The sequence below is a fragment of the Actibacterium atlanticum genome, assembly GCF_000671395.1.
In the GTDB taxonomy this organism is placed as follows: domain Bacteria; phylum Pseudomonadota; class Alphaproteobacteria; order Rhodobacterales; family Rhodobacteraceae; genus Actibacterium_D; species Actibacterium_D atlanticum.
The window spans coordinates 56,084-113,538 of sequence record NZ_AQQY01000009.1 but is presented as its reverse complement, the minus strand read 5'-3'; the positions used below and the strand labels follow the sequence as shown (position 1 = coordinate 113,538).

48 protein-coding genes and 2 pseudogenes (1 of these 50 cut by a window edge) are annotated in these 57,455 nt (G+C 58.8%); 15 read left to right on the top strand and 35 right to left on the bottom strand.

What is annotated here, in order from left to right:
- Positions 1-111: 111 nt before the first annotated feature.
- The 7 genes from ATO10_RS13200 to ATO10_RS13170 form a co-directional block, all read right to left on the bottom strand.
- Complete coding sequence (locus tag ATO10_RS13200; protein ID WP_035252342.1) at positions 112-1,035, bottom strand: branched-chain amino acid ABC transporter permease; 924 nt, start codon at positions 1,033-1,035, stop codon at positions 112-114.
- Between the two features lie 13 nt (positions 1,036-1,048).
- Complete coding sequence (locus ATO10_RS13195) at positions 1,049-1,939, bottom strand: branched-chain amino acid ABC transporter permease (RefSeq protein WP_202898665.1); 891 nt, start codon at positions 1,937-1,939, stop codon at positions 1,049-1,051.
- A 69-nt stretch (positions 1,940-2,008) separates the two neighbouring features.
- The gene (locus ATO10_RS13190) at positions 2,009-3,214 is read right to left on the bottom strand and encodes an ABC transporter substrate-binding protein (RefSeq protein ID WP_035252341.1); all 1,206 of its coding nucleotides are present in this window, start codon (positions 3,212-3,214) and stop codon (positions 2,009-2,011) included.
- 23 nt (positions 3,215-3,237) lie between these two features.
- Entirely contained in the window at positions 3,238-3,987 is a 750-nt protein-coding gene (locus ATO10_RS13185) for an ABC transporter ATP-binding protein (protein WP_051598145.1), read from the bottom strand.
- Positions 3,984-4,742 carry an ABC transporter ATP-binding protein gene (locus tag ATO10_RS13180; RefSeq protein ID WP_035252351.1) on the bottom strand — a complete coding sequence of 253 codons (759 nt, stop codon included), beginning with the start codon at positions 4,740-4,742 and terminating at the stop codon, positions 3,984-3,986. The genes ATO10_RS13185 and ATO10_RS13180 overlap by 4 nt, the downstream gene beginning before the upstream one ends.
- 85 nt (positions 4,743-4,827) lie before the next feature.
- Positions 4,828-6,456 carry an acyl-CoA synthetase gene (locus tag ATO10_RS13175; RefSeq protein ID WP_035252339.1) on the bottom strand — a complete coding sequence of 543 codons (1,629 nt, stop codon included), beginning with the start codon at positions 6,454-6,456 and terminating at the stop codon, positions 4,828-4,830.
- Positions 6,457-7,036: 580 nt separating this feature from the next.
- Positions 7,037-12,151, bottom strand: coding sequence for a RecQ family ATP-dependent DNA helicase (locus tag ATO10_RS13170; RefSeq protein ID WP_035252337.1), 5,115 nt, complete (start codon positions 12,149-12,151; stop codon positions 7,037-7,039).
- A 412-nt stretch (positions 12,152-12,563) separates the two neighbouring features.
- Between ATO10_RS13170 and ATO10_RS16250 the strand changes: the two are divergent.
- Both ATO10_RS16250 and ATO10_RS13165 read left to right on the top strand, forming a co-directional pair.
- Positions 12,564-12,851, top strand: a pseudogene (locus tag ATO10_RS16250) (IS3 family transposase); the annotation flags it as partial.
- Positions 12,852-12,995: 144 nt separating this feature from the next.
- Positions 12,996-13,622: an imm11 family protein gene (locus ATO10_RS13165; RefSeq protein WP_035252334.1), complete on the top strand. Its 627-nt coding sequence runs from the start codon at positions 12,996-12,998 to the stop codon at positions 13,620-13,622.
- A 32-nt stretch (positions 13,623-13,654) separates the two neighbouring features.
- On the opposite strand, the pseudogene ATO10_RS16635 reads toward ATO10_RS13165, so the two are convergent.
- Positions 13,655-13,939 (bottom strand): annotated as a pseudogene (locus ATO10_RS16635) (integrase core domain-containing protein); the annotation flags it as partial.
- Positions 13,940-14,304: 365 nt separating this feature from the next.
- On the opposite strand from ATO10_RS16635, the gene ATO10_RS13160 reads away from it, so the two are divergent.
- Genes ATO10_RS13160 through ATO10_RS13150 form a run of 3 tightly spaced genes read left to right on the top strand, consistent with a single transcriptional unit; the run spans position 14,305 to position 17,164 of the window.
- Positions 14,305-15,600, top strand: a complete 1,296-nt coding sequence (locus tag ATO10_RS13160) for a TRAP transporter large permease (protein WP_035252331.1) — start codon at positions 14,305-14,307, stop codon at positions 15,598-15,600.
- A 28-nt stretch (positions 15,601-15,628) separates the two neighbouring features.
- Positions 15,629-16,669: a TRAP transporter substrate-binding protein gene (locus ATO10_RS13155; protein WP_035252328.1), complete on the top strand. Its 1,041-nt coding sequence runs from the start codon at positions 15,629-15,631 to the stop codon at positions 16,667-16,669.
- A gap of 15 nt (positions 16,670-16,684) precedes the next feature.
- A complete protein-coding gene (locus ATO10_RS13150; protein ID WP_051598144.1) occupies positions 16,685-17,164 on the top strand; it encodes a TRAP transporter small permease subunit in 480 nt (159 codons plus the stop codon).
- Between the two features lie 105 nt (positions 17,165-17,269).
- Here the strand turns inward: ATO10_RS13150 and ATO10_RS13145 are convergent, their stop codons facing one another.
- From ATO10_RS13145 to ATO10_RS16075, 6 genes are all read right to left on the bottom strand, one after another.
- Complete coding sequence (locus tag ATO10_RS13145) at positions 17,270-18,430, bottom strand: iron-containing alcohol dehydrogenase (protein WP_051598143.1); 1,161 nt, start codon at positions 18,428-18,430, stop codon at positions 17,270-17,272.
- A gap of 22 nt (positions 18,431-18,452) precedes the next feature.
- A complete protein-coding gene (locus ATO10_RS13140; protein WP_035252325.1) occupies positions 18,453-19,760 on the bottom strand; it encodes a TRAP transporter large permease in 1,308 nt (435 codons plus the stop codon).
- Positions 19,757-20,305 carry a TRAP transporter small permease gene (locus ATO10_RS13135; protein WP_035252322.1) on the bottom strand — a complete coding sequence of 183 codons (549 nt, stop codon included), beginning with the start codon at positions 20,303-20,305 and terminating at the stop codon, positions 19,757-19,759. The genes ATO10_RS13140 and ATO10_RS13135 overlap by 4 nt, the downstream gene beginning before the upstream one ends.
- Positions 20,292-21,332 (bottom strand): C4-dicarboxylate TRAP transporter substrate-binding protein, encoded by a 1,041-nt coding sequence (locus ATO10_RS13130; RefSeq protein WP_035252319.1) that lies wholly within the window; start codon positions 21,330-21,332, stop codon positions 20,292-20,294. Before ATO10_RS13130 ends, ATO10_RS13135 begins: the two co-directional genes overlap by 14 nt.
- 27 nt (positions 21,333-21,359) lie before the next feature.
- Positions 21,360-22,826, bottom strand: a complete 1,467-nt coding sequence (locus ATO10_RS13125) for an aldehyde dehydrogenase (RefSeq protein ID WP_035252317.1) — start codon at positions 22,824-22,826, stop codon at positions 21,360-21,362.
- A gap of 81 nt (positions 22,827-22,907) precedes the next feature.
- Positions 22,908-23,861 carry a helix-turn-helix transcriptional regulator gene (locus ATO10_RS16075; RefSeq protein ID WP_051598142.1) on the bottom strand — a complete coding sequence of 318 codons (954 nt, stop codon included), beginning with the start codon at positions 23,859-23,861 and terminating at the stop codon, positions 22,908-22,910.
- 169 nt (positions 23,862-24,030) lie between these two features.
- On the opposite strand from ATO10_RS16075, the gene ATO10_RS13115 reads away from it, so the two are divergent.
- Positions 24,031-25,119, top strand: coding sequence for a mandelate racemase/muconate lactonizing enzyme family protein (locus ATO10_RS13115; protein ID WP_035252315.1), 1,089 nt, complete (start codon positions 24,031-24,033; stop codon positions 25,117-25,119).
- Between the two features lie 78 nt (positions 25,120-25,197).
- On the opposite strand, the gene ATO10_RS13110 is transcribed toward ATO10_RS13115, so the two are convergent.
- The 9 genes from ATO10_RS13110 to ATO10_RS13070 all read right to left on the bottom strand — a co-directional run bounded on the left by ATO10_RS13110 (position 25,198) and on the right by ATO10_RS13070 (position 33,630).
- A complete protein-coding gene (locus ATO10_RS13110) occupies positions 25,198-25,533 on the bottom strand; it encodes a cupin domain-containing protein (RefSeq protein WP_035252311.1) in 336 nt (111 codons plus the stop codon).
- Entirely contained in the window at positions 25,526-26,191 is a 666-nt protein-coding gene (locus tag ATO10_RS13105; protein ID WP_035252308.1) for a cysteine hydrolase family protein, read from the bottom strand. Before ATO10_RS13105 ends, ATO10_RS13110 begins: the two co-directional genes overlap by 8 nt.
- The gene (locus ATO10_RS13100; RefSeq protein ID WP_035252304.1) at positions 26,191-27,723 is read right to left on the bottom strand and encodes an ABC transporter ATP-binding protein; all 1,533 of its coding nucleotides are present in this window, start codon (positions 27,721-27,723) and stop codon (positions 26,191-26,193) included. The genes ATO10_RS13105 and ATO10_RS13100 overlap by 1 nt, the downstream gene beginning before the upstream one ends.
- Complete coding sequence (gene biuH / locus ATO10_RS13095; RefSeq protein ID WP_035252302.1) at positions 27,720-28,397, bottom strand: biuret amidohydrolase; 678 nt, start codon at positions 28,395-28,397, stop codon at positions 27,720-27,722. The genes ATO10_RS13100 and biuH overlap by 4 nt, the downstream gene beginning before the upstream one ends.
- Complete coding sequence (locus ATO10_RS13090; protein WP_035252299.1) at positions 28,394-29,410, bottom strand: formamidase; 1,017 nt, start codon at positions 29,408-29,410, stop codon at positions 28,394-28,396. Before ATO10_RS13090 ends, biuH begins: the two co-directional genes overlap by 4 nt.
- An 11-nt stretch (positions 29,411-29,421) precedes the next feature.
- Positions 29,422-30,351 (bottom strand): ABC transporter permease, encoded by a 930-nt coding sequence (locus ATO10_RS13085; protein WP_035252296.1) that lies wholly within the window; start codon positions 30,349-30,351, stop codon positions 29,422-29,424.
- A complete protein-coding gene (locus tag ATO10_RS13080) occupies positions 30,348-31,454 on the bottom strand; it encodes an ABC transporter permease (protein WP_035252293.1) in 1,107 nt (368 codons plus the stop codon). Before ATO10_RS13080 ends, ATO10_RS13085 begins: the two co-directional genes overlap by 4 nt.
- Positions 31,454-32,575 carry a BMP family ABC transporter substrate-binding protein gene (locus tag ATO10_RS13075; RefSeq protein WP_238323503.1) on the bottom strand — a complete coding sequence of 374 codons (1,122 nt, stop codon included), beginning with the start codon at positions 32,573-32,575 and terminating at the stop codon, positions 31,454-31,456. The genes ATO10_RS13080 and ATO10_RS13075 overlap by 1 nt, the downstream gene beginning before the upstream one ends.
- Before the next feature lie 152 nt (positions 32,576-32,727).
- Complete coding sequence (locus ATO10_RS13070) at positions 32,728-33,630, bottom strand: LysR family transcriptional regulator (protein ID WP_035252290.1); 903 nt, start codon at positions 33,628-33,630, stop codon at positions 32,728-32,730.
- A gap of 137 nt (positions 33,631-33,767) precedes the next feature.
- Here ATO10_RS13070 and ATO10_RS13065 point away from each other — a divergent pair, with 137 nt between their 5' ends.
- Genes ATO10_RS13065 through atzF form a run of 5 tightly spaced genes read left to right on the top strand, consistent with a single transcriptional unit; the run spans position 33,768 to position 40,723 of the window.
- Positions 33,768-35,381 carry an ABC transporter substrate-binding protein gene (locus ATO10_RS13065; protein WP_035252288.1) on the top strand — a complete coding sequence of 538 codons (1,614 nt, stop codon included), beginning with the start codon at positions 33,768-33,770 and terminating at the stop codon, positions 35,379-35,381.
- A gap of 5 nt (positions 35,382-35,386) precedes the next feature.
- Entirely contained in the window at positions 35,387-36,412 is a 1,026-nt protein-coding gene (locus ATO10_RS13060; protein ID WP_035252286.1) for an ABC transporter permease, read from the top strand.
- Positions 36,409-37,278, top strand: a complete 870-nt coding sequence (locus ATO10_RS13055; RefSeq protein ID WP_035252283.1) for an ABC transporter permease — start codon at positions 36,409-36,411, stop codon at positions 37,276-37,278. The genes ATO10_RS13060 and ATO10_RS13055 overlap by 4 nt, the downstream gene beginning before the upstream one ends.
- 2 nt (positions 37,279-37,280) lie before the next feature.
- Positions 37,281-38,933 carry a dipeptide ABC transporter ATP-binding protein gene (locus tag ATO10_RS13050; RefSeq protein ID WP_035252282.1) on the top strand — a complete coding sequence of 551 codons (1,653 nt, stop codon included), beginning with the start codon at positions 37,281-37,283 and terminating at the stop codon, positions 38,931-38,933.
- Positions 38,930-40,723 carry an allophanate hydrolase gene (gene atzF / locus ATO10_RS13045; protein WP_035252280.1) on the top strand — a complete coding sequence of 598 codons (1,794 nt, stop codon included), beginning with the start codon at positions 38,930-38,932 and terminating at the stop codon, positions 40,721-40,723. The genes ATO10_RS13050 and atzF overlap by 4 nt, the downstream gene beginning before the upstream one ends.
- A 135-nt stretch (positions 40,724-40,858) precedes the next feature.
- Here the strand turns inward: atzF and ATO10_RS13040 are convergent, their stop codons facing one another.
- The 5 genes from ATO10_RS13040 to ATO10_RS13020 form a co-directional block, all read right to left on the bottom strand.
- Positions 40,859-41,947 carry an ABC transporter ATP-binding protein gene (locus ATO10_RS13040; RefSeq protein WP_035252278.1) on the bottom strand — a complete coding sequence of 363 codons (1,089 nt, stop codon included), beginning with the start codon at positions 41,945-41,947 and terminating at the stop codon, positions 40,859-40,861.
- The gene (locus tag ATO10_RS13035; protein WP_202898664.1) at positions 41,940-43,610 is read right to left on the bottom strand and encodes an alpha-amylase family glycosyl hydrolase; all 1,671 of its coding nucleotides are present in this window, start codon (positions 43,608-43,610) and stop codon (positions 41,940-41,942) included. The genes ATO10_RS13040 and ATO10_RS13035 overlap by 8 nt, the downstream gene beginning before the upstream one ends.
- A 15-nt stretch (positions 43,611-43,625) precedes the next feature.
- Positions 43,626-44,774: a carbohydrate ABC transporter permease gene (locus ATO10_RS13030; protein ID WP_035252276.1), complete on the bottom strand. Its 1,149-nt coding sequence runs from the start codon at positions 44,772-44,774 to the stop codon at positions 43,626-43,628.
- A gap of 10 nt (positions 44,775-44,784) precedes the next feature.
- Positions 44,785-45,792 carry a carbohydrate ABC transporter permease gene (locus ATO10_RS13025; protein WP_035252273.1) on the bottom strand — a complete coding sequence of 336 codons (1,008 nt, stop codon included), beginning with the start codon at positions 45,790-45,792 and terminating at the stop codon, positions 44,785-44,787.
- A gap of 71 nt (positions 45,793-45,863) precedes the next feature.
- Positions 45,864-47,219, bottom strand: coding sequence for an ABC transporter substrate-binding protein (locus tag ATO10_RS13020; protein ID WP_035252271.1), 1,356 nt, complete (start codon positions 47,217-47,219; stop codon positions 45,864-45,866).
- Between the two features lie 227 nt (positions 47,220-47,446).
- Between ATO10_RS13020 and ATO10_RS13015 the strand changes: the two genes are divergently transcribed.
- From ATO10_RS13015 to ATO10_RS13005, 3 genes are read left to right on the top strand one after another with little or no spacing between them, the layout of a single operon-like run.
- Entirely contained in the window at positions 47,447-48,475 is a 1,029-nt protein-coding gene (locus ATO10_RS13015; RefSeq protein ID WP_035252269.1) for a LacI family DNA-binding transcriptional regulator, read from the top strand.
- A 4-nt stretch (positions 48,476-48,479) separates the two neighbouring features.
- On the top strand, positions 48,480-49,805 hold the full coding sequence (locus tag ATO10_RS13010) for a GH1 family beta-glucosidase (RefSeq protein WP_035252267.1): 1,326 nt from the start codon (positions 48,480-48,482) through the stop codon (positions 49,803-49,805).
- Between the two features lie 3 nt (positions 49,806-49,808).
- A complete protein-coding gene (locus ATO10_RS13005) occupies positions 49,809-50,789 on the top strand; it encodes a glucokinase (protein ID WP_035252264.1) in 981 nt (326 codons plus the stop codon).
- On the opposite strand, the gene ATO10_RS13000 is transcribed toward ATO10_RS13005, so the two are convergent.
- From ATO10_RS13000 to pobA, 7 genes are read right to left on the bottom strand one after another with little or no spacing between them, the layout of a single operon-like run.
- Positions 50,786-51,859 (bottom strand): 3-carboxy-cis,cis-muconate cycloisomerase, encoded by a 1,074-nt coding sequence (locus ATO10_RS13000; RefSeq protein ID WP_035252261.1) that lies wholly within the window; start codon positions 51,857-51,859, stop codon positions 50,786-50,788. The genes ATO10_RS13005 and ATO10_RS13000 overlap by 4 nt on opposite strands.
- Before the next feature lie 41 nt (positions 51,860-51,900).
- Positions 51,901-52,746, bottom strand: coding sequence for a 3-oxoadipate:acetyl-CoA acetyltransferase (locus ATO10_RS12995; RefSeq protein WP_035252259.1), 846 nt, complete (start codon positions 52,744-52,746; stop codon positions 51,901-51,903).
- 56 nt (positions 52,747-52,802) lie between these two features.
- On the bottom strand, positions 52,803-53,423 hold the full coding sequence (pcaG, locus tag ATO10_RS12990; protein ID WP_035252258.1) for a protocatechuate 3,4-dioxygenase subunit alpha: 621 nt from the start codon (positions 53,421-53,423) through the stop codon (positions 52,803-52,805).
- A gap of 2 nt (positions 53,424-53,425) precedes the next feature.
- On the bottom strand, positions 53,426-54,154 hold the full coding sequence (gene pcaH / locus ATO10_RS12985) for a protocatechuate 3,4-dioxygenase subunit beta (protein ID WP_035252257.1): 729 nt from the start codon (positions 54,152-54,154) through the stop codon (positions 53,426-53,428).
- Positions 54,155-54,199: 45 nt separating this feature from the next.
- Complete coding sequence (gene pcaC / locus ATO10_RS12980) at positions 54,200-54,577, bottom strand: 4-carboxymuconolactone decarboxylase (RefSeq protein WP_035252256.1); 378 nt, start codon at positions 54,575-54,577, stop codon at positions 54,200-54,202.
- Positions 54,570-55,358, bottom strand: coding sequence for a 3-oxoadipate enol-lactonase (gene pcaD / locus ATO10_RS12975; RefSeq protein ID WP_035252254.1), 789 nt, complete (start codon positions 55,356-55,358; stop codon positions 54,570-54,572). Before pcaD ends, pcaC begins: the two co-directional genes overlap by 8 nt.
- The gene (pobA, locus tag ATO10_RS12970) at positions 55,358-56,527 is read right to left on the bottom strand and encodes a 4-hydroxybenzoate 3-monooxygenase (RefSeq protein WP_035252252.1); all 1,170 of its coding nucleotides are present in this window, start codon (positions 56,525-56,527) and stop codon (positions 55,358-55,360) included. The genes pcaD and pobA overlap by 1 nt, the downstream gene beginning before the upstream one ends.
- Positions 56,528-56,617: 90 nt before the next feature.
- Here pobA and pcaQ point away from each other — a divergent pair, with 90 nt between their 5' ends.
- Positions 56,618-57,455 carry the 5' portion of a pca operon transcription factor PcaQ gene (gene pcaQ / locus ATO10_RS12965; protein WP_035252250.1) on the top strand. Its footprint extends 77 nt past the window's final position, so the window shows 838 of its 915 coding nt (coding positions 1-838); the start codon lies at positions 56,618-56,620; its stop codon lies off the right edge, out of view.

The following is a 57,455-nucleotide window of genomic DNA, read 5'->3' as shown; positions in this document are numbered from 1 at the left end:
GCGAACCTTCACATTGTAGTCGATCACGCGTTTTACAGGCACTAGCACCTTCATCCTGTCACTCCTGCGATACGGGTTTCAGAAAGGCGGCCCTTTGGGGCCTGCCCGTTGTTAGAAAGATTTGCGCATCATCTCGCGCAACTCGCCGACGATGCCGCGACGGAAGGCCAGCACGCAGATCACGAAGATCACACCCAGCACCACCGGCACCCAAGCGCCCAGCGGCCCTGAAGCCAGATAGTTCTGCAAAGTGATGATCACACCGGCGCCGACTGCCGGGCCTACGATGGTGCCCAGCCCGCCCAGCAGGGTCATCAAAACCACCTCGCCGGACATGTGCCAATGAGCATCGGTCAGCGAGGCCAGTTGGAACACCACCGTTTTGGTCGCCCCCGCCAGCCCGGCCAGCGTGGCTGACAACACGAAGGCCAGCAGCTTGTAGCGGTCGACGTCATAGCCCAACGACGTGGCGCGGTCTTCGTTGTCGCGAATGGCCCCCAGAACCTGCCCGAAGGGCGAGTTCACGGTGCGGGCGACCAGGAAGTAACCAAGCGCGAAAACCACCAGGACGAAGTAGTACATGTTGATATTGTCTTGCAGATCGACCAGCCCCAATGCCGTGCCGCGGGGCACACCTTGCAGGCCGTTTTCACCGCCGGTGAAATCGGCACTTATGAACAGGAAATACACCATCTGCGCCATCGCTAGGGTAATCATCGCAAAGTAGATGCCCTGGCGGCGGATCGCCAGCAGACCAATGGCCAGCCCCAGAATGCAGGCCCCGCCTGCGCCTATCAGGATGCCCAGTTCGGTCGGCAGGTTCCAGACCTTGAGCGCATGGCCGGTGACATAGGCTGCGCCGCCAAAGAAAGCGGCATGGCCAAAGGACAACAGGCCGCCGTAACCGAGGATCAGGTTGAACGCACAGGCGAACAGGGCAAAGCACAGAAGCTTCATCAGAAATACGGGGTAGATCACGAAGGGCGCAACCAAGAGCAACACAATCGCGATGAGATATCCGAATTTGGAATTCATGACGTCAGCTCCTTTAAGCGGACTTGCCGAACAGGCCAGCCGGGCGCAACACCAGCACGATGGCCATGACAACAAAGATGACGGTTGAGGAGGCTTCGGGCCAAAAGACCTTGGTCAGGCCTTCGATGACCCCCATCGCAAGACCGGTCACAACGGCCCCCATGATCGAGCCCATGCCGCCGATCACGACCACCGCAAACACAACGATGATCAGGTTTGATCCCATCAACGGGTTCACCTGTGTGATCGGGGCGGCCAGCACTCCGGCAAAGGCCGCCAATGCCACACCATAGCCATAGGCCAAGGTGGTCAGCAGCGGGACATTCACGCCAAAGGCTTGCAGAAGGGTGGGGTTCTCGGTTCCGGCGCGCAGATAAGCGCCGATCTTGGTGCGTTCGAACAAAAACCAGGTGGCAAAACAGACTGCCAGCGAAGCCACGACCACCCAGCCGCGATACCAAGGCAAGAACATAAAGCCCAGGTTGACGCCGCCTTGCAGCTGCGGTGGGGTCGGATAGGGCAAGCCGGACGAGCCAAACAGTTTGACGAACGCGCCCTCGATCACCAACGCCAATCCAAAGGTCAGCAACAGACCATAAAGGTGATCAACGCCCGCAAGCCGCCGCAGCATGAGCCGCTCCAGAACGATACCGAACGCACCGACGATCAGCGGGGCAATGATCAACGCGCCCCAATAGCCAATGCCGAGGTATTTGGTCACCGCCAGTGTTGCAAACGCCCCCAGCATGTACAGCGCCCCATGGGCGAAGTTTACGATGTTCAGAAGGCCAAAGATCACCGCAAGGCCCAGCGACAGAACCGCGTAAAAGGCGCCGTTTATGAGACCAAGCAATAGCTGGCCGAAGAGAACTTGGGGCGGGAAGCCCAACAGATCTGTCAACATGTCCCGAGTGTCCCAGTATGAAAGATTGAGAGGTCCGGCAGGCGCAGCCCGCCTGCCGGTGTGGTATGGTTACTTGGTCGGGCAGGTCGATTCCGACAGGGGGCCAAATGCCTCTTCGCCAGGAATGGTGCGCACGATCTTCAGCAGGTCCCATTCTCCGTCGGAATCCGAAGGTGCCTTCACTTCAGCAAGGTACATGTCGTGCACCATGCGCCCATCGCTGCGCAGAACCCCGTCCTTGGCGAACATGTCCTGAACCGGCAATTCGCGCATTTTGGCCAGAACCGTGTCTGTGTCGTCCGAGCCGGTGGCCTCGATGGCCTTCAGATAGTGGCGTACCGCCGAATAGGTGCCCGCCTGAATACCAGTGGGTTTCTTGCCGGTCTTTTCCTCGAACTTAGCCGACCATGCACGGGTTTCGTCATCCATGTCCCAATAGAAGCTGACGGTCATTTGCAGACCTTGGGCGACTTCCTGACCGATGGATTTGACGTTGGTCAGGAAAACCAAGAGCCCCGCGATTTTTTGGCCCGCGGCAACAACGCCAAACTCATGCGCCGCCTTGATGGCATTCACCGTATCCCCGCCGGCGTTGGCCAGACCAATGATCTTGGCCCCCGAGGCCTGGGCCTGCAGCACGAAGGACGAGAAATCCGACGATGGGAACGGGTGCTTGGCAGCCCCCACAACTTTGCCACCCTCGGCTTCGACCACGTTCGACACGTCGCGCTGCAGCGCCTCGCCAAAGGCGTAGTCGGCGGTCAGGAAATACCAGCTATCGCCGCCTTCCTTAACGATCGCCGAGCCAGTGCCCACAGCCAGTGCGCGCGTATTATAGGTCCAGTGCAGCCCGGTCGGGATGCAGGCGTCATTGGTCAACGGCGACGAGGCCGCGCCAGACACCAGCGCGATTTTATTCTGCTGCTTGGCCACTTCGAAAACAGCCAGCGCGACCGAGGTGGTCACCAGTTCGGCAAAGGCATCCACCTGACCGGTATCGCCCCATTCGCGCGCCTTGTTGGCGGCGATATCGGCCTTGTTCTGGTGGTCTGCGGTGACGATTTCAATCGGGGCGCCCGCGACGGTTCCACCGAATTCGTCGATTGCCATCTGGGCGGCCACGACGGTGCCCTCTCCTGCAATATCCGAATAGACAGCCGACATGTCAGTCATCAGTCCGATTTTGACAACGCCATCGCTGATCTCGGCGGCGGCCGCCGAAGCCATCAGGGCAACGGCGGATGCGCTGCCCGCCAATGCTTTGAAAAGTTTCATGATTTCTCCTCCAAGAATGTCCGTTAGACGGTTAGGTATTCGTCAAAAACGTGCTGTTTTTCCTCCAGCTCGTCTTTGTGAATGACTGCGGCGATGTGGCCGTGATCCATGATGAAATGGCGATCCGCGAGGGGTGCGGCGAAGCGGAAGTTCTGCTCGACCAACACAATCGTGTAGCCGCGGGATTTCAGCTCGATCAGCACGTCGCCCAGCTTGTCATTGATCACCGGGGCCAGACCTTCAGTGATCTCATCAAGCAACAACACGTTGGCGCCCGTGCGCAAAATCCGCGCCATGGCCAGCATTTGCTGTTCGCCACCTGACAAGCAGGTGCCCTGGCTCTTGCGACGCTCGGCAAGGTTCGGGAACATTTCATAGATCTCTTCGACCGACATCCCACCCGGTGCCACGTTGGGCGGCAGCATCAGGTTTTCTTCGACATTCAGACTGGCAAAGATGCCGCGCTCTTCGGGGCAATAGCCCACGCCCAAATGCGCAATCGTATGTGGTGGGGATTTGATCGTTTCCTCACCTTTCAGGACAATCGAGCCGGTGCGATGCGGGATAAGCCCGACGATGGCGCGCAACGTCGTTGTCCGGCCCGACCCGTTGCGCCCCAGCAGGGTGACCAGCTCCCCCTGGTCCACAGTCAGATCGATGCCGTGCAGCGCGTGACTTTCGCCGTAAAACGCGTGCAGATCCTGGATGCGAAGCTCTTCGATGTGCTCGGAAACGTGCTGGCCGCCCAGCTCATGGTTTTCGATCGTATTCATGCCGCTTTCCCCATGTAGGCCTCTTTGACACGCGGATCAGCCGAGACCTCCTTATAGGTGCCCTCGGTCAGGACTGCGCCACGCTGCAAAACGGTGATCGTGTCGCAGAGGCGCGAAACGACGCCCAGGTTGTGCTCAACCATCAAGATGGTGCGGTTGGCAGACACCTTTCGGATCAGGTCGGTCACCAGTTCGACATCCTCGCGCCCCATGCCCTGCGTGGGCTCGTCCAGCAGCATCAGTTCTGGTTCCATCGCGAGCGTCGTCGCGATTTCAAGCGCACGCTTGCGGCCATAAGACATGTCCGCCACCTGACTGTCAGAGAAACGCTGCAATCCGACCATGGTCAGAAGCTCGTCCGCGCGCTCATTGAGCGCGTTCAAAGTTTTGACCGAGCGCCAGAAGTGGAAAGAGGTGCCAAGCTTTCGTTGCAGCGCGACGCGGACGTTTTCGCGCGCGGTCATGTGCGGAAAGACGGCCGATATCTGGAATGATCGGATCACACCCATTCGGGCAATCTCGGCCGACTTGGCCGTTGTGATGTCCTGACCATTGAACCGGATTAGTCCACGGGTTGGCGTCAGAAACTTGGTCAACAGGTTGAACACGGTGGTTTTCCCCGCTCCGTTCGGCCCAATCAGCGCATGGATCTGATGGCGGCGCACACGCAGGTCAACACTGTCAACGGCGGTAAAGCCTTTGAATTCTTTGGTAAGTTCTTCTGTTTCCAGAATGTATGGTTCGGTCGTGTTCATGGTTTTCACCCAGAAAATGGTGGGGAGGCGCAGGGGGAGATCCTGGCCTCCCCAGTTTTGGGAGGAGGACGGAGCAGTTGATCGGCTATAGGGCGCGCGCCCTGTCACGCAGGACGAACTTTTGCACCTTGCCGGTTGAGGTCTTGGGCAGATCACCAAAGATCACCGTTTTGGGTGCTTTAAAGTGCGCCATACCCTGTCGACAGAACCCGATTATGTCGTCTGCGGAGATGTCAGACTCGGGTTTGAGGGCGACGAAAGCACAGGGCGTCTCGCCCCATTTCTCGTCAGGGCGCGCCACCACGGCGGCCTCCATCACGGCGGGGTGCTTATAGAGCACGTCTTCGATCTCGACCGAACTTATGTTCTCACCACCGGAAATAATGATGTCTTTGGAGCGATCCTTGAGTTCGACATATCCGTCAGGATGCATCACCCCCAGATCGCCCGAAGCAAACCAGCCGCCTTTGAATGACTTCTCAGTGGCAGACGGGTTCTTCAGATAGCCCTTCATCACGTTGTTCCCGCGCATGAAGATCTCGCCCATGGTCTCGCCATCCTGCGGGCATGGTTCAAGCGTATTCGGGTCGGCGACCATCAGTCCCGCAAGGGCCAGGTTTTTAACGCCCTGTCGGGCTTTCAGCTTGGCCTTTTCATCGTTCGATTTAACATCCCACGCATCTTTCCACGCGCAGACAACCGAAGGACCGTAGGTTTCGGTCAGCCCGTAAACGTGGGTGACATCAATTCCCATGGCTTCCATGTTGGCGATCACGGCAGCAGGCGGGCTTGCACCTGCGGTCATCACCTTGACCTCATGGCTGAAATCCTTGAGCGCATCGGGCGCATTGGCCAGCATGTTCAGGACGATCGGAGCTCCGCAGAAATGGGTCACCTTTTCGTCACGGATCAGTTGATAGATCGGCTCGGCCCGCACCGCGCGCAGGCAAACACAAACGCCAGCATTGGCAGCAATGGTCCAAGGGAAACACCAGCCATTGCAATGGAACATGGGCAGGGTCCATAGGTAGCGCGAGTGGTGCCCCATGCCCCAGGTCACAATGTTGGACAGGGCATTCAGGGCTGCGCCACGATGGTGATAGACGACGCCCTTTGGGTCGCCGGTGGTGCCCGAAGTGTAGTTTAGGCTGATTGCGTCCCATTCGTTTTCGGGAAGAATAGGCGAAAACGCGTCACTGCCTTCGGCCAGCAGCTCCTCATAGGTGATGTCACCGATCCGGCTCCCCCCCTCAAAGCTCGGGTCTTCGATATCGACGACCAGAAGATCATCGCGGCCTGTCATCTTGATGGCGCGGGCCGCAACTTCAGAGAACTCCGGATCAACAATCACGACCTTTGCTTCTGCGTGATTGAAAATGAAGGAAATCGCTTCTGCATCCAGACGGGTGTTCACCGTGTTCAGCACCCCGCCGCACATCGGGACGCCAAAGTGCGCCTCGAACATTTCCGGGATGTTGGCAGCGAGGATAGAGACAGTATCACCCTTGCCAATTCCGCGAGTTGCCAGACCTTGCCCCAAGCGCTTCATGCGGGCGTAGGTTTCAGCCCATGTGCGCCGAATGTCATTGTAGACCACGGCCAGATATTCCGGATAGGTCGACGCGGTGCGCTCGACGAAACTCAACGGTGTGAGTACTTCGTAATTTGCTGGGGTCGCGTCCAGACCCGCACTGAAGATACCAGTGTGCGACATGTAGTTCCTCCTCCAGACGCCACCGAGATCTCAGCAGCGACGGCCCTAACTACACATCTGGATTTTGCAGAATTTTGCGCGAATGGTACGCAATTGTGACAGCTGTTTTGCGTGAAGGGCTGACGTGCGTGATGTTTTGAACTCTCGCTTTTTTCAACGAATTCACAGCTTCAAAGATTCTTAGCCTTTGCGAACAGGTAATTGTCCTCCACCAGATCGAGCCTCGTGATATCCGGAATAGTATGTGCCCGGGCCGCCTAAAAACTGAGCCATCACGTCGTGCGCATGCGAACGGCACATCTCTCGCCGCTCGTGCTCCGCGAAGCAACTGCTCATGTGTTCGCTAAGCGGACCTGCGCTAGTGTGGACATCGTCGGTTTCAGTGCCTCGAGGAAGTCGGCCAATGTTCTATCCGTCAGTCAGGTTCGCAATCGCCGCGAAAGCCTGCCTCCCGCTCTTTTCCAAAACAGTGAAGAGCCCAGACAGCAGAATGTCTTACAGTTGATCGCAGAGGCGATGCTTCGCCAATACCTTCGCAGTCCAATCAAACCTGCGTAGCTAAACTAGCAGATTTTGGAACCTACAACGCTTCAAAAACAAGCTCAGGTATCACGACCTCCCAGGCGTCGCGTCTCAGCGTATAGTGATAGGCTTCGTCAGCATCTTCTTTACGCCAGCACAGGATGGCCGCGATTTCACCACGTATGAATCGCGTATTCGGGGGCGGCGCGAAACTCACCGACATCCGGCCCAGACTGCGGCCACCTGAATCCTGTAGGTGCCATCGATCCTGTTCGCGTACCAAGGTTATCGGGTCACCGATACGTGCTGCGGAGATGGCTTGGTGAACGGCATGGCGTTGCCCCTGACGGCCTGCGAAGGACAAGTCGACAAATCGGGCCTCGGCTGACTGGAAATACCTGCGCGGCCCGGGGAAGGATGCCAGATCCGGCGTCACGTGACGCTTTATGACAGCAGGGGATTGGGTTGGCAGGTATTCGTGGTTGTCGTTGCTCATCACGATCAGATTTCGCCGCGCCCGCGTCATAGCCACGTAGAACAGCCGTCGGGGCGCGTCCTGATCTTCGTTGCGAGAGGGGCGTTCCCAGCCGCCATCAAGGATCACGACATCATCAAACTCCAGCCCCTTGGCACGGTGGGCCGTCAGGAGCTTCAGGCCGCGCTGTTCACCCCAGGCGTCACGTGCCCATTCGGCGAACCACTCGACAACGTCGGCAGCCGGAAGGCTGCGCCCGTCGATTTCCCTGGCAAGCAGACCTAGACCTTCACCGATGCGGTCTGTCCAGCGGGACGACGGGATCGTGTTCAGTATCTCAGCCAGATCAGCCAGCGATACGACACGGGCCTGGTCTGCGCGCAGAGCATCAATGAACATCTGCATTTCCCGCATTCGCCAGAGCCCCGGGAGCCGTTCGCTGGCAACCTCCACCGGGATACCGAGGGCTTCCGCGAAGTCTCGAACCGGCGCCAGCTTTCGCCAGTCACGAGAGATAATTGCCGCACGGGACCAGGACCAGTCGGGGATCAGGCGAGACAAACGCACGAGTTCATCAAGGGCAGCCATTGCCTGGGCATCATTGCCTGACGGGCAGCCGAGAATCTGGACCCGACCCTGTGCCACCGGATCGATCGACGTGAGTTTACCGCCCGGGGGCTCCTTACGACGCGCCCGATCGACGGTAATGTCATGCCCTACCTTCATTCTTTCAGCCGCATGTTCAATGACTGCGTTCGCGGCTGTGATGATATTTCCTGCTGATCGGTAGTTCTCGGTCAGGAATACGGGCTTTGCGGAATAATCCGCTTCGAACTGTCGGATGTGCCGGATGGATGCGCCTGAAAAAGAATAGATGTTCTGATCATCGTCCCCCACCGCGAACAAGCTGATGCGCAGATCGGGATCATCCAGGCTCCGGCCGGCCACTGCGGAAATCAGGGCATATTCCTCGGGTCCGACATCCTGATATTCATCGACAAGAAGCCAGCGATACCCCTGAATCAGGGTGGCTCTCAGCGCTTCGGCTGCGTGTTTGTCCAGGCCATCTCCCCGCAGCAGACGCACCGCATCCATGAGCAGGCTGTCAAAGTCCTGCTTCTCCGCCGCGGCACCCCCGGCAAAACTGGCGCCCACTAAGCGCATCGCGAGGGCATGGATCGTCGAAACCGTGACAAATCGGGCTTCGTCGCCGATGAGACGACGCAGGCGTTCGCGAATTTCTGCGGCGGCGTGACGATTATAGGCGAGCACCAGAATGCCGTTCGGATCTTCGCGCCTGATCTTCACCAGATAGGCGATCCGGTGCACCAGAACGCGGGTCTTGCCCGAACCGGGCCCGGCAAGCACAAGCACATTGGTCTGCTCGCGGTCATCACGAACGATCTGTTCTTGCGTATGGTTTCCAAGCACATCGACAATGTCTGACCAGGCCTGCCCCGTTGCCTGCCTGCGAAACTCGGTGCCGCGCCCCGGCATCCAGCGGCGCATGAACGCATCGCGTTCCAGTACGAAATAGTCAGCGGAAAGCCGTTCGGCCTCGTCCATGCTTTCCAGCCCTTTTTCAGCATAGGCCGCCATGACATGGGTTTGAATCGTCTGTTCGGTGTAATGCTCTTCGAGCGGGGTGAAATTCCGGACCGTGAAGTTCCCGCCCTTGGGATCGAGATGAAGCGTAATGGCAGGGCGGAAAACCGACAGGCCCTTCCCAAGCGTGACAACCTGCTGCTCGTGGAGCCATAGAAGCGCCCGGTCCATCAGCTTGTTTGGATCATTCACGGAACTGCGCAGGATGGCGTCGCCGTTTATCGCGGCCAGCAGACGGCCCAGGGTCGTCTCGACGGAAATGTCCTTTCCCCGAACACCTTTGGGCACCAGATCAACAAGATGTGCCAGGAGTCGTTCGGCCCCCAGTCTGCGCAGGTTTGCGGTCTGTTCGACAATCGGCCATGAACGTTGCAGGCGAACGAAAAGGCTGCCACGCGACGCTTTGCGCAGATGCAGATTGCCCCGCCCACCTTCCATGTCACGCCCATCCTGCGCCATGCCGCGAAGTAGCCCCTCGACGATATCCGGACGCACTGAAGTATGGCCAACCTCCCGCAGCATCTGGCAGGTCGCGGCAAGGTTGAAGGGCGTAGGTTCGCCGTTATCCGCGTCCGGAGCAACTTCGCGCAACTGCGCAATCAGGTCTGTTTCAAGCCGCGCCGCACTTTCAAATCGTGCCTTAGACGCGTTCTCAACGCCGACATGGACAAAGATCGTGATGTTTGTGTCATCGCTGGCTATGCCCAAAGCTTCCAGATCCGTCAGCGCCTTGCGCAGGGCCGGCCCGCTCAACCCGCTCGCGCCGCTCAGTACATCTGTCGAGATACCTTCTTCGGCGGGCGCATGGATAATGTGCCGGACGACGCTCAGAAGCTGGCGTCTCCTGGCGCCCGAAATCTCGACCCGTTCAAGGATCTTCTTCACCTGATCGACATCGCGAACAAGAAGAGATGCGGGAAATACCTGCACCCGGTTTTCTTCGCGCTGCAGGAGTTTTGCCTCTTCAAGCCAGGCGACGGCTGTCTTTACGCGTGTGTCATCCGTGGCACTGTCGCGTTCAAACTCGTGGTCTTTCTCCTCCTTTACTATCTCGCCCGGGGTGGCCACGACCTCGCCATTCTTTCGTGTCCGGTTGTCCAGCCGCCGGAGAGCCTTCAATATCGCGCCGATTTCGTGCCGCGCCAGTCGTGATCGGGCACTCAGGCTGAACTGGCGGTCCACATCTTCGGTGTTGAACAGCAGAACACATTGCGCAGGGTTTCGGTCGCGCCCGGCCCGCCCTGCTTCCTGCAGGTAGTTTTCCAGAGAACCCGGCACATCACCATGAACAACAAGGCGAATGTCGGGTTTGTCGATCCCCATGCCAAATGCGTTCGTCGCGGCAATAACCCGAAGGTCCCCCACCCGGAAGGCCTCCTGGATCTCGCGCTTTTCATCTGCGCTGAGACCCGCATGATACCGTTCGGCCGCAAGGCCTTGTAGCTTCAAGAACTCTGCAACCCGTTCGGTCGCACTGCGCGTGGCACAATAGACCACAGCCCCGGACACGCCGGTTTCGGGCAGGTCCGCCTCCAGCGCATCGAGGATGTCGGCCAGTTTGGTTGCGCGCTGAGTTGGACGCACTTTGAAGCGCAGGTTTGTGCGCGATGCTCCGCCATCCAACAAGGTCAGATCGAGGCCGAGACGTTCCTTGAAATGACTGCGAATGTCCTGAACGACATCCGGCTTGGCGGTCGCCGTCAGGCAAAGAACCGGGGCGGCCTCGTCGCCAGAGGTCTCTTTGATGAAACGACCGACATAACGATAGTCGGGACGGAAATCGTGCCCCCATTTCGAGACGCAATGGGCCTCGTCCAGAACCCACAAACCAACCTCGCGTTGAGCAAGCACGGACCTGACCGAGGTGCTGCGTAACTGTTCCGGGGAAATCAGCAGGATCGCGGCATCACCCAGCCGAACCTTGTCCAGTGCGTCATGACGCTCGGGCAGCGACAAAAGGCCGTTGATAGTGACAGCCGAAGAAATACCGGCCCGCACCAGTCCCTGCACCTGATCTGCCATCAACGCCACAAGGGGTGAGATAACGACCGTCAGCGCCCCGGTTTTGTCAAACCTGGAAAGCGCAGGGATTTGATAACAGATGGATTTACCTGTGCCCGTGGGAAGAATGCCCAGCAGACTCTCCCCCTCCATCGCGCTTTCGACGATCCTTTCCTGAAGCGGGCGACCGAACGCGTCGATAGGTTCGGGACGAAAGCTCTTAAAACCAAACCAGCGATTCAGCGCCTTCTTCGGGTCGTTGTGTGTGCGGCAATAGCTGCACCCGTCATCCCCGCAGTTGGTGTCACGCAGGTCCCGCACGATGCGCGCAGCGTCCCTGAACTGCGCACGAACCCATGGCGGCATAACCGAATCCCCACCCGCCACAGATATCCAGGACAAGGCGTAAGCCGTAGGCCAGCTGATACTTGTATCATTCAGGCGCTCAAGGAGGGTCTCAACCATCGCGAAACAGGATGCTGTTTTGAGCAAACGGCGAATAGCGCCATGGGCCTCATCCTTGTCGGGCTTTGATGCATCCCGGATCAGCGAGAAAAGCCGGTCGAAACCACCGCTCTGCGGATCCCGGCAACAAAGATAGTGGTAGGCCGTCAGAGCATCCGGCGACTGCTGATTCAGGGTCGAAAACGCATTGATCTGATTTTCCAGAACCTCAAACACAAGGCGGGCGTCAAATTCCGGATCATTCACATGCCCGGTCTGAAGACGCCCATCCTGATAGTGTTTCACCAGGTGGTGGTAAGGGTTTCGCGGAAACGCCAGGGGGTTGAGCCATAGCGTGTCGATGGGGGCACGTGCCAGATCAACAAACTTCGGCGATGCGGCGGCCAGATGGGGCAGATCATGGCGCAGGATATTGTGGCCGATGACATGGTCGAACCCCTGGCAGAACGCTCCGAGTTTCGGCAGATTGGCCTCAACTGTGCCCTTCACAACCAGGCCCGGTGCCGTCGGATCACACTTCACTGCGGCAAAGGCAAAAATCCGTGCCTTTTCCGGATCAACCTCAAGATCGATAGAAACACAGCGCCCCAGCATGTCCGACGCTCTTATATCTGCGACCGTACTCATGCCAGGTTTCTAACTGCCTCTCTGCAAGCCTCTGAGGGTCTTATCTTTTTCGGGATCACTATGGCTTATCGCAACACACGTCGTCCAGAGGTCACATCGGTCTTCCTCACCCCAGAGAACTCGCGGCTACGACAGAACTGCCTGCGAACATCTGTACCAATGCGGAGGTTAGTCACCATATTCTCCGCATATCTTGCGGAGAATGCATTCGCTCAAGCCCGGTTCCGGGACAAATAAACTGGCCGATCAATGGGCTCTTTGAAGAAGAACGGGGTTGGTGGGCGAAGTACCAGCAAATCGCCGATTGCGGGCCGACCTATCTACAGCGCCAAAACAGGCCTCCAGGGGGAGTCGAACCACACTTAACATAATGGCGCTTTCGCGCTTACTGCCTGTTTGTCTCACGAACAGCCATACAAACCGAGAATCGCAATATTGCTCACACTATTATCAGAAAATCCTGCGGCGACATAAGTTCAAGGTGTCTATGTCCGGTAAAGGCAACTGCTATGATAGTGCAGCAGTTGAGACGTTCTTTAAAACCATCAAGGCAGAACTGAAATGGCGGCATCACTGGCAAACACGACGCGCGGCTGAGTTGGCGATCTTCAACTACATAAACGGCTTTTACAATCCATGCCGAAAATACTCAGCGCTCGGTTGGAACAGTCGCTTGGCCGTCGACACAAAGGCTGCATAAGTTAGCAATCGAAGCGGTACAAACGCGTGACAGCTCCAGATTAATCAATGATCGCTGGTTCAACTTCAGTATAGCGAGAAATTTCGTGATATTCACTTTTCCGCCTTCGACGGTGCGTCGGCACAACCAACCGGAGCGTTGCAAATGAGTTCCACTAAACCCACCGTTTGGGTCAGCCGCATCATGATGGATTCGACGTTGATCAAGCCATTTGCAGCAGACATCGTTGAGACCGACAAAGACAACGCTATTGAGGCACTCCGACTGAACCAGCTTGGGTTTCCGTTACCGTCTGATCGCTTCCCAAAGGAACAATACTTCACGCAACGCAGTAAAAAGGCAGCAAAGCAACCCGACATTTTCAGTGCGGGTGGCTTTTGGTGTGTTTCTGCGGCTGTTGCAGACGTCATGAGGCAGTTCGATCTAGGGGAAGGCGGCCTTTACCCGACCAAGTTGTTTCAGTTTGATCGTGAAACACCGGTAGAGGGCACGTATTTTTGCCTGAACTTTGGGGTGCGGCAGCAGCATTTTATTCCTGACCAGTCTCCGGGAGCGACAGTGCCATTCAAGGCGCCGCCAAACTCCTGGAAGCCGCAGTTTGTGGTGAATGACTACGATATTGCGGTCCGTGCGGAAGCCTTGGATGGACCAGATATGTGGATTGACCCGTATCTTTGGAATGCGGTCTTCATGAGTGACCCGCTGGTTCAAGCCTTGAAAGCCGCCAAGCTGACGCGGCGCTTCAATCTGCGTAAATGTCTTATCGTCTAACGCAAGTAGCGATTTATTTGAAACCAGCCTTTTTAACTTAGCGATTTCGGAGACGTAGATGTCAAGCTGGCGCGCGCCCCTCGGGTGGTCCAGTTTAGTTGGTAATGCATCGTGGGCCTTCGATCCATCGGCACGATGCTTTCTGGCGCGGGTGGACGGTAGCCCAATGCACTGTGCGGCCCGACAGAGTTATAGTGAACCCGCCATTGTTCGATCAGGATTTGGGCCTCGCGCAAACTGTAAAAGAGCTCACCGTTTCGTAATTCGTCGCGGACCCGAGAGTTGAAGCTTTCGCAATACCCGTTTTCCCAAGGTGATCTCAGCGGACACAGATTTCCGTGAAGCTGCTTAGAATTCCCAGAAATCCCGAGCGCCTGACGATTTCGGGCGTGATTGCCGGGCATCATCATCGGCGCGTCGCCGCAAAGGCGGCTGACCGAATAAGGCGACAAACAGGCCGGTAGCGGCGCGATCAGGTGGGTGCGTTCAGGCAAATGTTTGAAACTCGACATCCATTGGGATGCAGGACGCTCTCGTCGAACAATCGCGCATGTGAACATGCGCAGCCACAGACCGCTGCAACGGTCGCACTCATGAAGGAAAAAGGGAACCTGCATCGCGCCAGCGGAGCGGGCTAGGGAGGAAAAATTGAACACCTTTACATCACAAGCGTGGGGTCGCCATGCTTGAACCACTTCTTGTTGTCATCTTACTGCTATTGATGATCTTTTCAGGCGCGCCAATCTTTCTGGCACTGGGCGCAAGCGGCTTGCTGGGCTTCTTTATGGAGCGTGGCTCTTTGGGCTTCTTTTTTGCCGGATCGTCGTTTTTCGGACAGCTCAACAGCTTTGAACTGATCGCGTTGCCGTTGTTCATCTTGATGGGGAATTTCCTGACGGCAACGCCGGTGGGGACAAGCCTCTATCATGCGGCCTCTGTCTGGTTGCGCTGGCTGCGCGGCGGTCTGGCGATTTCAACCGTTGGGGCGGGCACCGTGTTTGGTGCTGTCTCGGGCGTGTCGGTTGCCGGCGTGGCGGCGGTGGGATCCATTGCGGTGCCCGAAATGCTGAATCGGGGTTACAGCCGTGGGATCGCCGCGGGGTCGGTGGCGTCAGCAGGCGCGCTGGCCATGCTGATCCCGCCCAGCGTGCCATTCATCATTTATGGCGCGGTATCAGGTGTTTCGGTGGGCGATCTGTTCATCGGGGGTATCGTACCGGGCTTGGCGCTGGCGGCGGCATTGTCGGCTTACATCTGGCTACGCTGCACCTTGAATCCGTCCGAGGCCCCCAGCGACAAGGGCGAAGGCACCAGCTGGACCGAGAAATTCAAGGCGCTGGGCAATGTATGGCATGCGCTGCTTCTGGTCGCGATGGTTCTGGGCAGCATCTATTCAGGGTTCGCAACACCCAGCGAAGCGGCCGGGTTTGGTGCTTTTGGGGCGTTCCTGATCGCCGCCGTCGTCTTTCGCTCGCTGGATTGGAAAAAGACCCTAAAGATCCTGTCAGATAGCGTCCGCGTGTCGGGCACCATCTTGTTGATCATCGGCTGTGCACGGATCTTTGGGGATTATCTGAACCTGATGCGCGTGCCGCAAACTCTGTCGGATGCGCTTGTGGGGATGAACCTGCCGGGCTGGAGCATTCTGGTAGTTATCATGATCGGGCTGGTACTGCTGGGCATGCTGGTGGACGCCGTGTCGCTAATCGTGGTGACCACCCCGATCCTACTGCCGCTGATCACCGCGCTGGGCTATGACCCGCTATGGTTTGGCATCGTACTGGTGATGAACCTAGAGATCGCCGTCGTCACCCCCCCCGTCGGGCTGAACCTTTACGCCCTGCGCGGGGTCGCCCCCATGCTGCAAGTCGATGAAATCATCAAAGCGGTTATCCCGTTTGTCGCGGTCCAATTCGCGATGCTGATGCTCTTTGTCTTATTCCCCGGACTTAGCCTTTGGCTGCCGGGATTGTTCTAAAAACATTGCCAACTGAGGAGGAAAAGCAATGACACTAACACGCAGAAAATTCCTGCAACGATCGGGAAGCGCCGCGGGTACCGCACTCATGGCAGGGGGGATCCCGACCATGGCGCTGGCCAAGAACAAGCTGACAGGCGTGTTCTATATTCCCCAGTCCTACAAGGCGCTGTCGGCCGGCGCGAATGGGTATATCGAGCAACTGTCGGCGCTCAGCGGTGACGCCTTCGCTGTCGACTACTATGACTCAGGCACGTTGTTGAAGGCAGACGAACAGCTGTCGGCGCTGCGTGCAGGGTCGATCGACTTTATGTTCCACACCTCCAGCTACATCACCCGTTCGGTCAAAATTCTTGGGATCACGGGCCTGCCGGGGATTGTGGACGCGCTGTATGCCAATCCCGGGCGTATCGCCCGCGGTTCCGCCCTGTTCGATCTGGTCAATGAGGAACTGGCCAAAGAGAACCTCTATATGCTGTCGATGATGGGCAACATCCTTGAGCCTGAATTCATCTGGTCCACCGCCGACAAACCCGTGCGTTCGGTTGCCGATATTGCGGGCAAAAAGGTGCGTGTGGTCAGCTTTGAGGCCACTCAGGTGATCGAAAACTTCGGCGGCGCTGCTGTGCGCATTCCATCGTCCGAGCTTTATCTGGCCTTGCAGCGCGGCACCGTTGACGCGGCAGTCGCCAATATCTCGACCATCGTCGGGCGCAGCCTGCAAGAGCAGGTTGGCCATGTCTACCAACTGCCGCTGACGGCATATGGTATTGGTCTGTTCGTCGATCTGCGCCGTTGGGAAAAGATGCCGCAAGACGTGCGCGCGGGGATGGAAGCCGCCGCAGACTGGCTGGATGAAAACGGGGCCGCACAAGCCAACTACGGGATCTACAAAAACGATCTGTGGCCGATGGTGGACGCCGCCGGGGTTGAAAAAACCCAGCCCAACGCGGCTGATCTGGAGGCGTTATCCAACGAGTCCCAAGCGGTGATTGCTGACTGGAAAAAGGATGTCGGCGAGGACATCGGCACCCGAGCGGTCAACCTGGCCATGGGTCTCGAGACCTGAGGAGAAAGGGCTGCAATGACGTATTTCTCCTATATCACACGGTTCTCCAGCGTACTGGGGCAGGCGATCTTGGCCTTCATGGTGTTAACGATCTGCTATGACGCCGCGATGCGCTACATCTTTGCGGCCCCGACATCTTGGAGCCACGAGGTCAACACTTTCCTCATCGTCTATGTCGCGCTGCTGACCGCAGCTGATGTGCAGCGTACCGATGACCATATCCGGATCACCTTCTTCACGGACCGGTTTTCGGGCGCAGCGAAAACCATCGCCGCCACGCTAATCGCGGTGATCGGAGTGGTGTTTTGCGGTGTAATGGCGTGGCGCGGGGCAATCACTGCGTCCCAGGCTCTTGAGTATGGAGAGCGGGTTTCGTCCAGCCTGGGCACGCCGCTCTTTATACCTTACGCCCTGCTACCGATTGGATTTGGCCTGCTGGCGATCCAGTTCGCCGCAGGGGTTCTGAGCCCAACTATGGCACATAACGACTCCTGAAAATCGACGCACAAACACAATGTGCTCTGCCTTAACTGGCAGAGCATATTCCTACCCAGAACGGGGGCTCCAAGGGCCCCCGTTTGTCGTTTCCAGAAGGTATCCTTAGCGCAGGCAACTGCGATAGAGCGCAGCGACATCCGCCGCATTGGCCCGGCGGATGTTTGGTGAATTCACCCAGGCGATGCCGTCATCGTCCTTCTGGACGGGGCCGCCGTAAAGGCCCGGCAGGGCCAGCTTCGCCAAGCTATCCTCGTACCCCTCAATGAGGGAAGAGTCGTCAAAGTGGGTTGGAAACTCGATCTCTGCGTAGATCTGCAACAGCCATTGCGCGATTTGATCGGCATCGCAGGGCAAGCCTAACCGATCCGCGATCAGCGCGACCTTTTCAGGGGCGCTGGGGGCGTTGAACTGCAACACGCGCGGCAATAGCACACCGACCCCGATACCGTGCACAACACTGCAATGGGCCTCCAGCGGCAAAGACGCCGCGTGGGCAAGGCCCAGCCGCGCATTTCCACAGGCCATGTTTGCCACCGACGCCGCCACAAGGGCGCGCTCGCGTTGCTCTGGCGTGGCCTTATCCGCCCGCAGCAAAGTTGTGATCTCTGTGATGGCAGTCACGGCCAGCCCGTCGGTCAACGGGGTTGCAAGTGAGGTAAACATAGCCTCAAAAGCGTGCACCAAAGCATCCACCGCCGAAATAACCCCTAACCGGGGCGGGATATCGGCCAGCACAACCGGATCCAGCAAGGCCAGATTAGGGAAGCTTTGCGGCCCGCCAGCAACGAACTTTGTGCTGTTGAGATCATCGCGCACCAAAGTAAACTGAGACACTTCGGCCCCTGATCCAGCTGTCGTGGGAACCATGATCATCGTCATCGCGCGGCGCATCTTGGCATCCGGACCTACGCAGTTGCTGAACCCACCGTTTGGAACCGCCATGGCAATGGCCTTGGCGGTGCACATGGCCGAGCCCCCGCCAATTCCCACGATCCCGTCGATCCCTTCTCGCAAGACCCGTGCCGTCTGGCCGTCGACATGCGCCAGACGGGCATCAATGCCGCATTCGTCGAACAACGAGACGCGCACATCCGATTTGGCGAACGCCTCTATGAAGGTCGCGAAGAACGGCTGGGCCGTGATCACCGGGTCGGTGACCACCAGAACATGACGAAGATCCATCTCTTGGGCACGCAGCCCAGCCTTGGAAAGAACCTCTGGCCCGTGCTCTATGCGGGTTGGCATGTAGAAAGTCCGGCTCATCCCGACGCCTCCTTTATCAGGTTCACAACATGGTCTCGGGCAACCAAAGCGAGATCGCTGGCACCATGATAATCAGCAGCAACACCAGGAACTCCATGGCAAGAAACGGCAGAACGCCTTTGAACAGGTCTCCCGTGCTGATCTGCGTTCGGGCCGAGGCCATCACCGCAAATAGGTTCAGGCCCACGGGCGGAGTGATGGCGGAAATCTCGATCAGTTTCACCAATACGACGCCAAACCAAATGGGATCATATCCAAGCCCCACCATGACCGGATGAATGAAGGGCACTGTAATCACCGTGACCGAAACCGTGTCGATGAACATGCCCAGTGCGATATACACGAGCACCACGGCCACCAGCACTTGGTAAGGCGCGATGCCGCTTTCGGTGATCACAGCGACGATGTCAGTGATGAAACCCGAAAAGACCAGAAAACGGGAAAAGATCAGCCCGCCGATCAGGACCATGAAGACCGAGGTTGCTGTCACCGCGGTTTCGCTCAGCGCATCCTTGAGGTGGGAAAAGCCCCCTACCCCGCGCCAAATCGCGATACCCAGCGCCCCAAAGGCGCCAACCGCTCCTGCCGAAGAAGGGAACATCAGCCCGCTGTAGATGCCCCCGACCACCAGGATCGCCAGCACCAGAAACGGCCCCACGCGCCCTAGGGATTCCATCTTTTGCGACCAGGTGAATTCTTGCGGAGCGAGGGGGGCAATCTGCGGTCTCAACCGCACCATCACCCAGACCGACACCAGATAAACGCCTGCCGTCAGCGCACCGGGGATCACACCGGCGATAAACAGCCGCCCAATGGATTCACCTGTCAGCAAAGCATAGATCACCATCATGATCGAGGGCGGGATGAGCGAGGCAAAGGTGCCCGCCGCCGCGACACAGCCTGCGCCAATGCCGCTGTGATATCCGTAGCGCACCATTTGCGGCAACGCCAAGCGGGTGAACACGGCGGCGCTGACCACTGTCGATCCTGAAATCGTCGCAAACCCGGCCGATGACAGGATCGTCACCATGAACAGACTGCCCCGCACTTTCGACATAAAGCGATAAAACGCCTCATAGAGGTCCTGAGTGATCTTGGCCTTATTTGCCAAAACCCCCATCAGAACAAACATCGGGATAACGACGAAAGAGTATTGGTTTAGCGCATTATAGGCCAATGTCTCAAGCGCCGAGCGCATCAAGACTTCACCGCCGACGAACCACATGCCCGACAGGCCGATCAGCCCCAGCGACACAGCCACCGGAACGCCAAACAGGGTTAGGGACAATGCGCAGAAAATTCCCGACAATCCGATTGCGACGCTGCTCATGTGTCTTGACCTTCGACTTGGTGTGAGGGGGAAGAAAGGGCCGCGATCGCGAGCAGCCGTAGCGCTTCGAATGTCGCGATAGTCGCGCCGATGGCAAAGCCCAGCTTCATCGGCCAAATCGGGAACTCGACCGCAGCTACGGCGCGTTCATTCAAGCTGATGCTATCGACTGCCAGATGCCACGCACCGCTTGCCAGCAATGCAAAGAACACAAAGGTGCCCAGCGCAGCGATCACCGCGGAGATGCGCTTTAGACGCGATCTGAAATGGTCACAAAGCACGTCTACCACGATGTTTGCACGGTTGCGCAGCACCATTCCAGCCGCAAGGAAAACCGCGGCGGGCAGCGCCTCTTCGGCTACATTCGTGGCAGCCGGCAAGGGGTAGTTCACTGTAAAGCCCATGATTACGTCCACGGCCCCCATGGCCACGATCGCCAGAATCACCAGCCCGCTTGCCCCAAGCGCGATCCCGCTACATGCAAGGCTCACGCGGTCGGCGAGGCGCAGCAGGTTTGCTGCGCCACTTGCCTTAGCTGGCGTCATTCTCAAGCTCCGCCTGAAGGGTGCGCCAATCATCCAGCACGGTTTGGGCCTCGTCCCCTAAACCCTTGCCCTTCATGTTCTCAAGCCAGACCTCAAGCATGTCTGGGATCGCGGCCTGATAAGCGGAAGGGTCACTGAACTCGACCAGCTCAACGCCCTGCTCTTGCAGGAAGGCGAGCGATTTGGTTTCAGCTTCGGCAATCGCGTCCAGGCTACGCTGCTGGGCTTCGGCGGACACCTCAGTGAACAGCTGCCGGACTTCATCCGAGAATTCGTTGTTCCACTTTTCCTGATTCACCCAAATCGGCCATGTGGCCACCGGGCCAACCCCCGCGCTGGACATGTGTTTGGCCACTTCATAGAGCTTCGTGACCTCGTAAAGATCAGCCGAAAAGAAGCCGCAGTCCAGACGCCCACGTTGCAAACCTTCGTAGATATCCGAGGGCAGGACATTCACCCCGACCGCACCCAGCGCGTCCCACATGGGCGGCTGAAAGGCACCGAAGCTACGGATTTTGAGGCCCTGAAAATCCGCCATCGTCTGCACCGGTTTAGTGCACAGCGGATAGTAGGAATTCATCGGGTGAAAGAACAGCGGGTGTACGTTGTTGCGGGCCAGTTCGGCCTGCACAGCAGCATTGTCGCGTACCAGCCCCTCAGACACGCCAATCGCAGCCTCGCGGGTCTTGAACACATAAGGTACCGAGTTCGGCGCACCGATCAGCGGGAGCTCATTTGCGTAATAAGCTTGCGGCACCGCCCCCAGGTCCACGGCCCCGGCACCAACAAGGCCCAGAATTTCCAGCGGTTTGCCCGCGGCACCCGCCCAGAATATCTGAATGCTGATATTGCCGCCGCTGCGGCGTTCGATCTCGTCCGCGAACCATTGGTCCACGCCGCTTTGCACAAAGACCTGAGGCCCAAAATGCGCTAGCCGCAGTTTCATTTTTGGATAGTCCGCCGCCCAAGCCGACGTGACACTCGTCACAGCAACCGCCACAGCGGTAACAACAGTTCGCAGTTTCATGTTTTCCTCCCTTAGTATTATCGTGTCTCAGCGCAGGACGAATGGGTCCGGCACCGATGATCCAAGATTGATGAAGACGCTCTTGGTTTGCAGATACTCGCGGATCATTTCCTGTCCGTTTTCGCGTCCAATCCCAGATTTCTTGAACCCACCGAACGGCACCGCATAACTGACGACACGGTAAGCGTTTACCCAAACCGTTCCTGCCTGCAGCGCCGAGGTGTAGCGAAACGCCCGTGGCAGATCCTTGGTCCAGACCCCGGCCGCCAAGCCATAGGGGGTGTCATTGGCGATCGCGATGGCCTCCTCGTCATCGTCGAACGCAATCACACTTAATACCGGTCCAAAAATCTCTTCCCGCGCGACGCGCATATCGTTGGTAACATTGGTCAGAACCGTCGGTTCCACAAAATAGCCGGTGCGCTCCAAGGCCTTGCCGCCATAGGCGCGATGCGCCCCTTCTGACAAAGCGATGTCGACATAGGACAGCACTTTCTCGTACTGATCCTTGGTCGCGACGGGGCCGATCTGAGTGTCGGCTTGCATGGGATCACCCAGCTTTGCCTGCGCAATAAATTCGGTCAGCGCCGCCACAAATTCCGCCTCGCGCGAGCGATGCACCAGCAGCCGTGAACCGGCCATGCAAGTTTGCCCGGTCGCAGCGAAAACACCCGAGACCGCCCCTTTGACGGCCTGTTCGATGTCGGCGTCTTCACACACGATGTTGGGGGATTTCCCGCCCAGCTCCAAGGTGACAGGTTTAAGGTGGTCAGCTGCCGCCCGGTACACTGCGCGCCCGCCCTGATCACCCCCGGTAAAGGCCACCTTCGCCACATCCGGGTGATCGACCAAAGCCGCGCCGCATTCATGCCCATAGCCGGTGACCACGTTGACCACCCCGGGCGGGAAGCCCGCCTCAAGGAACAGTTTCGCAAAGACGGTCATCGACACAGACGCATGTTCCGAAGGTTTGATAACCACTGTGTTCCCGGCGGCCAACGCCGGCGCCAGCTTCCATGTGGTCAGGAGCAGCGGAGAGTTCCACGGTGTGATCGCCACTACGACGCCAAGCGGCTCATGCACCGTATGGGTGAACATGCCCTTTTTATCCGACGGGATCACCGCGCCTTCGATTTTATCTGCAAGACCACCGTAGTAGTAATAATGCTGTGGCAGATAGTTCATCTGTTGCAGCATCTCTGCCTTCAGCTTGCCATTGTCGAGCACTTCCAGTTCAGAAAGGGCCTCGGCGTTTTCGGCAATCAAGTCGCCCACGCGTCGTAACAGGGCGCCACGTTCGCTGGCGCTTAAACCTGCCCACTCGGGGTGAACCAGTGCTTCCTTAGCCGCGGTCACAGCGGCGTCGGCATCTTGCGCAGTGGCGCGTGGGATCCGCGCCCAGGATTTCTCGGTGTACGGATTGACACTTACAACCCAACGCCCATCCGAGGCCTGTCGCTCCTCCTCCCCAATCAGCATATAAAAGTCGCGCATTATTATTGGCCCTTGCCTAGAATTCGTTAGATACAAGACCAGCCTGCATCCAAAGATCCGGCAGGGTTTGCCGGAAAACGCCTAGATTTCTCCGGAACCGGGCAAAACCTGCGCAGTTTGGCGCGGGACCAGCTGGCCGCTGCGCAATTGGCTTGGGGTAACGCCAAAACGCTGTTTGAATCGTTCGGTGAAACGCGACTGGGATTGATAGCCCACGGCATCTGCGATGCGTCCGATGGGCAGGTCGCCCTCTTGAACCATGGCCAAACCTGACATCAGACGAACTTCTTCAAGCAGAGTGCGAAAGCCGGTTTCCTCGGCTCTTAGCTTTCGGCGCAGGGCGGTTTCGCTCATGCCCAGCAGGTCGCAGACATCTTTCAGGCGCCAGTTGCGCGCAGGGTCTAACGCGATGAACTGCGCGGCGCGGCGGCGCAGGCTGGGGCTGCCATTCAACAGCAGATTCCCCGCCACACCCTCTTGCGCCAGGATCAGCAGCAATTCGACCAAGCGATGGCGGTGCAGATGCGCGGGCGAAGGGTAGCGACGGCTCCAAGCCAACCAGTCGGTGATCCAAGACATAACCGCGTCCGAGGCCCGGTGACACCAGGTCGGGTTCAATGTCCAGCTGTCCAGATATTTGCCATACGTGCTACGAAACTGGTTTTGCGTGTCCAGATCAAAGCGCAGGCCCAAGCCGTGGTATTCGCCTGAATCTGTATCCGGATACTTGCCCATCCATACTTCGGCCTCCGCCGGAACAAACAGGATATCTCCGGCACGCGCAACAACGGCTTGACTACCGAAATGAATCTCTTTTCGGCCCGACAAGACCAAAAGCGCCGCGGGTTTATGGAAGGCGACCGATCGGATGCCTTGCGGGTTGATGCAGCTTTGCACGCCCAGCTCGCATTGCATCAAGTCCTGACGCAGCCCGCCCCGGCGCAAGCGAATTTCTTCTTTCAGCGCGTCCAGTTGGATGTTGCGCTGTTCGCGCGCCTGAACCGAGCCAACGGCATTTGATCGAATGATTTCCACTCAGAGATCCCCTGCATTCAGGAATAGGCCTTGATGGTACACAGAAATCCCACCCCGGCCTAAGCCTGTTTTCAACCTTGCCCGAAGCGGGCGAAAACTTGGCCGAACAAGGCGATGGCACGGGAAGTGATCAATTTAGTGCATGCGAAAGCACGAAGGGAGACAGCGCATGACACAGACACCGAAGATCGAGAAGCTCAGCTGGCGATTGATTGAATATCCCCTGCCAGGCACGGTTGGTGGCTCGGGTGTGGCCAAGGTGGATGTGATCACTTGCCAAATTCATGCTCAGGGCGGGCTGAGCGGGTTTGGCTTTTCCTATGCCATTGGCGGGCGCGGATATGCCTCTGCGGTGGCCGGGCAGGCTCTGGCGAAAGAGGTATTGGACGGGCAAGCCATCCCGCACCCTGAAACCGCTTGGGCCAAGGTCCGCCGACTGTGCAACCGCACCGGAATGGGCCCCAACTATGTGGGCTATGCGGCGGCTGATGTGGCGCTTTGGGACCTCTACGCCAAACTGCTGAACTTACCTTTGGCAATGGCGATGGGCGGCGCTGCGCGCGCGGTGCCTGTGTATGGCAGTGGCGGCTACAAACCGGGCCAACCTGCCGAGCTGGTAACGGAACAAGTCGAGCAGCACCTGGCACAAGGCTTCGGGGCGATCAAATTACGATTGGCAGGCAATCCCTCGGATCAATCCATCTTGCGCGCCGCGGCGGATGCATTGGGGGCCAATGGATGGCTGATGGCCGACTTGAATGAAAAGACCAGCCTGCCGCAGGCCCGGTATGTACTGGATCAGGTGCAGGCGCATGGCGGTCTGTTCGTCGAAGAGCCGCTGCCCTCGACCGACATCGCGGGCTATCGTGCGCTGCGCGAAAGCCACGGGGGAATGGTTGCTACGGGCGAGCATTTTCAGGGAATTGAGCAGGCACGCGGCTTCATTTCTGATGGTCTGTGCGCCACCATTCAACCTGATCTTGCCATGATCGGCGGTCTGACCGAGTCTCTGCGCATCCTTCGCGTGGCTGAAGCCTTTGGCTGCGAACTTACTCCGCACTTCTTGCCCGGTCTGTTCGTCCATCTGGCGGCGACAAGCCCCGCCCTGACCTGGCTGGAGGATTTCCCGTTACTTGAGCCACTGTTTGACGGCTGGCCCAGCCTGGCAGCGGACGGCACCCTTGCCCCCGGCGACAGACCCGGGCACGGCCTGAGCCTGTCAGAATTTGGTATCGAACTAGAAACCCGAAATCTCTGATCGGTGACTGGCGGCGTTGGATCGGTGTGGGGTTGGTTGCGGCTGTCGCTCCTATGAACAACGTTCTTATGCGCAAACTTAGGCCAAAAACTTTACAGGCTTTGCCCACTGCAGCAACACAACGCAGCCTTCGGGGCTTGAGACGCAATGCTGGCTGCCCTCCATGTTGATCACAAAATCACCCGCCACATAGGTGCCGCGGGCATCACTTTGGCTACCCTCCAGCATAAGGATACTTTCGGCAGCCTGATGAAGATGCAAGGGCGCGCTGGCGCCGGGCGCGTATTTCAGGATTGCAATCTCGGGCTCGCCGCGCAGCAGGAAATGCACCTCGATGCCCGGTTTGAACGGTTCAAACGGCAGGTCCTTCCAGCCGCCGTTGATCAGGTCCTTCAGGACAACCGAGTCAGCCATCCAGCACCTCGACGATCTGCGCCACCGGGCTGGCCCAGCCCACGATACCGCCCTGCGCGGTGATCATGTCAATTGCAGCGGCTTTGAACGCCGGGAAATAGCTTTCGCTGGCATCGGTCGCCAGCAAACAGTCAAAGCCACGGTCATTGGCCTCGCGCATGGTGGTTTGCACGCAGACCTCGGTTGTGACGCCGGCAAAGATTAGCTGTTTGAGGCCCAGATCGGCCAGAACTGCGCCGAATTCGGTGCTATAGAATGCGCCTTTGCCGGGCTTGTCGATGACGGTTTCGCCTTTGATGGGATAGAGCTCGGGGATGATATCCGCCCCCGGCTCGCCCGAGATCAGGATGCGGCCCATCGGGCCTGCGTCTCCGATACGCAGGCTGGGCGCGCCCCTGTCGCGTTTAGCGTCGGGCAGGTCAGACAGATCGGGGCGGTGGCACTCGCGGGTGTGGATCACCGGCAGACCTGCCTTGCGAAAGGCCGCCAACAAAGCCTGCGCCGGTTCGATCGCCGCGCGCAGCAGGCTGACGTCATTGCCCAAGGTTTCGCCAAAGCCGCCCGGCTCCATGAAATCGCGCTGAAAGTCGATCATCACCAGCCCGGTGGTGCTGGGTTCAAACGTAAAATCAAAGGGTTGTGCTTTGATCACTGCCATCACGCATGCCCCGCCATATAGGTGCCGATCTCGGCCGTGTCGGCGGTCGCGGCAGCGGTCTCAAATGCAATCCTGCCTTCGCTCATCACCACGATCCGGTCGGACAGTTCAAGAATTTCGTCCAGATCTTCGCTGATCAACAACACGGCAACCCCCTTGTTGCGGGCCTCCAGTATCCGGCCCCGAATCGCGGCCACGGCGGCGAAATCCAGCCCGAAACAGGGGTTGGCAACGATCAGCAAATCTACATCCCCGGTCAGCTCGCGCGCCAAAACGGCGCGTTGCACATTGCCGCCCGACAGCGCCGCAATTGGGCTGTGGGGGGACGTGGTTTTGACGTTGAACTCGGCAATCCGGGCCTTGGCGTTGTCCAGTATCTGGCGGGTGTTTTTCCACAGCTTAGGGCGCCCGTCCGCGCCGTGATCGAACAGCCGGAAGGCAAGGTTTTCCGCCACGCTCATGCGCGAGGCGCAGGCATTTTGCAGCGGCTCTTCGGGCAGGTAGCGCACCTTAAGCGCCGTCGCTTCGGCCCGGCTGGCGCCATAGGGCTGGTCCTTTACGCGGATTTCACCGCCCAACAACCGACGCTGGCCCGTCAGCATTTCCATCAGCTCGGTCTGCCCGTTACCCGAAACGCCGGCGATGCCCAGAATCTCGCCCGCTGCGACGTCCAGCGCTTCGATGTCGATGGATTTCAGACCACTGCGATCACTGGCACGCGCGCCGCGTAGCGACAGCACCGTGTCGCCCTTAGTCTGAGTGCGGTTGATCTCTTTGCGTTCGGGCTGATGGCCCATCATCATCTGCGCCATGTCGTCATGGCTTAGGTCCGACACCGGCCCGCTGCCGGTCAACTTGCCCCGGCGCAGCACCGAGACATCATCAGCAAACTGCGTCACCTCGCGGAATTTGTGGGTGATCATCAGCACCGAAATCTCGCCCGCCTCGCACAGGGCGCGAACGTGGCCCAGAACCTCATCGGCTTCGGCCGGGGTCAGCACCGAGGTCGGTTCATCCAAGATCAAAAACCGGCTGCCCAGATAGAGCTGTTTCAGGATTTCCAGCTTTTGCTTTTCGCCCGCCGCCAGACGGCTGGTGGGGCGGTCCAGCGGAACGCGGAAAGGCATTTTGTCCAGAAACGCTTCCAGCCTGGCGTTCTCGGCCCGCCAGTTGATCACGCCGGGTGCATCGGCGCGGCTGATCAACAGGTTCTCGGCGCCGGTCAAGGCGGGGACCAGCGTGAAATGCTGATAGACCATGCCCAGCCCCAGCTTTTGCGCATCAACCGGGTCGCGCACAAAGGCTTCGTGCCCGTCGACCAGCAACCCGCCCTCGGTCGCGTGGTAGAAACCCATGATGCACTTCACCAGCGTCGATTTACCCGCGCCGTTTTCGCCCAGCAACGCGTGAAAAGTGCCCGGGCGGACGTTCAGGGTGACCTCGTCCAGTGCGGTGAAATCCCCGAACCGTTTGGTCATCGAGACCGCCTCGACGCCGATGGCACCGGTGGAAAGGGCGGGTTCGTGGCTCATGGCAACTGCGCGATCAGGGTCGCGCTGTCAGAGACGGACCCGAACACGCCGCCCTGCATCTTGACCATTTTGATGGCGGCGTCGTGGTTGCCCTTGTCGGTGGCGCCGCAGCAATCCTCGACCAGCAGGCATTCAAAACCGCGGTCATTGGCCTCGCGCATGGTGGTGTGCACGCAGACATCGGTGGTGATGCCGGTCAGCAGGATGTTTTCGATCCCTCGGGTGCGTAGCAGAAGTTCCAGATCGGTGGCGCAGAAACTGCCCTTGCCGGGCTTATCGATGATCGGCTCGCCCTCGGCTGGGTAAAGTTCGGGGATTATGTCCCAGCCCGGCTCGCCCCGGATCAGGATTTTACCGCAGGGGCCCGGATCACCGATGCCCGCGCCGATCTGCTGGCTGCGCCAGCGTTTGTTCGGGGGCAGGTCGGCCAGATCGGGGCGGTGCCCTTCGCGGGTGTGGATGATGTGATAGCCACCGGCACGCATCTTGGCCAAAAGCGCCTTGATCGGTTCAATCGGCGCCTGAGTCAGCGACAGGTCATAGCCCATCGTGTCGACATAACCGCCCTTGCCGCAGAAATCAGTCTGCATGTCGATGATGATCAACGCGGTGTTTTCAGGGCGCAGATCGCCGTTATAGGGCCAGTTATACGGGTCAGCGTCGATGTAGCTCATTCTGCGGCCTCTTGCTTGGGTTCGCCGAAGACCCGCGTGGGCGCGTCAAAGCCACAGCTGGTGCCGTCGGTGTGTTTCACGTCATCCTCCCACGGCAAGCGGTATTTGCCCGCCGCAAGGTCGGTCATATAGGTATAGGGGCAATCCTGTGCGCCGCCTTTGACGGCGACATAGCCGCGATGGCCGAACTGGTAGATGTTGTTTTCAACACCCCAGTTGGCGCGCGCTTCGCGGATCAAATCGGGGCGCAGCTCAGCGGTGATGATCTCATCGGCGCGGCCCGAGGTGCCGTGGGCGATGATTGATCCGTCAAAGTTGCAGATCATGCCTTCGCCCATGCTGTCGAACGTCCCGTCCGAGCCGCACATGCAGACATTCGCCGTGGCCATCAGATTGCAAAAGGCGTTGGACTGGTTGGTATAGCGCCAGGCGTCGCGCACGGGCGCCGTGTAGCCTGCGGTGCGGATCATGATCTCGGCCCCTTTATAGGCGCATTCGCGGGCCATCTCGGGGAACATGCCGTCGTGACAGATGATCAGCGCGAGCTTCGACCCATTGGGCCCATCGCAAACCGGAATGCCCTGATCGCCCGGCTCCCACGGTTCGACCGGAACCCAGGGGTGCATTTTGCGATAATAGAGTTGTATCTCGCCCTGATCGTCGATGATCAGGCCGGAGTTATAGGGCATGCCGCCGGGGTTCAGCTCCATGATCGAAAAACAGCCCCAGATCGCATTGTCGATACAGGCTTGTTTGAACGCTGCGACCTCGGGGCCATCAAGGGTGCACATGATCTTTGGATTGATGTCCATCGACAGCCCGTGCAGCGCGTATTCGGGAAAAACCACCAGATCCATGCTGGGCATGTTACGCCGCGCCTTGGCGACCAGTTCAACGATGCGGTCGGTTTGCGCCGCCAGATCGGCGGGTGTTTCGGTCACGGGCAGTTGCAGCTGCACCACCCCGATCACCACGCCGTTTTCTGATTTGTTCAGTCCGCCAAGTCCGTTCATGTGCAGGCTCCTTACTTGGTGATGCTCAGGGCGCCCGGCGCGCCTTCCATCGCCTTGTCGGGCGACGAGGTGATGATCAGCAGGGCAAGGGTCAGCACATAGGGCGCGGCGAAGAACAGGTAATAGCCGCTGGTAACGCCGACCGATTGCAGTGCCGGGCCCAGCGCGCCCGCACCGCCAAACAAAAGTGCGGCCCAAAAACAGTTGATCGGATTCCAGCGGGCAAAGATCACCAAGGCGACCGCCATCAGGCCCTGACCCGAACTGATCCCCTCATTCCAGCTGCCGGGATAGTAAAGCGACAGATAGGCCCCGCCGACCCCGGCTAAAGCCCCCCCTGCGGCGGTCGATAGCAGGCGCACGGTATCGGGGTTCAACCCGATGGCACGGGCCGCATCTGTGCTGTCCCCCGCGACGCGGATGGCGAGCCCGACGCGGGTGTTCTTGAACATCCAGTGGAGCGCCACAGCCAGCACCGCCCCGATCAGGAACAGCGCGTTGACCTGCAGCGCCGCCTGCACCTGTGGGATATCCGACCACCAGCCCAGCGGGATGGCGGGCAGGTCAGGCGCGACCGGCTGGATGTAGGGTTTGCCGAAAAAGAACGCCAGCCCCATGCCCAGCAGCATCAGCGCGATGCCGATGGCGATATCATTGACGCCTTTGAATTTGCAGATCCAGCCGTGGAACAAGCCAAAAAGAACCCCGGCCATTGCCGCGGCCAGCACGCCCAGCCAGGGCGACCCGGTGCCGTAGGCTACCGCATAGCCCGACATGGCGCCAAAGACCAAGGTGCCCTCAAGCCCCAGATTGATGCGACCCGAGCGTTCAGTAAGGCATTCGCCCAAGGACACGAACAGGAATGGCGTCGAAACCCGGATCGCGCCGCCGATGATCGCCAGAGGAACGCCCCAGATACCAATGTCAGCGGCGGTGCTCATGCCTTCTTCTCCCAGAATGTCGGGTTGAAAATGGCCAACCGGCCATAGAGCGTCTCACTGAGAAGCAGCACGACAAACACGATGCCTTCCATCACCAGAATGGTAGCGTCGGGCAGGTCCATGCGGCGTTGGATCAGACCCGAAGATGCCTCAAACCCCGCCAACAGTGTGGCAACGGGGATGATCGCAAGCGGGTTATGGCGGGCCAGAAAAGCCACCAGAATGCCGGTATAGCCATAGCCCGAAATCAGCGAGCCATTGGCCGACCCATGAATTGCTGAGACCTCGAAAAACCCGGCCAAGCCCGCGCAGGCGCCGCCCAGCGCGGTGAAGCCGATGATCAGCTTGCCCACCGGCAGGCCCTGCACCTGCGCAGCGCGCACGTTGTCGCCGGCGATGCGGGCCGCGAACCCAATAGTGGTGCGGTCCATCAGCACCCAAGAGATGACGCAGGCCAATACCCCAAAAGCAAAGCCCCAGTGCACGTCGATGCCAATCGGCATATCGCCCACGCGCAAGGCCTCGGGCAATGGCGCGGTTGAGGGTTTGTTCAGGCTTTGCGGGTCGCGAAACAGCCCTTCGACCAGATGGTTCATCAAAGCGATGGCGATGTAGGCCATCAGCAATGAGGCAATGGTTTCATTGACGCCACGCTTAAACCGCAGCCAGCCCACGGCGCCAATCCAAAGCCCGCCCATCAAAGCGGCCCCGGCGGCCATGACGACAAAGCCGATCACCGGCGGGGCACCGACAACGGCCAGCCCCAACACAGCCGCAGCCAAACCGCCCAGCACAATCGCGCCTTCGCCACCGATCACCACCAGCCCCAGCCGGGCGGGCAAAGCCACGCAGAGACCGGCAAACAGCAAAGGCGCCACGCGCGACAGCGTGTTTTGCCATGAAAAGGCCGTGCTGAATCCCGCCTTATAGATCAGCGCATAGAAATCGATGGGCGATTTGCCCAACGTCAGCAGAAAGAGTGAAAACACCGCAAGGCCGCACAAAAGCGCGGCCAGCGGGATCAGCAGGGCCTCGGCCCGCGGCAACCAGCGGGCCAGCAACGCCCCCATGGGGGGCGTCTGTGTGGCGGTGGTATCGCTCATCAGCTGGTCGAGCCGAGAACGCCTTCGACCAAGTAGTTCATGCTTTCCAGCGCGATGTCGGTTTCGACAAAGGCCTCGCCGTCTGCAGCAATCACATTGCCCGCATTGTCCTTGAGTGGGCCTTTAAATACAGAATAACCGCCTTTCATGATCTCAGCCTTGGTGGCTTCAAACTGGTTGCGGGCGGCATCTGACACGGCGGGTCCCAGGGGACTCATCTTGATGAAACCATCCGACAGGCCGCCGCGCACGAAGTTGTCGATGCTGCCGCCGTCCAGAACGGTCTGGACCATGCCGGTGTAAACGCCAGCCCAGTTCCATTCGGCCCCGGTCAGATATTTCTCAGGTGCCAAGGCGGTCTGATCGGCGTGATAGCCACAGACATAGGCGCCACGCGCGGCGGCAGTTTCCATCACCACCTTTGGGCCATCCACGTGGCAGGTGATCACGTCACAGCCTTGGTCGGCCAGTGCGTTGGTGGCCTCGGCCTCTTTCACCGCCAGCGACCATTCGCCGGTAAAGATGACCTGACAAGTGATTTCAGGGTCAACCGACCGGGCGCCCAGCAGGAAAGAGTTGATGTTCTGCAGCACCTGCGGAATGGGTTTCGCGGCGACAAAACCGATCTTCTTGGTCTTGGAGGCGTAACCAGCGGTAATACCATTCAGGTACTGCCCCATGCCGATATAGCCAAAATACGAGCCAACATTCATCGGGTGCTTATCGGCTGACCACAGACCCGCGGCGTGCTGAAAGCGTACATCGGGGTGCTTTGGGGCAACCTCTAGAATATGGGGGTCGAAGTACCCGAAAGATGTCGGGAACAGCAGAGTCGCGCCATCGAAATTGATCATAGATTCCATGGTGTTCTGAACATCCACGGTTTCGGGTACGTTTTCTTCCTCGACGACGGTAACGCCCGCCATTTCCTTGACGGCAGCGGCGCCTTCGGCATGCGCTTGGTTATAGCCAAAGTCATCTTTGGGTCCGACATAGATGAAGCCGACTGTCAGGTCGCTGGCAGCGCGAGCCTGACCCGGCATCATCGCACCTGCCAATGTGGCGGCGCCCATGGCGGCGGTCGTATTTAAGAAATGGCGGCGTGTAAGTTCACGTTTCACGATGGCGTTCCTTTGTCCCCAGTGGTGTCGAACTGCGTCAGACCGACCATATGCCGAGACGCGTAGTCCGCTATCGTCAAAGAGCATAAGCGCAAAGAAGCGGTTCTTTCTTATGCTAGTTTTAACTAATACCGGTGCAAAAAATGCATCGCTTAAAGGTGGTAGGCCTGCATCGCTTGTGACAGCTGCATTACGAACCGGGCCGAGGCCACCGGCAAGGTCCGTCCCCGCAACTGGCCCAGCAGCAGACTGCCCGGCGGCACATCCCGCAACGACAGCGGGCGGGCGATATAGCCGTGTTCGCCCGACAGGCTTAGACCTATGGGAAACTGAAACGCCAGCGCGTGCTCGTGCAACACATAGTGGCGCATGAAGTCAAAGCTTTCAGATTCCGCAATCGGACGCAGCCTTTCCATGTTGGTTTTCTTCGCTGCGGCATCCAGCAACAATCGGACAGCGTATTGCGCACTGGGGGCGACATGGGGCTGCGCCAGACAGTCGCGCAGTCTCAGTTCTTTTTGCTGCGCCAACGGGTTGTCCGCCCGCATCAGTACATAGATCGGTTGATCCACGGACATTACCACTTCGAAGTCCACCAGATGGTGGGGTTCGAACACCAGCGCGATGTCGGATGAAAAGGTGGACAGCTCGCGTTCGGCTTCGAACCTATCGCGGGCGTTCACATTAAACGTGACCCCCGGATGATCCTTGCGATAGCTGGCAATCTGTTCCGGCAGAAAATAGGGCAATAGTGCCTGCGAACAGGCGATTGAAACGTGTCCGCGCCGCACGCCCGACAGGTCAGCCACCTGACTTTGCAGCCGTGCGAAATCAGACCGCTGAGCCCGGATATGGTGCAGCACAAGCTCTCCGGCAGGGTTCAGGCGCACCCCGCGCGGCAGCCGTTCGAAGATTTCATAGCCGAATTCCTCTTCGAACCGATTGATCCTGCGGTTCAGCGCCGAGGCCGTAATGTTCATGTCTTCTGCCGCCTTACGGATTGATCCAGCTCGGATCACCGCTTCGATAAACTCAAAGTCTCGCAGATGTCGCATTTGCACCCTCAGCGCTAGCGGTGCAATTTTTGCACCGGTTTTGTGAATTCATAGCATTTGTGGTTACAGCAAGGAAGGCAGAAGCTTCCCCAAAGACCGGATGATCAAAACAAAAGATCGACACAGGGGATTTCGATATGACCAACCAAACCAGACGTGGATTTTTGCTAAGCGGGGGCGCCGTGCTGGGCGCCTCGGCCCTGCCCTTTCTGAAAGCGCTGCCCGCTCAGGCAGCCAGCGGTGATGTGATCGTCGCGGTGATGGGCCAGACCATCAACAGCCTCGACCTGCACCGATCGGGCACCAACCGCCCGTCCTATCAGGTGGCGGTGAATGTCTATGACCGGCTGGTCAGCTTTGGCACCAAGGAAACGCCGGATGGCGGGCTTTCCTATGACTATTCGGTCATAGAACCCGAAGTCGCCGAAAGCTGGGAGATCACCGACACCGAGATGATCTTCAAGCTGAAACCCGAAGGCAAATTTCAGGATGGCTCGCCGATCACCGCCGCCGATGTGAAATGGTCGTTTGACCGCGCCGTGTCGCTGGGTGGCTTCCCGGCAGTTCAGATGAAGGCCGGATCGCTTGAAAGCCCCGATCAGTTTGTGGCGGTCGATGATCTGACCTTCAAGATCAAGATGCTCCGCCCCTCAAAGCTCACCCTGCCCGATCTGGCGGTGCCGGTGCCGATGATCATCAACTCGAAGGTTGCGCTGGCAAATGCCACCGATGACGACCCGTGGGCGACAGAATATCTGCACACCACCCCCGCCGGGTCCGGCGCCTTTAAAGTGGCACAGTGGAAACCCGGCGAGCAGCTGGTTTATGAGCGCAACGAGGGGTACACCTCCGGCCCCGTGCCCGCGATCAAACGTGTCGTTCTGCGCGAAGTGCCCAGCCCCGCCACCCGGCGCGCATTGTTGGAACGCGGCGATGTGAACCTCAGCTTCAACATGCCCAATAAGGACGCCAAGGAACTGTCCGACATGGACGGCGTCACCATCCAGACCACACCGATTGAAAACGCGATCTACTGTCTGAACCCGAACCTGTCGTTCGAGCCGTTCAAGGACAAACGCGTGCGTCAGGCCATCGCGTGGTCGGTGCCCTATCAGGAAGTGTTTGAAACTGCCGCTTATGGCCGGGGTAAACCGATGTGGGGCGGCGAAAGCACCACGCCATCCGATATCGCATGGCCGCAGCCCTTCCCGTATTCGACCGATCTGGACAAGGCTAAGGCGCTGCTGGAAGAGGCCGGATATGGCGCCGGATTTGAGGTGCCCTTGTCGATTTCACTGGGTCAGGCTGACTGGATGGAGCCGGTTGCCCTGCTGGTGCAGGAAAACCTTGCCAAGATCGGCATCACCGCCGTGATCGACAAGGTGCCCGGTGCCAACTGGCGTACCGCGTCGCTGGTTGAGAAGCGCCTGCCGCTTCATCTTGAGACCTTCGGCGGTTGGCTGAACTACCCGTGCTACTACTTCTTCTGGGCCTATCTTGAGGGGCATCTGTTCAACTCGTCGAACTATCGCAACGAGGAGATCGAGACGCTGACAGCCGAGACCCTGCACATGCCGGTCGACGATCCCGAATACGCGCCCAAGATCAAACGCATGATCGAAATCGCATGGGATGAAGTACCGCGCATCGCCCTGTGGCAGCCTGCGCTGAACGTCGGCATGCATGACGTGAAGGATTTCGAATACTGGTTCCACCGCCAGCTCGACATCCGAAACCTCAAGGGCGTTTAAACCAAGTGTCGGGTCGTCTGAAATCCATCGGTCTAAGGGTGCTGCAAGCCGTGCCTGTTGTGATCGGGGTGGTCGTGGTCAGCTTTGTGCTGACCCGCGCCCTGCCGGGCGACCCGGCGGTCTATTTCGCCGGGGCCGCGGCGGATGAGCAATCCATTCAGCAAATCCGCGAGGCGCTGGGGTTGGATAAATCCCTTCTTCAGCAGTTCCTGATCTATGTCGGCGATCTGCTGCACGGCGATTTTGGCCAGTCCATCATGACCGGTCAGCCGGTGGCCGACGATCTGATACGCAAACTGCCCGCATCGCTAGAGCTAACCTTGCTGGCCCTGTGCATGTCCTGCGGTCTGGCTGTGCCCCTGGGCATCATGGCGGCCCGCAATCCCGGATCATTGCAAGACCATCTGTGCCGGATGGTGGTGACGGCGGGAGTGTCCTTGCCGACCTTCTTTACCGGCGTGCTGCTGATCTATGTGTTCTATTACCTGCTGGGCTGGGCGCCGTCGCCTTTGGGACGGCTGGACTTCATTTATATCGAGCCCGACACCGTCACCGGTTTCTACCTGATCGACAGCGCGATCATCGGCGATTGGGAAGTCTTCTTTGGCGCGCTGAAACAACTGGCACTGCCCGCGATCACGCTGGCACTGTTCACCATGGCACCGATCGCCCGGATGACCCGCGCGGCGATGCTGTCGGTGCTGTCATCTGACTTTATTCGCACCGCCCGCGCGGCGGGGCTGACCGAACGCAAGGTGCTCTATGGGTATGCGCTGCGCAATGCGTTGCTGCCCGTGGTGACGACGCTGGGCATGGTGTTTTCCTTCACCCTTGGCGCCAACGTATTGGTCGAGAAAGTGTTCGCGTGGCCCGGGATCGGTTCTTACGCGGTCGAGGCCTTGGTGGCCTCGGACTATGCCGCCGTGCAGGGATTTGTGCTGAGCATGGCGCTCTTGTTCGTGGCGCTGAACCTGATTATCGACATTTCCTATTCGCTGATCGACCCGCGCATCGGATTTGAAGCACGATGAGCGATACAACCACTTCCCCGCGCCGTCAGGCCCTTGCGCATTTCGCCTATGTCATGCGCGACAACCCGGTGACTTTTCTGGCCTTCGCCATGTTCGCGGCCTTTGTGCTTATGGCGCTGTTCGGCCCGGCTTTGGTGCCCTATGACCCGCTGGCAAGCGACGCGTCAAAGGCGTTGCAACCGCCCTCGGCCAGCCATTGGTTTGGCACCGACAATCTGGGCCGCGACGTGTTCAGCCGGGTGATCGTTGCCACAAGGCTGGACCTGACGATTTCTGTCGCGGCGGTTGCATTGTCCTTTGTGTTTGGCTCAATCCTTGGCGCGGTCGCGGGCTATTGGGGCGGCTGGCTGGACGCGGTTTTGAACCGCGTTCTGGACACCATCATGGCCTTCCCATTGTTCGTATTGGCGATGGGGATCGTGGCGGCGCTGGGCAACACGGTTGAAAACATCGTCTACGCCACCGCCATCATCAACCTGCCGTTCTATGCCCGGCTGGTGAGGGCCGAGGTCAACATCCGCCGCGAAGCCGGATTCGTGCAGGCCGCCAAACTATCTGGCGAAAGCGATATCAGCATTCTGGCGCGGCAAATCTTTCCCAACGCCCTGCCGCCGATGATGGTGCAAATTTCGCTCAACCTGGGCTGGGCGATCCTGAATGCGGCGGGCCTCAGCTTTATCGGGCTGGGCGTGCGCCCGCCCGAGGCCGAGTGGGGCATCATGGTGGCTGAGGGCGCCAATTTCATCATCTCGGGCGAATGGTGGCTGGCGCTGTTTCCCGGTCTTTGGCTGATGATGGCGGTGTTTACCTTCAACCTGATGGGCGATGGTCTGCGCGATCTGGTCGACCCACGGCGGAGGACCTGACCATGTTGGAGCTGCGCAATCTGGGCGTCACCTTCCAAACCCGCAAAGGCCCGGTCGAAGCCGTGCGCGATGTGTCGTTGAAACTGGCCAAGGGCGAATCCCTGGGCATTGTTGGCGAAAGCGGCTCGGGCAAGTCGGTGACCTCTTACGCGTTGATGCGCATTCTGGATCGGGGCGGCAGCATTACGGCGGGCGACGTGACCTATTCAGGCATCGACCTGCGCCGCGCCGCCGAACGCGACATGCTGGATGTGCGCGGGCGCGAGATTTCGATGATCTTTCAAAACCCGCGCGCCGCGCTGAACCCGATCCGCAAGGTCGGCGCCCAGATCGAGGATGTCCTGCGCCGTCATGCGCAAGCCACACGCTATGACGCGCGCGCGAAAGCCATCGCTGCATTGGAGGCCGTGCGCATCCGCGACGCTGAAGCGCGGTACGAGGCTTACCCGTTCGAACTGTCAGGCGGGATGTGCCAGCGCGTGGTGATCGCCATCGCGCTGGCTTGTGACCCGCGCCTGCTGATCGCCGATGAACCCACCACGGGGCTGGATATCACCACCCAGAAAACCGTGATGGACCTGATCCGCGAGCTGTCGGCCGAGCGTCAGATGAGCACCATCACCATCACCCATGATCTGGGGTTGGCCGCCGAATACTGCGACCGGATCGTGGTGATGAAAGACGGCGCGCTGGTCGAAGAGGGCACGCCCGAGGCGCTGTTTTCCAACGCCCGGCACCCCTATACCCGCAAGCTGATCGCCGCTACGCCGCGCCTGAACGCAAGCATACGCGAATTGTTGCCCGCCGACACGCGCACGCCCTATCGACCCAGCCGTTCAGATGGGGAAACCCTGCTAAAGGTGCGTGATCTGGTCAAAACCTTTCAGGGAAAATCGGGACCCGTGCAGGCGGTCAAAGGGGTCTCATTTGACCTGACCCAAGGCACGAGTCTGGCATTGGTCGGCGAAAGCGGTTGCGGGAAATCGACCCTGTCGTCGATGCTGACCCGGCTGTTGGACCCGACCTTGGGCCAGATCGAATTTGACGGCGAAGACTTGGGCGCCGTCCCAGCCCGCAATTTTGCGCGCCACCCGCGCCGCCGCGACATCCAGATGGTGTTTCAGGATGCCACCGACAGCTTGAACCCGCGCTTCACCGCGGCGCAATCTATCGCGGCCCCCCTGCGCAAAATCGCAAAGCTGCGCGGCACGGCGCTGAAAAACCGCGTGGCCGAGCTCGCCGATCAGGTCGGCTTGCCGCAAAGTTTGCTGCACCGGTTCCCGCATCAGCTGTCGGGCGGGCAAAAGGCCCGTGTTGGCATTGCCCGCGCTATCGCCCTGAATCCCAAACTGCTGATCCTGGATGAGCCCACAGCCGCGCTGGACGTGTCGATCCAGGCCGTGGTGCTGAACCTGCTGGCCGATCTGCGCGCTGATCTGGGCATGACCTATATTTTCGTGTCCCATGACCTGCAGGTGGTGCGGATGCTGTGCGATCAGGTGCTGGTGATGCAGGCCGGTGAAATCGTCGAACGCGGCGCCACCGCCCATGTGATGGACGCGCCCCAACACCCCCTAACCAGATCCCTGATCGAAGCCACACCGAAACTACCCTCTACTGCTTTTGAAGACCCAATTAAGGAGGTTGCCGAGTGACCATCGTGCCCCTGACCATCCCCGCCCTGCGCGCAGCTTATGCAGGCGGACTGCCACCCAGCCAGATCATCGAGCAGGTCTATGCCCGCATTGATGAAGTCGCAGACCCAAACATCTTTCTGCACCTTCTGGACAAGGCAGAGGTGCTGAAGGCAGCAGCGGATTTGGGGGCCTATGACCCGGACAAACCGCTTTGGGGGGTGCCCTTTGCCGTGAAGGACAATATCGACGTGGCGGGCACACCGACCACAGCCGCCTGTCCGGCGTTTGCCTTTGATGCCACCGAAGATGCCTTTGTGGTTGCCAAGCTGAAAGAGGCCGGGGCGCTGGTGATTGGCAAAACCAATCTGGACCAGTTCGCAACCGGGTTGGTCGGAGTGCGCACCCCTTATGGCGCGCCGAAAAATTCGATCGACCCTGAAATCGTACCGGGCGGGTCATCCGGCGGGTCTGGCGTATCCGTGGGGCATGGGATCGTCAGTTTCTCATTGGGCACGGATACGGCCGGATCGGGCCGGGTACCGGCTGCGCTCAACAATATCGTCGGGCTTAAACCCAGCCTTGGCAGCCTTTCGGCCAGCGGTATGGTGCCAGCTTGCCGGACGCTTGATACGATCTCGATTTTCGCGCTGACCGTGGAAGACGCCTATGCCGCGTTCCAGGTTGCGGCCCAATATGACGCCGCAGACAGTTATGCCCGCAGCTTTGATACTCCCGATTTGACGCAGGCACCTGTTGCTCCGGTGATCGGCATCCCCTCTGCCGCGACGATCCGGTTTTCCGGCGACAAGGTGCAAGAGGCCTCTTTCGCCGCGACGGTGGCCCTTTTACGCGCCTCGGGGGCGGACATCCGCGAGGTTGATTTCAGCCCGCTCTATGACATTGCTGACATGCTTTATTACGGTGCCTGGGTAGCAGAACGTTATGCGGCGATCGAAGAGCTGATCACCGAAAACCCCGAAGCACTGCACCCGGTCACCCTACAGATCATCGGCGCAGGCGCAGACCTGAGCGCCGCCGACACCTTTAACGGCATCTATCGCCTGAAAGATCTGATCCGGGAGGCCGAGCCGCATCTGGAAGATATTGATATGCTGTGCGTGCCAACGATCCCGACCTTCCATACGGTCGCCGAACTGGAAGCCGACCCGATCGGCCCAAACAGCGACTTCGGCACCTACACGAATTTCGTCAACCTGATGGATATGTGCGGCATCGCTGTGCCGGCACCTGCGCGCGCCGATGGTCGGCCGGGCAGCGTTACCTTTCTGGCCCCCGCAGGCGAGGATGCAAAGGTAGCCGCAACAGCAACGCTGATCGAGGCGGCAGGCAAGCGCAACCTTGGCGCAACCGACTGGCCTTTCACCGCGCCGGACCTTGCCCCGTCGCTGCCTGATGCCGGGACTTTTGAAATCGCTGTATGCGGTGCACATATGTCCGGGCTGGCGCTGAACAATCAATTGACCAAACTTGGCGGAATTTTCCTGCGCAAAGATCAATCGGCGCCTGACTACCGGTTCTATGCGCTGGCGGGCGCGGGCCCGGCGCGCCCGGGTATGGTCAGGGTCGCGCCGGGAACCGGCGTCGCGGTTCAGCTTGAAATCTGGAGCCTTCCCATCGAAAAATTCGGTCACTTTATGCAGTTAATCCCGTCGCCACTGGGAATTGGCACGGTGTTGCTTGCCGATGGCAGCTGCGTGCAAGGGTTTATCTGCGAGTCAATCGGTGCCGAAGGTGGCGAAGACATCTCTGCGCTGGCGGATTGGCGTAAGTACATCGCCCGCACCTGAAGACCGTTGCGCCGACCCGAACAAGGAATTCACCTATTCTTGGCGAGCCGCCTCCCACGGGCCGCTCGCCTATCCCCGCGAGCAAAAGCGAGGGGCGACCCGTTGGGGGCCGGACCAATCGTGCGCCAGATACCCTTAGGTGCGCATTGATTGCCCGTTGTGAAACAGATGTACTTTCGAAGGGTCTGCTGTCATGCGAACGGTCGTGCCACGCAGATCCTTGTGGATACCGGGCAGTTTCGCGATGAACCCGTCTTCGACACCATTTTCGCTTTCAAAGTAAAGCAAAGTCACCTCGCCCAGTGCCTCGGTGATGTCGACGCGCGCTTCGAAGATTGCATCGCCTTCGGTTGCAACCAAGTCTTCGGGACGCACACCAATATTCACCGTTTTACCCAAATCAGCATCCGTGGTCGGGATAGTGGACACAGCCACCCCACCGGCATCCAAGGCCACCGTTGTCTGGGCGCCGGTGCCCGTGACTTTGCCCGGCAAAAGGTTCATGGCAGGCGAGCCGATGAATTGCGCCACAAACTCGTTTTCGGGGCGTTCATACAAATCCAGTGGCGTGCCGACCTGTGCGATACCCTTGTTGGCCAGCACCACAATGCGGCTGGCCAGAGTCATGGCTTCAACCTGATCATGGGTCACATAGATCATGGTGCGGTCCGGCATCGCCTCTTTCAGGCGGGCGATTTCGATCCGGGTGGCGACGCGCAGGGCGGCATCAAGGTTGGAAAGCGGCTCGTCAAAGAGGTAAACTTTGGGGTCGCGCACGATGGAACGGCCGATGGCCACCCGCTGACGCTGGCCGCCCGATAAGGCCTTGGGCAGACGATCCAGATAGTCGTCAAGCTGCAGCACCTTGGCGGCTTCGGCCACAGCTTTGTCAATCTCGGCCTGGGGCTTCTTGGCGATTTTAAGCGCGAAAGACATATTCTCGCGCACGGTCATATGCGGGTAAAGCGCATAGGACTGGAACACCATGGCAATGCCACGTTGCGCCGGCGGCATGTCGTTCATGACCTGACCATCAATAGTCAGCTCGCCGCCGGTGATCTTTTCAAGACCAGCGATCATCCGCAACAGCGTGGATTTGCCACAGCCTGAAGGACCGACAAAAACGATCAGCTCACCCGGGTCGATTTCCAGATTAATATCGCGCAACACATTGACGTTGCCACCATAGGTCTTTTCGACCCCTCGAAGCTTTAATTCAGCCATTGCTCTCCCCCTCAGTCTTGATCGCGATGCAGCATTGCCATGCCCCTAGTCGCACCGCCCCTTCGCCGGGCGCAACCGCGCCCTGCACTGACCCGGCAGCGTTTTTCCAATCCCCCACTGGCATCAATACCTCTTGCGGCGCCTCTCCCAGATTGAACGCACAGAACAGCTGTTCATTCTCGTGCTGGCGGATAAAGCTCAGCATGTCACCCGTGGCACGCATGCCCGTCTGCACGCCTTTCGCCAGTGCCGGGTGGGCATGACGCAGCGCGATGGTCTGGCGATAATGATGCAGCAATGCGGTGCTGTCAGTTTCCTGTTGATCCACTGCCAATGCTTGTTGTGCGGCGCTGACCGGCAACCATGGTTTGCCATCGCCAAAGCCGGCGTTGACCGCGCCTGCTTCCCACACCAAAGGGGTACGGCAGCCATCGCGGCCTTTGAACTCGGGCCAGAACTCTATCCCGTAAGGATCCTGCAGATCCTCAAACGCCACATCGGCTTCGGGCAGGCCCAGCTCTTCGCCCTGGTAGATGCAGGCAGAACCGCGCAGGCACATCATCAACGTGTTCATCAGACGCAGGGCATCAGTGCCCATGTTCCAGCGTGTCGCGTGGCGCATGATATCGTGGTTGGAATAGGCCCAGCAGGGCCAGCCTTCGGGCGCGGCCTCGGCCAGCCGTGCCATCACATCAGCCACCCCGTCAGCGCCGGGCATGTCGGGTGAAAGAAACTCGAACGCATAGCACATCTGCATCAGATCATCGCCAGAGGTATACTCCCCCATGATCTGAAGCCCGTATTGTGCATCGCCCACCTCGCCAACCGCGGCGGCGTTATAGCCGTTCATCACCGCCCGCAACCGGCGCAGAAAGGCCAGATTTTCGGGCTGGTTCTTGTCGTACTGGTGATCTTGGTGGTTATAGGGGTTCACCTCGGGTGCAATATTTGCATTGCGCAGCTCGGGCGGCAGGGAAGGGTTGTCTCGCAACTGCGCGTCATGGACGTAGAAGTTGATCGTATCCAGACGGAAGCCATCCACCCCCCGCTCCAGCCAGAACTTTGCCACATCCAGCAGCGCATCCTGCACGTCAGGTTCGTGGAAGTTCATATCTGGCTGCGAGGTCAGGAAGTTGTGCAGGTAATACTGCATCCGGCGCGCGTCCCATTGCCATGCCGGCCCCCCGAAAATCGACAGCCAGTTGTTGGGCGGCGTGCCATCGGGTTTTGGATCGGCCCAAACATACCAGTTGGCCCGTGCGTTATCACGGCTGGCGCGGCTTTCGACAAACCACGGGTGCTGGTCCGAGGTATGGCTGAGCACCAGGTCGATCATGACCTTCAGGCCCAGACCATGCGCGGCTTCGATCACTGCGTCGAAATCCGACAATGCGCCGAACATCGGATCAACATCGCAGTAATCCGACACGTCATAGCCGAAGTCTTTCATCGGCGAGGTGAAGAAGGGCGAAATCCAGACCGCATCGACGCCAAGACTGGCGACATAGGGCAGGCGCCGCACGATCCCGGCCAAATCGCCGATTCCATCGCCGTTGCTGTCCTGAAAACTGCGCGGATAGATTTGATATATCACCGCGCCTCGCCACCAATCCTGGTCCTTGGCCAGATGTGTCAGCGAGGCATTGTGCGTTGTGGCATTCATGGGCGTGCTCATGTCCTATTTCACGGACCCGGCCAGCAGGCCGCGGACCAGATAGCGTTGCATGGTGAAGAAAACGATTAGGGGCACAGAGATCGAAACGAAGGCCGCAGTGGCCAGAACCTCCCAGTTGCCACCGTAGGTGCCTAACAGTTCGACGATCTGCGCTGTCATGACAGTGGTCTGGCCGGTGGCGTCGATCAGGAACACCTTGGCGACCAACAGGTCGTTCCATGTCCACAGGAACTGGAAGATCGCAAAAGAGGCCAGCGCCGGGAAGCTGAGCGGCAGGATAATCTTGGTGAAGATCTGATACTCGGTCGCACCGTCAACGCGGGCATTCTCGATGATATCGCGCGGCAGACCGACCATATAGTTTCGCAGCAGATAGATCGCCAGCGGCAGACCAAAGCCGGTATGGGCCAGCCATATCCCCAGATACCCTTTGCCGATGCCAATGTTCAGATGCAGTTTCAGCAAGGGGATCAACGCCAGTTGCAACGGTACCACCAACAGGCCCACGATCACCGCGATCAGCAGCGCGCGACCGGGGAAATCCATCCATGCCAAGGCATAGGCGGCAAAGGCCGCCACTAGGATCGGGATCACGGTCGCCGGGATTGTCACGGTCAGCGTGTTAAAGAAAGCCTTGACCATACCGGTGGCGTTTTCATCGCTAAATAGCATGGCGCGGTAGTTTTCGAACGTCAGTTCCGGCGGCACGGTGGCAACCACGAAAACCCGTTGGCCGCGCTTTCCGGCGAAGGCTTCGGTGTTTTCCATGCGGTAACTGCCGTCAGTTTGCACGGTAATGGTGCCGCCTTTGCGCAGATCAGCCGTGTCACCGGGTTTGAACGCGTCGATGGCGCGCGAGTTGATACCCCAGGCAGAGATTTCAGCCTCTTGCGCCGCATCGAACAGTTGCCCCTCGATCACGAACAGGCCGTTCGTTTCGACCTGCGTGTCAGGCGCCGCGCTGCGCAGGGTCAGGTTCTGTTCAGAGGCGGTCAGCGCTTTCCACCAGCCGCTGGTGGCAATTTGATCAGCGGTACGGAAGGACGACACAAACAGCCCGATCGTCGGCAACAGCCACAAGATCACCAGCAGCGCGACCGAGATATGTACGACCCATGTGAGGGAAGATTTGGTTCCGGCGATATTGTCCATGGTTCCCTCCTCAGCGCATTTCGTTGCGCGCGTTGCGCACGTTCCAGACAAGGATCGGCGCGACCAGCAGCATGATCACCATGGCCGAGGCCGAGCCGACGCCCCAGTCATTGGCGCGGAACAGTTTGTCGAACATGTAATTGGCCAGCACCTGCGTCTCCCACTGGCCGTTGGTCATCGCAAATACGATATCAAAGACCTTGAGCACGGTGATTGTGATGGTCGTCCAGACCACCAGAATGGTGTTCTTGATCTGCGGCACCTTGATCTTGAAGAAAATCTGCAGCGGGCTGGCGCCGTCAACGATGGCGGCCTCGACCGTTTCTTCGGGGATGCCGCGCAAGGCGGCGGACAGGATCACCATCGCAAACCCGGTTTGAATCCAGACCAACACGATCATCAAAAACAGGTTGTTCCACAACGGGATGGTCAGCCACGTCTGCGGCTCGGCCCCGCCCAAGGCCATGTAAATTGCGTTCAAAATTCCGATCTGATCCTGATCCGCCGGGCGGGTATCATAGACCAGTTTCCAAATCACCGAGGCCCCAACGAATGAAATGGCCATCGGCATAAAGATCAGCGACTTGGCGATATTGCCCCAGCCGATCCTGTCGGTCAGCTGCGCGGCAAGCAGGCCAAAGGCGGTCGACAGAGCTGGAACGATCAACAACCACAGCATGTTGTTGCGGATCGCTTCCCAGAATTTTGGCTCGGCGATCATCTGGGTGTAATTGTCCAGTCCGGCCCATTCATAGCCGCCACCGGGCACCCGGTCAGTCAAAGACAGGCGCAATGTTTCATAGACCGGATAGGCCAGATACAGGCCCAAAGCAAACAAAGCAGGAAACAGGAACAACCAAGGCCGGATCATGTTGGCGCGGTTGATGTTGCGGCCCGCGTTGGGCCCGCGCGCAGGAAACAGAACTTTATCCAGAAACTGGTTCGACAGCGCGAAATAAGCGATGCAGGCCGACACACCAATCACGATGGTCATTAGCCCCTGTAGTGCCGGGTGCATGAATGCCCCTCCCCTGACTGTGAACTACGGGCAACCCGACAACAGGCTGCCCGCAATATACGTGAGTGGTGTTACTTCAGTGCGTCCCAGGAATCCTGGATTTCGTCTGCGACCTGCTGAGCGGGCTTGCCACCCGCATAGTCAACCATCCCGGTCCAGAACGTGCCTGCACCAACGCCGCCGGGCATCAGGTCCGATCCGTCAAACCGGAAGGTCGTCGCATTCAGCAGGATGTCACCCAGACCACGCTGCGTGTCGCTGAAATAAGTTTCCGGGTTCGCGCCTTTGTGGGGCGTCAGGAAACCCTCTTGCGTCATCATGATCTCGTGCGCGAACGGGGTTTTCAGGAACTCCATGAAGGCACGGGCGGCTTTACTGTCATCGGTGATTGAGATGATCGTACCACCACCCAGAACCGGTTTACCCAAATCCTTGCTTTCATAGGCCGGGAAGTAGAAGAAATCTGCATCCGCGCCCAGTTCGGTTCCCTCAGGGAAATAGGCCGGGATGAACGAAGCCTGACGGTGCATGTAGCACTGCGGCGGGGTCGAGAACATACCCTTGGGACTGTCGCGGAAGTCGGTTGTGGCCACCGCGCCAGTGCCACCGGCGACATTTTCCTCGACCCGGGCAAAGGCGCCGAATTCTTCAATGGCGGCGACAACACGCGGATCATTGAATGGCATGTCGTTGGTCACCCACTGGTCATAGACTTCGGGCGGCTGAGTGCGCAGCATCAGGTCTTCGACCCAGTCGGTAGCCGGCCAGCCCGTCGCGCCGCCTGACCCCAGACCGATGCACCAAGGCGTCTCGCCATCAGCGACAATCTGGTCTGTCAGCGCTTTCAGCTCCTCCATGGTGGTGGGCACGTCATAGCCTGCATCCTCGAAGTTTTCGGGGATGTACCAGACCAGAGACTTCACGTTGACGTTGAAGAAGAAGCCCAGGAAATCTTTGTTTCCGCTGGCATCTGCATAGGTCCCCAGATCAACCCACGAGCTGCCCGCGGCGTAGTTTTCGGTGACCCAATCCGCTGTGTCGCTTCCCAGCGACTTCAGGAAACCGCGGCTTGCCATGTTGGCGGCAAGGCCGGGCTGGGGAAATGCGACGAGATTGGGCGGCGATCCGGCCTCAGAGTCGATGACGATCTGTTGTTCCAGAGAATCCGAGCCGACATAGCTCCATTTCGCGCCGGTGACTTCGCCGAAATAAGCCATCATGTCTTTGAACGATTGCGCCTCGCCAGCAAGCCAGGGGCCAAAAAAGGTCAGCTCTTCGCCTTCCAAGTTATTGGCTGCCCCAAAGGCTTCAAGGCTGGCCCAGTTCAGGCCGCCCTCACCGGGTGCAATGGGCAAATGTCCGTCGGCCAGCGCCGCATTCGTCATAAGAGCAAGCGCGGCCACGCCTGCATACAAGGGCCGTTTCATCGTTTTCCTCCCGTTTGCGTTTTTACGCAGAAATTCTCACCAAGCGACTCACTTTTCAAAGCGCTTTGGATATCGCCATTACCGCTAACATCGCAAGCCGTGTCAACACAAATACGAAAAATGCCTATCTATAAAGACTGTAATTCATCCCAATCTAAATAGGTATTGACCCGAACGCGCATTCCGATCAGAAAAATAGGAAGAACTTGAAAGCGCTTTGAATGACTATGAACCTCAAAACCTTAGCTCAGGAGCTTGGTCTTTCGCAGACGACGGTCAGCCGTGCGCTCAATGGCTACCCTGAGGTCAACGAGGCCACCCGCCAACGCGTGCAGCAAGCCGCCGCGCGCTACAATTACCGCCCCAACAGCCGCGCCAAGGGGCTGGCGACGGGCCGCGCCATGATGATCGGGCATGTGATCCCGGCCTCAACCCGGCATGAAATGGTGAACCCGGTATTTGGCGATTTCGTTGGTGGCGCCTCCGATGCCTATGCACGGCACAACTTCGATATGATGTTCACGCGCGTCGCTGACGGGAACGATGAATCCACCTACCGCGAGCTGAAAGCCAAACGCGCCGTGGATGGGGTGATCATTCAGGGGCCCTTGGTGAACGACGCCCGTATTCCGCTGCTCAATGCGCTGGATTTGCCCTTTGTCGTGCATGGCCGTTCAAGCGGGATCGACGAACCCTACAGCTGGGTCGATGTGAACAACAAGCGCTCCTTCCAGCGGGCGACCGAATTCCTTTTGGATCTGGGCCACACCCGGATCGGTTTGATCAATGGTCTGGAACACATGGATTTCGCTCAACGTCGCCGCGACGGGTATTTGGCTGCGCTCAAGGCGCGTGGCATCCCAACCGACCCGGCACTGATGCGCAGCAACGAGATGACCGAAGTGTTCGGCCACCATCAAACCCGTCACATGCTGCAACTGGACGCCCCGCCGACAGCGATCCTGACGTCGTCGATGATATCCGCTATCGGCGTGCGTCGCGCCATTGAAGAAGCCGGGCTAAAGATGGGCCGCGATATCTCGATCATTACCCATGATGACGAACTGTCTTATCTGAAGAACGGGCAGGACGTTCCGATCTTTACCGCCACACGGTCTTCGGTTTGGAAGGCTGGCGAGATCGCGGCGGAAATGCTGCTCTCTCAGATCAATGAGCCAGCCAATGTACCGCAAACCAGATTGCTTGAGGCCGAACTTGTCGTCGGCCGCTCTACCGGGCCTGCTCCACAGGGATAAGACCATGCAATTCACGCGTTCAGACTTCCCCGAAGGTTTCCAGTTCGGGGTGGCCACCTCAGCCTATCAGATCGAAGGTCACGCCTTTGGGGGCGCGGGAGCAACGCATTGGGACAGCTTTGCCGCCACGCCGGGCAATGTGGTGCGCGCCGAAAACGGGGCACGTGGCTGCGACCATTATCATCTCTACGAACAGGACCTTGATCTGGTGGCTGACGCCGGCTTTGATTGCTATCGCTTCTCGACAAGCTGGGCGCGGGTCCTACCCGAAGGACGCGGGTCGGTCAATCAAGCTGGTCTCGACTTTTATGACCGATTGACGGACGCCATGTTAGAGCGCGGGATCAAACCCTGCGCAACGCTATATCATTGGGAGCTCCCCTCGCCGCTTGCGGACCTTGGCGGATGGCGCAACCGTGATATCGCGGGCTGGTTCGCTGATTTCACCCAGATCATAATGGGACGGATCGGGGATCGGATGCACTCGGTCGCACCAATCAACGAGCCATGGTGTGTCAGTTGGCTCAGTCATTTCCTGGGCCAGCATGCGCCGGGGCTGCGCGACATCCGCGCGACGGCGCGCGCCATGCACCATGTTCTGCTGTCCCACGGGCGCGCGATCGAGGTCATGCGCGGGCTGGGAATGTCCAATCTTGGTGCGGTGTTCAACATGGAATGGGCCGACCCGGCAGATGACAGCGACCAAGCGCGGCGCGCAGCGGATGTCTATGACGCTTATTACAACCGTTTTTTCATCGAAGGTGTGTTCAAGAAGACCTATCCCGACCTTGTCGTTGAAGGCCTGGGCCCGCATCTGCCCTGGGGGTGGGAAGACGACTTTGAAACCATTTCTACCCCTGTCGACTGGTGCGGTATAAACTATTACACGCGCAAACTGATGGCGCCAAATGACGGCCCTTGGCCGCATCACCACGACGTGCCCGGCCCGCTCGATAAAACCCAGATGGGATGGGAGATTTACCCAGAAGGGCTGTACAAGTTCCTGACCCGCACCGCCCGGGAATACAGCGGGCAAATGCCGATAATTGTCACTGAAAATGGCATGGCAAACGAGGATGCCCTGATAAATGGGGCCGTCAATGATCAGCGCCGCATCGCTTATATCAACAGCCACATCGATGCCGCGCAAAGGGCCATGGCCGAGGGGGTTCCGCTGAACGGGTATTTCCTTTGGTCTTTGCTCGACAACTACGAATGGGCGTTAGGGTATGAAAAACGTTTTGGTCTGGTCCATGTGGATTTCGAAACGATGAAACGAACGCCAAAAGCATCTTACCTAAGCCTGTCGCAGGCTCTGAACGCTGGATAGACCATGACCAAGCACTGGTATTTTGTGGCCGACATTGGCGGTACTAACGCGCGTTTTGCAGCGTTTCACGGCGCACGCATGATGGAAACCGCCGTGTATGACACCAAGCAGGGCGACGACCTGCTGGATATGGCGCGTGACTTTACCCGGTCTGCCTTTCCCGAACCGCCTGTGGTGGCGGTCGCCGCCGCAGCCGGGCCTGTTAAGGACAATGCCCTTCAGCTGACCAATGCCAACGCGTCTTTGTCAGGTGATGACCTTGGCCTTGCGACCGGGGCAAAACAGGCGAAGATCATCAATGATTTCGCTGCCGCGGCTTGGTCCACTCTGGCAGTCGGACCCGGGGATATATCCCGTATCTCTGGCGCAGAAGTCCCCGGCCCTGCAACCCGTTTGGTGATCGGTCCCGGGACCGGACTTGGGGTTGGGGTGCTGGTCTGCGCCGATGGCGCCTATCATAGCGTTTCAGGCGAAGGAGGGCACATTGGGGCCGCCCCCCGCTCCCGCTACGAGGTCGAGGTCTTCGCGGCGCTGCGCACGTTGTGGCCAGACATCTTCTTTGGCGACACCTTGGTAATTGAGGCTGAAGGCATCCTCAGTGGCACAGGCCTGCCATACCTCTATCAGGCGGTCCAGAATGTTGAGCGCACGGATGGCCCGGTTCCTGATCCGCGGGGTATTTTTGAAGGGGCCCGAAATGAATCCGACCCTGTCGCGATTAAGACCATCGATATCTTCAAGGCTCACCTTGGGCAGATTGCCGGGGATCTGGCGCTGGCGTTTGGGGCAAGTGGCGGGGTGTATCTTGTCGGCGGCATCGCGATGAAGAACCCATGGATATTTAATGCGCCTTTCGTGACGGCATTCACGTCCGGCGGCCGATTCACCAAAGAGAGAGAAGTGCTGCCGCTCTATCTGGTGAACGAACCAAACTTTGGCCTGATTGGGGCGTATAAATATGTCGAAACGCTTGCGCCGGCTTAACCCGTCCTAGCCGGCGTACCGATGCCGGTTATGTCTTCTAGTTGCTGCTGCGCCGTCAGCAGGGCTTTGCCGGTGGCGCATACCATCACTGGCAGCACCATCCATTCCAACGTCCAAGCAACGCCCGAGCGTTCTTGTTCGTGCACCATCGCATTGTGCATCACCGCGACCTGCCCGGCATTGTAGCGAGCAAGCGTGATCAGGAGCTCGGCTTTGATCGGGTTCTGCTTATGCGCCATGGCCGAACTGGACCCGCCGCCGCTCTGGGATAGCTCGTCTATGCCCTGCTGCGACATCAGGCATATGTCCTGCCCGATCTTCCCCAAGCTTCCACTCACCAGCGAAAGCCAACCGGCATAGTCCGCAAACCGATCACGATCATTGTGCCAAGCCTGCCCGGGGTCTGAAAGCCCAAGCTGATCGGACATTACAGCGCCAATCCTTGGCGCATGGGCACCGTTGGCACTCCGATCCCCTGTGGCGCCACCAAACTGAAGTACCTCCAACTCGGGTCTTAAGCGGCTCAACCGCTCTTGATGTCGGCGCAGGGGCGCGATCCAGCTTTGCAAACGATGGCTGACGGGAATTGGCAGTGCCGCTTGCATGCGGGTGCGCCCCATCATGGTGTTTTCACCGTGTTCGTCGATCAAACGTTCAAGGCCAGTGACAAGCTCATCCAGCCGCGCGGCAAGGACCGCGTTGACCTCTTTAAGCGTCAGAACTGTGGCCGTGTCGATCAGGTCCTGCGAGGTGCCGCCGATATGCACAGCTTGCAGCAGATCGGCCCCAACATGCGCTTTCAGCTGGCGCACGAATTCAGGGACAGCAAGACCGTCAACGGGGCATGCGGCTTCGATTGCCTCCAGATCAGGGCGAAAACCGCGCATCTTGTCGATGGCGCCTTGCGCCTTATCGGCTTCAACCGCCCCGCTTTCGGCAAGCCCTTGGGTCAGCGCGATCTCGAAGGCCAGAAAGTGGTCAAAGGTGCGCGCGGTATCAAACGCGCCCGACACCTCGGCATCTGCGAAAAGCGCCGAAAAGTAGCGGTTGGTCTGGATCAGAGGGTTCACCTGCGGCTCCGGGTTTGGGATGATGCGATAGTCCTTGAAAATCAGGAAATTGTCGAGCCAGCCAGCGGGATTTCAAGAATTTCACGCGCCTGCTGCCACGTGGCAACCGGGCGCTCATAGGCTTCGCAAAGGTCTGTGACGCGCTTAACCAGCGCCGCATTTGACGGCGCGAGCGTATCCTTGTCGATCCGTACGTTGTCTTCCAGACCCGTGCGGCAATGGCCGCCCGCCGCCACGCACCATTCATTCACCGTGATCTGATCGCGACCGATCCCGGCCGCGCACCATTCGGCATCCGGGGCCAGTCGGTTCACCGTTTCGATGAAGAAGTCGAACGACGGCCGATCCACCGGCATAGAGTTCTTAACCCCCATGACGAACTGGACATAGAGTTTCCCCGGAATACGCCCATCCCGGTTCATCAACGCTGCTTGATGGATATGCGAAAGGTCAAACGCCTCGATCTCGGGCTTCACACCAAAGCTGCGCATTTCTGCTGCTAACCAGTCCACCAGGTCAGGGCTGTTGGGGTAAACCCGCGTCGGGAAATTGGTGGACCCGACAGAAAACGAGGCCATGTCAGGGCGCAGGGGCAACATGCCGCCGCGTTCTTTTTCAGCCCCCGACCGTCCGCCGGTCGAAAACTGGATAATCATACCTGGGCAGTGCTTTTGCAGCCCCTCCTGCAAACGCGCGAACTTTTCCGGATCCGAGGTTGGCGTCTGATCATCATTGCGCACATGCGCATGGACGATACTGGCACCCGCCTCAAAAGCCTCGTGGGTGGATTCGATCTGCTCCTGCACGGAAATTGGCACCGCAGGGTTGTTTTCCTTGCGGGGCAAAGAACCCGTGATGGCACAGCAGATGATGCAGGGTTTGGTCATGTCTTGTGTTCCGTAAATCTGGCTTTGCCCCTGCGAAAGGGGCAAAGCCGTGATGGTCAGATGTCGAAGAAAACGGTTTCGTCCTGCCCCTGAAGCTTGATGTCGAAGCGATAGACGATCTGGCCGTCTCTTTCGCTACGCTTGGCGATCAGCGTGGCGCGCCGACGTTCCCATTCGATGATGTTAAGCACCGGGTCTTCGGCGTTGGCCTCGGCCTCATCCTCGAAGTACAGCCGCGTGTTCAGGCCGACGTTGATGCCGCGCGCGACAACCCACAGGTTAATATGTGGCGCTTGCAATCCGACATTACGCCCTTGGGTACGGCCCGGTTTGACGGTTTCAAACGCCCATTCGCCGGTTTCAAAATCGGTGATGACTCGCCCCCAACCCCGAAAACCGTCTTCCACGTCTCCGCCCCCTTCGGGGTGGGCATAGTTGCCTTCGCTATTGGCCTGCCATGCTTCCAGCAACACGTCTTTGACGGGCGAGCCAGTGCCGTCGATCACAAGCCCTTCGACCCGGATACGTTCGCCTTTGGCGTTGGGTCCGGTGATATCCCAGCCCAGTTCCTGCCGGTAAATGTCAAACCCTGCTGCCCCGGGGGCGAGGCCGATATGCACATAGGGGCCCGCGGTCTGCGACGGGGTTTCCTTAAGATAGTCCAGTTTCTGTACCATGTTCAGTTCCCCTCCAGACGGTTTTCAAACACGGTCGAGCGGCGCCCTCTCAGAACGATGTCAAACTTGTAGGCAATCGTATCCAGCGGGATCGTGGCATTCAGATCTAGTGCGGCAACAAGACTGTCGCGCCCTTGCTGACACGGGATCGTTTTAACGATCGGGCATTTGTCGATCAGCGGGTCACCTTCGAAATAGCATTGCGTGATCAGGCGCTGTGTAAAGGCCGTGCCAAAGATCGACATATGGATATGCGCAGGGCGCCAGTTGTTCACCCAATTGCGCCATGGATAGGCACCGGGTTTGATGGTGCGAAAGATGTAATAGCCGTTTTCATCTGTGACTGTGCGCCCGCAGCCGCCGAAGTTCGGGTCAATCGGTGCCAGATAGGTGTCTTTCTTGTGCCGATAGCGACCGCCGGCATTGGCCTGCCAGGCCTCGACCAGTGTATTGGGGATCGGTCGGCCGTTTTCGTCCAGCACACGCCCATGCACGATAATCCGCTCTCCGATCGGGCTTTCGCCGGGTTTCGCGTAGTTCAGGATCAGATCGTTGTCGATGGGATCAATATCGTTATGACCAAACACCGGGCCGGTGATTTCGCTTACGGAGTTTTGCAGCGAGATCAGGGAGTATTGCGGCGAGCGCGCCACCGAGGTTTTGTAATCCGGGGTCAGAGCAGGCGGCTGCCATTCTCTGTCTCGTTGGTAGAATTCGCCTTTTGTCGTCATCGGCGGGTCTCCTTTTCGGAAGCGGGAGTAGTGCGCGTTTCCCGGTTATTCCTGTTCCATTTCAGCATACGTGTCTTTGGCCAGCTTCAACGCGTGATTTGCACGCGGAACACCGGCATAGATTGCCACATGCTGGAAGGCTTCAAGTACGTCTTGTTTGCTGGCGCCGGTGCGCGCGGTGGCGCGAATATGCATCGGGATTTCTTCGAAGTTCCCCAATGCGGCCAAAAGCGCCAATGTCAGCATGGAGCGCTCTCGGTGCGAAATCCCGTCGCTGGCCCATACCGTGCCCCATGCGCCCTCGGTGATCAGGGTCTGAAAGGCCGAGTCAAAGTCGCTCTTGCAGGCTTCGGCGCGTTCAACATGCGCATCGCCCAGCACGGCGCGGCGGGTTTGCATCCCCTTGTCGTATTTATCAGACATGTCCAAGCTCCTTGAGAAAGGCGGTCAAAAGGGCCGCGTATTGGGTTGGGTCTTCAACGCAGGGCAAATGGCCAACACCTTGCATCGTATGGCATTTGGCGCCCGCGATCATCGCGATGGTGCCCTGCACGAGGTCGGGCGGGCTCGCGCCATCTTGAGCCCCGGCGATCCCCATCGTCGGCAGGGAAAGCCGTTTTGAGATGTCCGTCAGATCAGCGCCAGCAATAGCATGGCAACACCCGATATAGCCTTCTTGCGGGGTACGGGTCAGCATATTTCGCCACAAGCAAAGGTCATCGGTGGCGCGAAAGTCAGCTGAAAACCAACGTTCCATGATCGCATCGCCCAAGGGCTCTATCCCGTCAGCCTTGATGGCGTCGATCCGGGTGTTCCACATGGCAGCGTCGCCCATCTTGGCGGCCGTGTTCGACAATACCAACGCACCAATAAGGTCAGGGCGGCGCGAAGCCAGTAACTGGCCGACCATACCGCCAATCGACAGGCCCACAAAGGTGCACCCCTGAATGCCAATATGGTCCAGCAAACCTTCGGCGTCATGGGTAAGATTGTCCAACGTATAGGGTGCCGGCGGACAGTCCGATAACCCGTGCCCACGCTTGTCAAACCGGATCAACCGCAGCCCTGCAGGCAGCAGGGGCACGATCTGATCCCAGAGCCGTAAATCCGTACCCAAAGAATTTGCAAAGACTACTGGATGCCCAGTTGGGTCTCCGTCTTCCTGCCAGTGCAAAGACAAATTATTCAGACACACCACCTGCATCAGTAAGGCAGCCCAACATAGTTTTGCGCCAGTACGCTTTGAGCGGCTTTGTTGCCGCGCAAGAAGTCCAGATCTGCGCGCTGCATTTTCAGGTCAAATGCGGTCTGCTCGGGGAAACGGTGCAACAGGTTGGTCATCCACCAGCTAAAGCGCTCGGCTTTCCAGATCCGCGCCAGTGCCTTTTCAGAATAGCGGTCAATGCCTTCGCTATCGCCCTCCTGAAAATACTGTAGCAACCCATGATACAGGTAATGAATATCTGATCCGGCAGTATTCAGCCCCTTAGCCCCGGTGGGCGGCACGATATGTGCGGCATCACCACACAGAAACAGGCGCCCCCAACGCATTGGCTCGGTCACGAAAGAGCGCAGCGGTGCGATGGATTTTTCGATTGCAGGGCCCGTGACAAGGCGCTCAGCGGCCTCGGGGGGAATGCGGCGTTTTAGTTCATTCCAGAACATCTGGTCCGTCCAGTCCTCGGCAGAGTCCGACAGAGAACACTGGATGTAATAACGGCTCAGGTTGGCGTTGCGCATCGAACACAGCGCAAAGCCGCGATCTGAATTGGCATAGATCAGTTCATCACAGACCGGCGGTGTTTCAGACAACACGCCCAGCCAACCAAACGGATAGACTTTTTCATATTCCTTACGCACGGACAGCGGGATGGTCTGGCGGCTGACGCCGTGAAAGCCGTCGCAACCGGCGACAAACTCACAATCTATGCGCTGCTCTTCGCCATCAACGGTGTAGGTGACATACGGCGCATCGCTGTCGGCATCGTGGATTTCCACCTGCTCAACATTAAAGACGATCTTACCCCCCATGGCTTCGCGCGCGTCATACAGGTCTCGGGTCACCTCGGTCTGACCATAGACAATCACCGGGGTGCCTGTGTGTTCGGTGAAATTGATCTCAAACTGCGCACCGTCATAGGCAATGACAGTTCCGTCATGGACGAAACCTTCCTTGTCCAGTCGCTCTCCCACGCCCGCTTCGCGCAGCAGTTCAACGAACCCGGTTTCAAGAATTCCAGCCCGAATTCGGCCGAGGACATACTCCTTGGTCTTGCGTTCCAACACGATCGTGTCGATGCCCTTACGGTGCAACAGCTGAGACAATAGAAGGCCCGAGGGGCCGCCACCGATGATAGCAACTTGTGTACGCATGGAATGTCCTCCTTGAACGCAGCTTGCCATTCTAAAAATTGAAAGTAAAATGAGATTAAATGAGCTTTTGTTAGCAATACTGGAAAGTATATGATCGACCGACGTATCAAGTTCCGCCACATCCAGTGCTTCGTCGAAATCACCCGGCAAAAAAGCATGAAGCTGGCGGCAGAGCGTCTGTACCTGACTCAACCCGCCATATCGAAGACACTGAAAGAGCTTGAGGAAATCCTTGGGACCGAACTGATGTCGCGTAGCCGAGCGGGGGTCTCGTTGACCAAGCAAGGTGAGGTGTTTCTGCATTTCGCGGAAATGAGCCTTGCGGCCCTGCAACAAGGTCTTGATGGGGTTGAACAGGCCGGTCAAAGCGCCGCTAAGCGGATCAAAGTTGGCGCGCTGCCGTCGGTCGCGGCGCGCTTGATGCCGCGGGTCGCGCGGGAGTATTTCGAGCTTTCGGCTGGGGCCACGCTGCAGATCTCGGACGGGCCGATAAGTTTTCTGATCGAAAAATTGCGCGATGGCGAACTGGATGTGGTGATTGGGCGGCTTGCGCCGTCAGACCAGATGAAAGGGGTCGCCTTTACCCAACTGTACAATGAAACCGTCGACTTTGTGGTACGCCCCGGCCATCCGTTGCTGGACGATCCTGACCTGTCGCGGATCGGCGAATGGCAGGTGATCTATCCCTCCGAGCATTCCGCCATTCGCCCGATTGTTGAACGCTTTCTGATCGCCCATGGGGTCGGAGAGCTGCCCAACCGGATGGAGACCGTGTCTGGCGCATTCGGGCGGGTCTACACCCGTGAATCAGATGCGATCTGGATCATCTCGTCTGGTGTTGTCGCCAACGAAGTTGCAGATGGGCGCCTGATCCGTCTGCCCTTCGATACCGCCATCACCAAAGGGCCTGTGGGGCTGATGGCGCGGG

What these genes read in the sequence shown, in the direction of transcription:
- ATO10_RS13185 (WP_051598145.1), bottom strand. Translation starts at nt 3,987, where the DNA reads ATGAATACGATCGAAAACCATGAGCTGGGCGGCCAGCACGTTTCCGAG.
- ATO10_RS13105 (WP_035252308.1), bottom strand. Translation starts at nt 26,191, where the DNA reads ATGGCAGTGATCAAAGCACAACCCTTTGATTTTACGTTTGAACCCAGC.
- ATO10_RS13025 (WP_035252273.1), bottom strand. Translation starts at nt 45,792, where the DNA reads ATGCACCCGGCACTACAGGGGCTAATGACCATCGTGATTGGTGTGTCG.
- pcaC (WP_035252256.1), bottom strand. Translation starts at nt 54,577, where the DNA reads ATGTCTGATAAATACGACAAGGGGATGCAAACCCGCCGCGCCGTGCTG.
- ATO10_RS13130 (WP_035252319.1), bottom strand. Translation starts at nt 21,332, where the DNA reads ATGAAACTGCGAACTGTTGTTACCGCTGTGGCGGTTGCTGTGACGAGT.
- ATO10_RS13175 (WP_035252339.1), bottom strand. Translation starts at nt 6,456, where the DNA reads ATGTCGCACACTGGTATCTTCAGTGCGGGTCTGGACGCGACCCCAGCA.
- ATO10_RS13005 (WP_035252264.1), top strand. Translation starts at nt 49,809, where the DNA reads ATGACCAAGCACTGGTATTTTGTGGCCGACATTGGCGGTACTAACGCG.
- ATO10_RS13170 (WP_035252337.1), bottom strand. Translation starts at nt 12,151, where the DNA reads ATGAGTACGGTCGCAGATATAAGAGCGTCGGACATGCTGGGGCGCTGT.
- ATO10_RS13190 (WP_035252341.1), bottom strand. Translation starts at nt 3,214, where the DNA reads ATGAAACTTTTCAAAGCATTGGCGGGCAGCGCATCCGCCGTTGCCCTG.
- ATO10_RS13200 (WP_035252342.1), bottom strand. Translation starts at nt 1,035, where the DNA reads ATGAATTCCAAATTCGGATATCTCATCGCGATTGTGTTGCTCTTGGTT.
- pcaG (WP_035252258.1), bottom strand. Translation starts at nt 53,423, where the DNA reads ATGGTACAGAAACTGGACTATCTTAAGGAAACCCCGTCGCAGACCGCG.
- ATO10_RS13145 (WP_051598143.1), bottom strand. Translation starts at nt 18,430, where the DNA reads ATGAGCCGGACTTTCTACATGCCAACCCGCATAGAGCACGGGCCAGAG.
- ATO10_RS13150 (WP_051598144.1), top strand. Translation starts at nt 16,685, where the DNA reads ATGACGTATTTCTCCTATATCACACGGTTCTCCAGCGTACTGGGGCAG.
- ATO10_RS13035 (WP_202898664.1), bottom strand. Translation starts at nt 43,610, where the DNA reads ATGAATGCCACAACGCACAATGCCTCGCTGACACATCTGGCCAAGGAC.
- ATO10_RS13180 (WP_035252351.1), bottom strand. Translation starts at nt 4,742, where the DNA reads ATGAACACGACCGAACCATACATTCTGGAAACAGAAGAACTTACCAAA.
- pobA (WP_035252252.1), bottom strand. Translation starts at nt 56,527, where the DNA reads ATGCGTACACAAGTTGCTATCATCGGTGGCGGCCCCTCGGGCCTTCTA.
- ATO10_RS13125 (WP_035252317.1), bottom strand. Translation starts at nt 22,826, where the DNA reads ATGCGCGACTTTTATATGCTGATTGGGGAGGAGGAGCGACAGGCCTCG.
- ATO10_RS13080 (WP_035252293.1), bottom strand. Translation starts at nt 31,454, where the DNA reads ATGAGCGATACCACCGCCACACAGACGCCCCCCATGGGGGCGTTGCTG.
- ATO10_RS13055 (WP_035252283.1), top strand. Translation starts at nt 36,409, where the DNA reads ATGAGCGATACAACCACTTCCCCGCGCCGTCAGGCCCTTGCGCATTTC.
- ATO10_RS13020 (WP_035252271.1), bottom strand. Translation starts at nt 47,219, where the DNA reads ATGAAACGGCCCTTGTATGCAGGCGTGGCCGCGCTTGCTCTTATGACG.
- ATO10_RS13090 (WP_035252299.1), bottom strand. Translation starts at nt 29,410, where the DNA reads ATGAACGGACTTGGCGGACTGAACAAATCAGAAAACGGCGTGGTGATC.
- ATO10_RS13050 (WP_035252282.1), top strand. Translation starts at nt 37,281, where the DNA reads ATGTTGGAGCTGCGCAATCTGGGCGTCACCTTCCAAACCCGCAAAGGC.
- ATO10_RS12995 (WP_035252259.1), bottom strand. Translation starts at nt 52,746, where the DNA reads ATGACCAAACCCTGCATCATCTGCTGTGCCATCACGGGTTCTTTGCCC.
- ATO10_RS13115 (WP_035252315.1), top strand. Translation starts at nt 24,031, where the DNA reads ATGACACAGACACCGAAGATCGAGAAGCTCAGCTGGCGATTGATTGAA.
- pcaH (WP_035252257.1), bottom strand. Translation starts at nt 54,154, where the DNA reads ATGACGACAAAAGGCGAATTCTACCAACGAGACAGAGAATGGCAGCCG.
- ATO10_RS13195 (WP_202898665.1), bottom strand. Translation starts at nt 1,939, where the DNA reads ATGTTGACAGATCTGTTGGGCTTCCCGCCCCAAGTTCTCTTCGGCCAG.
- biuH (WP_035252302.1), bottom strand. Translation starts at nt 28,397, where the DNA reads ATGAGCTACATCGACGCTGACCCGTATAACTGGCCCTATAACGGCGAT.
- pcaD (WP_035252254.1), bottom strand. Translation starts at nt 55,358, where the DNA reads ATGCAGGTGGTGTGTCTGAATAATTTGTCTTTGCACTGGCAGGAAGAC.
- ATO10_RS13160 (WP_035252331.1), top strand. Translation starts at nt 14,305, where the DNA reads ATGCTTGAACCACTTCTTGTTGTCATCTTACTGCTATTGATGATCTTT.
- ATO10_RS13040 (WP_035252278.1), bottom strand. Translation starts at nt 41,947, where the DNA reads ATGGCTGAATTAAAGCTTCGAGGGGTCGAAAAGACCTATGGTGGCAAC.
- ATO10_RS13070 (WP_035252290.1), bottom strand. Translation starts at nt 33,630, where the DNA reads ATGCGACATCTGCGAGACTTTGAGTTTATCGAAGCGGTGATCCGAGCT.
- ATO10_RS13165 (WP_035252334.1), top strand. Translation starts at nt 12,996, where the DNA reads ATGAGTTCCACTAAACCCACCGTTTGGGTCAGCCGCATCATGATGGAT.
- ATO10_RS13140 (WP_035252325.1), bottom strand. Translation starts at nt 19,760, where the DNA reads ATGAGCAGCGTCGCAATCGGATTGTCGGGAATTTTCTGCGCATTGTCC.
- ATO10_RS13010 (WP_035252267.1), top strand. Translation starts at nt 48,480, where the DNA reads ATGCAATTCACGCGTTCAGACTTCCCCGAAGGTTTCCAGTTCGGGGTG.
- ATO10_RS13155 (WP_035252328.1), top strand. Translation starts at nt 15,629, where the DNA reads ATGACACTAACACGCAGAAAATTCCTGCAACGATCGGGAAGCGCCGCG.
- ATO10_RS13110 (WP_035252311.1), bottom strand. Translation starts at nt 25,533, where the DNA reads ATGGCTGACTCGGTTGTCCTGAAGGACCTGATCAACGGCGGCTGGAAG.
- ATO10_RS13030 (WP_035252276.1), bottom strand. Translation starts at nt 44,774, where the DNA reads ATGGACAATATCGCCGGAACCAAATCTTCCCTCACATGGGTCGTACAT.
- ATO10_RS13085 (WP_035252296.1), bottom strand. Translation starts at nt 30,351, where the DNA reads ATGAGCACCGCCGCTGACATTGGTATCTGGGGCGTTCCTCTGGCGATC.
- ATO10_RS13015 (WP_035252269.1), top strand. Translation starts at nt 47,447, where the DNA reads ATGAACCTCAAAACCTTAGCTCAGGAGCTTGGTCTTTCGCAGACGACG.
- ATO10_RS13065 (WP_035252288.1), top strand. Translation starts at nt 33,768, where the DNA reads ATGACCAACCAAACCAGACGTGGATTTTTGCTAAGCGGGGGCGCCGTG.
- ATO10_RS13135 (WP_035252322.1), bottom strand. Translation starts at nt 20,305, where the DNA reads ATGACGCCAGCTAAGGCAAGTGGCGCAGCAAACCTGCTGCGCCTCGCC.
- ATO10_RS13100 (WP_035252304.1), bottom strand. Translation starts at nt 27,723, where the DNA reads ATGAGCCACGAACCCGCCCTTTCCACCGGTGCCATCGGCGTCGAGGCG.